The sequence below is a fragment of the Microbacterium sp. CFSPD4_SD4 genome, from assembly GCF_057364585.1.
This window is the reverse complement of record NZ_JBNFOC010000002.1, coordinates 330427-386802: the sequence shown is the minus strand read 5'-3', so window position 1 is coordinate 386802 and position 56376 is coordinate 330427. Positions and strand designations below refer to the sequence as shown.

Here is a 56376-nt window from a genome sequence, read left to right as displayed (position 1 = left end):
GCTCACGAAGTTCGTCGGTCAGTACGAGACGAGCTGGCAGTACGTGTTCGGCGTCTCGATCGTCGCGATCCTGCCCGTCATCATCCTCTTCATGCTCATCGAGAAGCGTCTCGTCGGCGGCCTCACCGCCGGCAGCGTGAAGTAGCCCGTCCCGGTTCCCGTCCCCCCCCCGGGTTCCCGTCCACCCCCCCGGGTTCCCATCCGGCGCCCCTGCACGACCGGGGCGCGCGTGCAGGGGTTCCGGGCGGATCCGGTCGTGCGCCCGTACCCGGATCGTGCAGCCGGAACATCCGACGGGAGTGGTCAGGGGCGGGTCGGGGGCGGGATCAAGGGCGGGGGCCGCCGGCGCGGAGCTGCTCGGGGCTCCATCGCACGCCGAGGACGGCGGTGAGGGCGGCCTGCGCGGGGCCGGCGGAGGGGGCGACGCGCGGATCGGCGTACCGGATCGGGATGTCGGCGGTGCCGCGGGCGGGGTAGCCGCTCTCGGCCCGCACCCGCTCCAGGAACCGGGGGCCGAGCTCCGTCGCGGGGCCGCCGATGACGACCTCGATCGGATCGAGCAGCGCCCCGATGAGCTTGATGGCGCGGGCCAGCGCCCGCGCCCCGTCGTCGATCAGCGTCTGATCCGCCCGGGCGACGAGGGCACGGACCGCCGACGCGTCCAGGGCGTCCGAGAACTCCTCGCCGAGCATCGGTCCCATCGCGGCCGCCGACTCCAGGCAGCCGCGCCGCCCGCAGCGGCACGGGCGGGCGGCATCGCCGAACACCACCTGCACGTGCCCGATCTCCCCGGCACGGTCGCGGGGTCCGGGCGCGAGCTCCCCGTCGAGGGTGACCGCGGCGCCGATGCCCCCGCCGCTGTGGATGAACAGGCGGTAGCCCGAGGGGGCGGCGTCCAGCCCGGCCTCCGCGATGGCCTCGGCATCGACGTCGTTGACGAGGAGGACCGGGACGCCCGCGATGCTCTCGAAGCGCTCCGCCAGCGGCACCTCGTGCCACTCCAGTTGCACGCTCTCCAGCACCGTGCGGCCGTCCGTCGTCCCCGGGACCTGCACACCGACCGCGAGCAGCCGCGACCCGGTTGCGGCGACGACCTCCGCGACCGTCTCGTCGAGGACCCGGTTGCGCGTCTGCACGGTGTACGCGATGCTGCGGCGGTCGACCTCGGAGCCGTCGAGCGCGACGAGCGCCAGGTACGCGCTGGTCGGCTGCACGACGAGCACGAGGATCAGGTGGTGCTCCGCGTCGATGCTGAGCGTGGTCGCGCGCTTGCCCCCCGTGCTCACCGCCTGCTCACCCTCCGCGATCAAGCGGTTCTCGATGAGCTCGGCGACGAGGGACGACGCGGTCGCCGCCGTGAGTCCGGTCGCCCGCGCGATGCCGGCACGGGTCTGCGAACCGGAGGCCTGGAAGACGAGCTGGAGCGCCCGTCGCAGGTTCGCTCGCCGAACCGCCGCCTGGGTGTCCAGCGCGTCGTCGTGGGTGAACATCTGCGGGTTCCTTCTCGGGGCCGAGGTCCGTCGATTGACAGCGCGCGTACCGCTCCGTACGCTCGGTCCGTTAGTTTATTCATTGAACTTAGTCAGCCCGAGCGTCGATCGGGAGGAGCATCGTGCGCTACCCCCAGATCCTAGAGCGCCCCGCGGATCGGGCACGAGCCGCGCAGCCACCGGGCAACGGTCACGCCCGCGGTATCCGGGAGCGGAACCGCGCCCTCGTCCTCCGCACCCTCATGGAGCAGTCCGCCCTGAGTCGCGCCGATCTGTCCCGGCTCACCGGCCTCGCCCGCCCCACCGTCTCCGAGGTCGTGCGCGACCTGCTCGCCGACGGTGTGATCCGGGAGAGCGGACCCAGCCAGGAGTCCCGGCCGGGGAAGCCCGCCGTGATGCTCGAGTTCGACCAGCGTGCCGTCCAAGTCATCGCACTCGACCTCTCCGCACCCGACGACATCGTCGGCGCACTGGCCTCGCCGGACGGCCGCATCGCGCACCGCCTCCGCCGGCCGCGCACTGCGGACGCCGCCGCCGCGATCGCCGGTCTCGTCGCCGAGCTGCGGGCCCTCGCCGACGGTCCCGCGCTCGGCATCGGCATCGGCGTGCCCACCGGCTCCTCCGCGCTGCTCGGTCTCGGCCCTCGACTCGCGGACGTCCTCGACGCGCCCGTCCACCTGTTCGACGACGCCGATCTCGTGGCCGACGCCGCGCAGCGGTTCGGCTCCGTCGGCACCGACTTCCTGCTCGTCCGCATCGGCACCCGCATCGGCACCGCGATCCGCGTCGTCGGCGACGACGGCGCCCCGGTGGAACGCTCCATCGGCGCCCGCGAGCTCGCGCACGTCGGTGCGGGTGGCGACCCCGGTGAGCTGTGCCTGTGCGGCCGCGACGGCTGCGTCCACGCGTGGGCGGCGGCTCCCGCCATCGCCCGGCGCCTGGAGACCCCGGGCGCAGACCACGCGACGGTGCTCACCGCCGCCGGCGCCCGGCTCGGCACGTCGCTCTCGGTCATCGCCGCCGCCGTCGACCTGCCCACGATCGTCCTGAGCGGTCCGGACGGGATCGTCTCCCCGGAGTTCGTGGACGCGACGGCCGCCGCGGTCCGTGCCGCCTCGCACCCCTCCCTCGGACCGACCGTGGTGCCGAGCGCGCTCGACGACGCCGTCCTGCTGGGCGCGGCGACCCGCGTGGTGGCCGCCGAGTTCAGCCCGCGCTGACGGACGCGCCCGTCATCCGTCCCCTCCCGCCCGGAAGGGATGGGAGACTCGATCCCGCGAGGCGGCCGTCCGTCGTCTCGATCCGTCCTGGGAGGGAATCCGCATGAAGGTACTCGTGATCGGCGCGACCGGCAGCATCGGCGGGGTGGTCGCCGCCACCCTCGACGTGCGGGGACACGAGGTCGTGCGGGCGTCCCGCTCCGGCGAGCAGAACGTGGACGTGACCGACCCCGCCTCCATCCGCAGCCTCTTCGAGCGGGTCGGCCCGGTCGACGCCGTCGTGGTCGCCGTGGGCTCCGTGCCCTTCAAGCCGCTCACCGATCTCGACCGCGACGACTATCTCGCCGCCTTCACCGGGAAGACCCTCGCGCAGCTCGACGTCGTGCGGGTCGCCCTCGACCACGTGACCGACGGCGGCTCCATCACCCTCACCAGCGGCGTGCTCGCGCGGGAGCCGATCGCGACGGGAGCGGCGGCGGCGATGGCCAACGGCGCCCTGGAGTCGTTCGTGATCACGGCGGCGGCCGAGGCCCCGCGGGGGATCCGCATCAATGCGGTCTCCCCCGACGTGCTGGCGAACTCCCCCGGGTACTTCTCGACCTTCCCCGGCCACCGCCCTGTCACCGACGACGAGGTCGGCCAAGCGTACGTGCTCGCGGTCGAGGGCATCGTCTCGGGGCGGGTGCTCCCCGTCTGATGGCGCTCTCCCTCACTCCCGTCCCCACCCTGACCACCGAGCGGCTGGACCTCGTGCCGCTCGGACCGGAGCATCTCGACGGCACCTGGGCGGCCCTGCAGGAGCCCGAGGTGCTGCGGCTGACCGGCACCCACGCGCGCTTCACCCGCGAGGGCGTCGAGACCTGGCTCCGGTCGCTCGCCGACCGGGACGACCGGGCGGATTGGGCGATCCTCCGTCGCGACGACGGCGCGCACATCGGCGAGGTGGTCCTCAGCGACCTGGACGAGGACAACGGCTCGGCCGGTTTCCGCATCGCCCTCGCCGGCCCGCGGTGGTTCGGCGCCGGATACGGGACCGAGGCGACGCGCGCGGTCATCCGGCACGCCTTCGACACCGTGGGACTGCATCGCGTGGAGCTCGAGGTGTACGCGTTCAACCCGCGGGCGCAGCGCGCCTACGAGAAGGCCGGGTTCGTCGTCGAGGGCCGGCGTCGGGAGGCGCTGCGCTGGGACGGCGAGTGGGTCGACGCCATCGTCATGGGCGTCCTCGCGGACGGGTGACTGCACGCCGAGCGGTGGTGAGCGCAAGGGGGAGACGGAGCACAGGTCCGTGTCGGAAGATGAGGGCATGACCGACGCGCCGCTGTCTTCCCGTCCCTGGCTCCGCTCCTATGCCGAGGGCGTGCCGGCCGACATCGACGAGCCGACGCAGACCCTGCCGCAGATGCTGGCCGCCAGCGTCCGGCGGTATGCGCGCCGCCCCGCCCTCGAGTTCTTCGGTGCCGTGACCACCTACCGGGAGCTCGGCGAGCAGATCGACCGCGCCGCGGAGGGACTCCGCCACCTCGGGGTCACGAAGGGCGACCGGGTGGCGCTGGTGCTGCCGAACTGCCCGCAGCACGTCGTCGCGTTCTACGCGGTCCTGCGCCTCGGCGCGATCGTCGTCGAGCACAACCCGCTCTACACCGCGCGGGAGCTGCGCCACCAGTTCGAGGACCACGGGGCCCGCGTCGCGATCGTGTGGGACAAGGTCGCCGACACCGTCGCGGGGTTCCCCGACGACCTCCGGGTCGGCCACATCGTGAGCGTCGACCTCACGGGGGCGATGCCCCTGTCGAAGCGCCTCCTGCTGCGACTCCCCGTCCCGAAGGCCCGGGCATCGCGGGCGAAGCTGACCGGCACGCCCCGCGCGCGGCACCTGACGCCGTGGAAGAAGCTCGTGTCGCACCGCCGGCTCCCCCGCCGCACCCCCGGGCCGTCGCTGGGCGACACCGCCGTCCTGCAGTACACGAGCGGGACGACCGGGGTCCCCAAGGGCGCCATCCTCACCCACGCGAATCTGCGGGCCAACGCGATGCAGGGGCGGGCCTGGGTGCCCGGACTCCGCGACGGCGAGGAGACTTTCTACGCCGTGCTTCCGCTCTTCCACGCCTACGGACTAACCCTGTGCCTCACGTTCGCGTTGAGCATCGGGGCGAAGGTGGTGCTGTTCCCGGCCTTCGATGTGAGCCTGGTCATGGACGCCGCCCGCACGAGCCCGCCGACCTTCCTCCCCGCCGTCCCGCCCATCTACGACCAGCTGGCCCGCGCGCCGCCCGCGGCACGGTGGACCTCTCGACGGTGCGGTTCGCGATCTCCGGGGCCATGAGCCTCCCCGTGGCGACGGTGCGACGCTGGGAGGAGGCCACCGGGGGACTGCTCGTCGAGGGGTACGGGATGACCGAGGCCTCCCCGGTCGCGCTCGGCAACCCGATGGGTCCGACGCGGCGTCCCGGCACCGTCGGCGTCCCGTTCCCGAGCACGGAGATCCGTGTCGTCGACCCCGACGACCCCGATGTCGACGTGCCCACGGGCGAGCCCGGTGAGCTGCTGCTGCGCGGACCGCAGGTCTTCCAGGGATACTGGGGGCGCCCCGGCGAGACGGCCGAGACCCTGTTGCCGGACGGCTGGCTCCGCACCGGCGACATCGCCGAGGTCTCTCCCGACGGGTTCGTCACCATCGTCGACCGCCGGAAGGAGCTCATCATCACCGGCGGCTTCAACGTCGCGCCCAGCGAGGTGGAAAGCGCGCTGGAAGCCCACCCGGACGTCGTCGCGGCCGCCGTCGTGGGGCTCCCTCGGGCGAGTGGCGGCGAGGAGGTCGCCGCGGCAGTGGTGCTCCGCGAGGGCGCGGCGGCGGACATGGACGGGCTCCGCGACTTCTGCCGCACCCACCTGACCGCCTACAAGGTGCCGCGCCGGATCACCGCCGTCGACGACCTCCCGCGGTCGCTCATCGGCAAAGTGCTGCGGCGCGAGGTGCGCGACCGGCTGCTCGCCGAGCGCGGGGCCTGACGCGCGGGCTCAGCGCCCTTCCGCGGCCTCGGTGTGGTGGCGGATGACCTCGGCCACGACGAAGTTGAACCACTTCTCCGCGAACTCCGGGTCGAGGTGGGCGTCCTCTGCGAGCGCGCGGAGCCGGGCGACCTGCTGCTCCTCGCGGTTCGGGTCGGACGGCGGCATCGCGTGCTCGGCCTTGAGGTGGCCCACCTGCTGCGTGGCGCGGAACCGCTCCGCGAGCAGGAAGATCAGCGCCGCGTCGATGTTGTCGATGCTCGCACGCAGCCGGAGCAGTTCGGCCTTCGGATCCTCAGCGGCAGTCATGCCCCTACTCTAGAGCCGCAGATCACCCGGCCTCCGACGAGGGGCACCGCTATCGTGTGCTCATGAGCAACGACCAGTCGCCGGCCTCCGCTCCGCACGACGGCCAGGGCGGTCCCGCCCCGGAAGCCGTCCCCGTCGATGCCGCGCTGGTCGGCGCTGCGGTGGAGGCGCCCGACGCCGCCGCGAAGCCGTCCCGCCCTGTGCTGATCGAGCCGACCACGCCGAACCGGTCGTTCTGGACGCGGATCGATCGGCCGTTCGTGTTCGGGTTCCTCGTGACGCTCGGCGGTCTCGGGGCGATCGTGATCGGCAGCGCGCTCTACAACCTCTCCACCGTCCTCATCTACATCGCGCTCGCCCTGTTCGCCGCGCTCGGTCTCGACCCGGCCGTCCGCTTCCTCGAGCGCCGCGGCATCTCCCGCGCGCTCTCCGTCGTGGTGACGATCCTCGCCCTCATCGTCGTCGTGGCCCTCGTCCTCTGGATGATCGTGCCCATCGTCGTCGATCAGATCGCCGGGTTCGTGAAGTCGGTCCCCGGCATGATCCAGGACTTCACGAAGTCCGACCTCTACGCCACCCTCAACAACCAGTTCGGTGACCAGTTCCAGGACCTCGTGTCGGAGGTGCAGAAGTTCCTCTCCGACTTCGGCAACCTCGCGACGATCGGCGGCGGGGCGCTCCAGGTGGGCGCGTCCATCGCGAGCGGGATCTCGGGCGCGATCGTGGTGCTCGTGCTGACGCTGTACTTCCTCGCGACCCTGCCGGCCATGCGCCAGGGGATGCTGCGTCTCGTCCCGGCCCGCGACCGCGACCGCGCCGGCGACATCTCCCAGCAGATCACCGATTCGGTCGGCGGCTACGTGATGGGGATGGTCGTCCTCGCGTTCTGCAACGCGACCCTCGCCCTCATCCTCTACACCGTGCTCGGCCTGCCGTTCCCGCCGCTCATGGCCGCGATCGCCTTCTGCGTCACACTCATCCCGCTCGTCGGCTCCGTGCTGTTCTGGATGATCGGCACCATCCTCGCGCTGTTCACGAACCCGATCGCCGCGCTGGTCTTCGCCGCGATCTACCTCGTCTACATGCAGATCGAGGCGTACGTGCTCACCCCCCGGGTCATGAACAAGGCGGTGGCCGTGCCGGGCTCGCTCGTCGTCATCGGCGCCCTCGCCGGCGGCACGCTCCTCGGTCTGCTCGGCGCCCTCGTGGCCGTGCCCGTCACCGCCTCGATCCTCATCATCGTCAAGCAGGTGGTCGTGCCGAAGCAGGACTCCCGCACCTGACCCCACCCCTGCACAACTTCGGAGATCCGAGGCGACACGCCGTGAGCCCAGGGTCCTCCGCGGCGTGTCGGGCGAGATCTCCGAAGCTGTGCACGCGGCGGTCGAGAACGACGAAGCGCCCGACCCCTGAGGGCCGGGCGCTTCGCGGGGAGACGACTCAGATGAGGTCGTTGTCCGTCAGCCACTGCTTCGCGATGTCCTCCGCCGACTTCTGGTCGACCGTGCTCTGCACGTTGAGGGCGACGAGCTCCTCGGCGGTCAGCTTGGCGCTGATGCCGTTGATGACGTCGGCGATCTCGTCGGCCACGTCGCTGGAAGCGATCGGGACCACGTTCGAGGCCAGGATGATGTTCTCTGGGTCTTCCAGCGCCACGATGTCCTCGGTCTGGAAGGCCGGGTCGGCCGAGTAGATGTCCGCGACCTGGATCTCGCCGGCAAGCAGCGACTCCAGCGTCGTGGGACCGGTGGCCGAGAACGCCAGGTCGACGCCGTAGACCTCCTTGGCCGCGGCGGGACCGTACGGACGCTGCTCGAACTCCGGAGCCGCGCCGATCGTGACCGGGGTGGTGACGTCCGCGAGGTCGGCGATCGAGGTGAGGTCGTTCTCCTCGGCGAAGCTCTTGAGCACCGTGTAGGTGTCCTGGTCGGAGGCCTCGGCGTAGTCGAGCGCGGTGAGGCCGTCCGGGAGCGCGTCCTTCAGGGCCGCGTAGACGTCGTCCGGGCTGGTGGCGGTCGCATCCTTGTCCAGGTACTCGAGCAGGTTGCCCGTGTACTCGGGGAACAGGTCGATCGCCCCGGACTCGACGTCCGGCATGTAGGCGTCGCGCTGGCCGATGCTGAACTGACGGTCGACGTCGAAGTCGGCGGCCTCGAGCGCCTGCGCGTAGATCTCGGCGATGATCTCGTTCGAGTAGTAGGCCTGCGAACCGATGACGATGGTGTCGCTGCCCCCACCGTCGCCGGCGTCGTCGGTGGGCGCGTCCAGCGGGTTGCTGTTGGCGCAGCCGGAGAGGGCGAGGGCGGCGGCGAGCGCGACGCCGCCGGCAAGGGCGAGGCGGGACTTTCGTGCAGTGAACATGGACTTCCTCTTCTCTGGGGGACGATGCTGTGGTTCAGGCGGGTGCGGCCGCGGGGGCGGTCGCCCGAGCGCGACGGCGTTGCGGACGGGTGCGCACACCGCGGGGCACCGCGGCGTGCTGGGCGAGCGCGAGCAGGAGGTCGACGAGGAGCGCGAGCACCGCGACGAGGATCGCGCCGCCGAGCACCTGGTCGAAGCGGCGGAGCGGGATGCCCTGGATGATCGGCCAGCCGAGGCCGCCGAGGTTCACGTAGGCCGCGATCGTCACCGTGGCGATGACCTGCAGCAGCGCCGAGCGGAGGCCGCCGACCAGCAGCGGCATGCCGAGCGGCACCTCGACCTTCCAGAACACCTGCCAGCCGGTCATCCCCATCGCCCGCGCCGCGTCGATGGTGCGGCGATCGACCGCCTCCAGGCCCGTGTAGGCGCCGGCCAGCAGGGACGGGATCGCCAGGACGACGAAGGTGATGATCGCCGCGAGGGGCGTGCGCAGCACCCCGAGCAGGAGCACCAGCAGCACCATGAGGCCGAAGGACGGGATCGCGCGGGCCGCTCCGGAGACGGCGACCGCGATCTCCCGCCCCTTCCCGGTGTGCCCGATGAGCCAGCCGAGCGGTACGGCGATCACCGCGGCGATCAGCACGGAGACCACCGTGTAGAAGACGTGCTGGCCGAACAGGACGGGGAGGGAGTACGTCCCGACCCAGCGGTCGGGAGAGAACAGCCAGGCGAAGGCCTCGGTGAACACGTTCATGCGGCCGTCCTCAACGTGATCGTCCGCCGCGCAGCGGCAGGGGTGGCCGCCGCCCGCGTCCACGGCATGAGGGCCCGCCCGAGGAGGACCAGCAGGAGATCGATGACCAGGGCGATGACGACGACGGCGACGATGCCGGTGAAGACCTCGGCGAGGATGCGGCGCTGGAGGCCGTTCGTGAACAGGTAGCCGAGGTTCGTGACGCCGACGAGGATGCCGACCGTCGCGAGCGAGATGGTGCTCACCGCCGCCACTCGGAGGCCCGCGAGGATGACCGGCCCGGCGAGCGGGAAGTCGACCGTCCAGAAGCGGCGGAACCCGCCGTAGCCCATCGCGACCGCCGACTGCCGGATCGCGGGGTCGACCGAGTCCAGGCCGTCGGACACCGCGCGGACGAGGATCGCGATCGCGTAGATCGTCAGGCCGATGACGAGGTTGGCCGGGCTGCGCGCCGGGTAGCCCGCCACCGACGGCAGCAGGATGAGGAGGGCGAGGGAGGGGATCGTGTAGAGCAGCCCGGTGAGGACGATGACCGGACCCTTCACAAGCTGATAGCGCCAGGCCACCCACCCCAGCGGGAGCGCCAGCACGAAACCGAGCACGATCGCGATCGCGCTCTGCTGCAGGTGCACCGCGGTGAGCTCGAGGATCAGCCCGAGGTTGTCGCCGACCCAGTTCACGGGGCCGCCTTCACCGTGTCGGCTCCGTCGACCACGCCCTCCGGCGCATCGACGATCGCCCCCTGCGTGCGGCCCTCGGAGTCGACGACCACGGTTCCCCGCGGGGTCTGCTTGAGGTGCAGCGCGCGGCGGCCGCGGTCGGCCCCGATGAAGGAGGAGACGAAGTCGTCGGCCGGGTTCTCGATGATCTCGCTGGGGCTGCCGACCTGCACGATCCGGGCGCCCTTGTCGAGGATGACGACCTGGTCGCCGAGGAGGAAGGCCTCGTCGATGTCGTGCGTGACGAACACGACCGTCTTGTCGAGCTCGTGCTGCAGCCGCAGGGTCTCCTGCTGGAGGTCGGCGCGGACGATGGGGTCGACCGCACCGAACGGCTCGTCCATGAGGAGGATATTCGGATCGGCGGCGAGCCCGCGGGCCACCCCGACACGCTGCTGCTGACCACCCGACAACTGACTCGGGTACCGGTCGGCGAGCGCCTGGTCGAGGCCGACGGTCGTGAGCAGCTCGCGAGCACGCTCGTGCGCCTGCGCGCGCTTCACTCCGTTCAGCCGCAGCACGGTGGCCACGTTGTCGATGACGGTGAAGTGCGGCATGAGCCCGGAGTTCTGCATCACATAGCCGATGCGCCGGCGCAGGGCGACCGGGTCGCCCGAGAGCACGCTCTCCCCGTCGATCTCGACCTCTCCCGACGTCGGCTCCACCATGCGGTTGATCATCCGCAGCAGGGTGGTCTTGCCGCAGCCGGACGAGCCGACGAACACGGTGGTCTTGCGGGAGGGCAGCACGAGGCTGAAGTCGTCTACGGCGAGCGTTCCGTCGGGGAAGCGCTTCGTGACGTTGCGGAACTCGATCATGAGGGTGTCTCTCCGACGGTCGTGCGGACGTGCGGTCGTGGGTCGTGTGGGACTAGGCCGAGACCTCGACGCCCGGGGCGAAGGCGACGTAGCCGGAGAAGTCCTTGCCGACCCGGTCGAACGCCGACGGGTACGGGTGCGGGTACGACCACGCGAGATCCTTGTGCAGCTCTCCGTCGACCTGGACGGAGTAGTACTGGCACTCGCCCTTCCACGGACAGGTGTACGGCGTGGGGCTCTCGACGAGGACGTCCGGCGCGACGGCTGCCGGCGGGAAGTACCAGTTCCCCTCGATGCGGATGAGGTCGTCCTGGTCGGCCTCGGCGATGACGTTTCCTGCGAGTACAGCCTTCATGGTCCTGCCTCCTCGGATGTGGGTTCGAGCGTATAAGACGGGTGCGACATCCGGCACGGGGTTGCGCGCGTGGTCGTCAATCTGGGACACAATGCGCGTTCTGTTCGTCACGCGACCGGGATCGGATTGCCCGGATCAGGCCGAGTCGCGGCCGTAGCCCTCCAGCAGCCGCAGCCAGATCTCGCTGATCGTGGGGTAGGAGGGCACGGCGTGCCAGAGTCGGGCGATCGGGACCTCGCCGACGATCGCGGTGGTCGCGGCCTGCACGAGCTCGGCGACCTCGGGGCCGACGAACGTGGCACCGATCACGACGTCGCGGTCGGAGTCGACGACCAGGCGCGCCTGCCCGGCGAAGCCGTCCTCGTACAGGCTCGCGCCCGCCACCCACCCGAGGTCGTAGTCGACGACGCGGACGGCGGTGCCGGCGTCCTTCGCTGCCGCCTCGGTGAGTCCGACGGACCCGACCTGCGGGATCGAGAAGGTGACCTGGGGCACCGCGGCGTGGTCGGCCGTGGCGACGTGACGGCCCCAGGGCGCGTCGTCCACCGCGTCGCCATTCGCCCGCGCGACGATGACGTCGCCCGCGGCGCGCGCCTGGTACTTGCCCTGGTGGGTCAGCAGCACGCGGCCGTTGACGTCGCCGACGGCGTACAGCCAGTCGTGCCCGGGGACGCGGAGGGTGTCGTCCGTCTCGATCCAGCGGCCCGGCTCGAGCCCGACCGCCTCGAGCCCGATGTCGGCGCTGCGGGGAGAGCGTCCGGTCGCGACAAGCACCTCCGCCGCGGTCACCGTCTCGCCGTTGTCGAGGGTGATCGTGACCCGCTCACCGTCGCGGTGCACCGCCGTCGTACCGGTGTCGGTGCGGACGTCGACGCCGAGCTCACGCAGGCCGTCGGCCACCCGCTCTCCGGCGAAGGGCTCCATCCCGCCCAGCAGCCCGCTGCGCGCCAGCAGCGTCACCGACGAGCCGAGCGCGGCGTACGCGGTGGCCATCTCGACCGCGACCACGCCGCCGCCGATGACCGCGAGACTGTCGGGCAGCTCCTCGGCGCTGGTCGCCTCGCGGCTCGTCCAGGGCGAGGCCTCCCGCAGACCCTCGATGGGCGGGATGACCGCATCCGAACCGGTGCTGATGGCGACCGCGTGGCGCGCGCGCAGCACCCGGGTGCCGCCGTCCTGGTCGGTCACCGTCACCTCGCGCTCGCCGGTCAGCCGGCCGTGCCCCCGGGCGAGGTCGATGTGTGCGGACTCCAGCCACTTCACCTGCCCGTCGTCGGACCAGTTGCTCGTGAAGGAGTCGCGACGCTCGAACACCGCGCGCACGTCGAGGGAGCCGGTCACGGCCTGCGCGGCGCCGGCGACGTGCTGCGCGGCACGGAGCGCCTGGGCCGAGCGGAGCAGCGCCTTCGACGGCATGCACGCCCAGTACGAGCACTCCCCGCCGACGAGCTCGCTCTCCACGATGATCGCTGTGAGACCACCCTGCACGGCACGGTCCGCCACGTTCTCCCCGACCGGACCACCGCCCAGCACGATGAGGTCGTATTCGTCGGTCTTGTCGGCAGCAGTCATGCTCGCCCCTCTCGTGGCCGCGGCGGTCCGTGGCCCAGTCTCGCTCATGAGGAACGTCGAGTCACGGGTGAGTTGTTCCCGTCCGCCGATATGCCCGTCCTTCCCGTTCGGTTCCCGGTTCCGATGTTCCGGGTGCACGACCTGGATGCACGACGTTCCTTCCTCCGACGTTTCGGATGCACGACGTTCCGGATGCACGACCTGGGGACGGATGCACGACCGGGACGGGGCGATCCGCCGGCAGCCGTGTCCTGGTCGTGCATCCGCAACAGGACCGACGGAGTCGACGGGACCGACGGAGTCGACGGGACAGACGGAGTCGACGGGACGGACGGTGCCGACGGGACCGTCCGGGACGGCCCTGGGGTCAGGCGACGACGGCGGGGCGCGCGGGACGCGTGTCGGCGAAGGCCCGGGGATAGGCGCGACGGAGGGCCACGACGATGAGGGTCGCCGCGGTCACCTTGATGAGGTCGCCCGGGAGGAAGGCCAGGGTCGAGAGGGCCGTGAGGTCGAGGGGAACGCCGGTGACGAGGGCCTGGACGGGGATGCCGAAGGCGTAGACGACGAACACACCGCCGACGAGGGCCGCGAGCGCGGTACGCCACCAGGTCGGGCGGCCGGTGCGCATCAGGAGTCCGATGACGACGACGCCCACGATCCAGCCGAGCAGGTACCCGGCCGTGGGGCCGACGAAGACCCCGAGACCTCCGCGTCCGCCCGCGAGGACGGGAAGACCGACCGCCGCGAGCACGAGGACGAGGGCGACCGACCACGGTGCGACCCGGGGGCCGAGGACGAGACCGGCCAGCATGACGGCGAGCGTCTGTCCGGTGATGGGCACCCCACCGGGCAGCAGGACGACGACCGTGCCGAGCACGATGATGAGCGCGGCGAAGACAGCGACGCGGCCGAGGGTCGCGGAGGTGTCGCGGGGGGTGGATGCCATCGGGTGTCCCTTCCTGAACGGTGTTCACCTGAACACCGTTCACCAGGGTAGGGGCGCCCGCACATCCCGCGCAAATCACTCCGCAGCGGGCTCCACACTCCTGGTCCGCGGGGCGAGGACGGCCGCCGCCGCACCGATCACCGCGGCGAGCGCGAACACTCCCGCGAACGCATCCACTCCGGCAATGGCCCCGAGCGTGACGAAGAGCGAGCCCGTGACGGCGAGGGCGAGCGCGCTTCCGAAGGAGTCGGCCACGGTCATCGCCCCGCTGTTGAACCCCTGCTCCGCCGGGGAGGACATCGCGAGGACGAGCGCACTGGATCGCGGGCTCATCAACCCCATGCCCGCACCCGCGACGACCCAGGCGAGGGCGGCGAGCAGCGGGGTGGCCTGCGTAACCGTGATCGCCAGGATCAAGGCGATCCCGATGACCACGAGGACCGTCCCCACCCGCACCGCGGTCACGCTCGACAGGCGCTCGCCCATCCGCCCCTGGACGGTCGCCGCCGCCGACCAGGCGAGCGCACCCCCGGTCAGCGCGAGCCCGGCGAGGGTCGGCGACAGCAGGTACCGATCGGTGAGCAGGTACGGCAGGTAGATCTGCGCCCCGAAGAACGCCGCCGCCCCGAGACCGCGCACCAGGATCACCGACGGCAGGCCCCGGCGGGCGATGAGCGCGCCCCGCGGAAGGAGCGGGCGCACCGCCGCGATCGCGATCACCACCGCGGCCGCCGACAGGAACGGCCCGGCGACCGGGACCTCGCCCACGAGGTCGAGGGCGAGCACGGCGGAGGCGGCGAGCACCGACCACCCCAGCCGTCCGAGAGCCCACGGCGTGGTGGCGTCTCCGCTGCGCGCGAGGCCGCGGAGGGCCGGGACGACCATCAGCAGCGCGAGCACGACGAGCACCACGACCCCGAGGAAGACCCAGTGCCAGCTCCATACCTCCGTGACCGCACCCGCGATCGTCGGACCGATCAGCGAGGGGATGACCCACGCGGCGGCGAACCCCGCGAAGATCGCCGGATGCAGGGACGTCGGGTACACCCGGGCGACCACGACGTAGAGAGCCACCATGAGTCCGCCGTTGCCGAGCCCCTGCGCGAAGCGTCCCGCGACGAGGACCTCCATGGTCGGCGCGAGCCCCGCGACGAGCAGTCCCACGGTGAACAGGGCGACGGACGCGTATAGCGGCGCCACGGGGCCCGCCGATCGGACCAGTTGCCGGCGACCACCATGCCGATCACGCTCGTCGCGAGCGGTCCGGCGAAGGCCAGCGCGTACAGCCGCTCGCCGTCGAGGTCGGCGCTGACCGCCGGCATCACCGTGGTGACCGCCAGCGATTCGAAGGCGCCGAGGAACACGAGGGCGCACGCGCCGATCGTGATCCAGACGTACTCGCCGCCGAGGATGCGGGACGGGGCGGGCGTGGACGGCGCGGTGCGCCCGGTCTCGGTCGTCATGAGGACGACGCTAGAACCTCAAGAATGGTTGAGGTCAAGTCCCGGATGGACGCAGGTCCGGAAGGGAGTCAGCGGAGCGGGAGGATGCTCGTCGGCGCGGGAGCCTGCGCCTCGTGCCGGACTCCGAGCGGTGCTCCCGTCCGCTCGTCGAGGTCGAGCAGCGTGACGGTGTCGGAGCGCTGACCGGCGACGAGGAGCTTGCCCTGGTAGACGAGGTGGTGTCGCGGCCAGTCGACTCCGGAGTCGGCGAGCGCGACCGGCTCCAGGGCCTCGCCGCTGCCGCGCACCCGCAGCGCCGCGATGGTGTTGCTGCCACGGAGGGCGGTGTAGAGGAACTGACCGTCCTTGGAGCGGGTGAGCTCGGCGGGGAAGTCCACGCCGACCTGCGCGATGGGGCTGGCCGGAGCCGAGGAGACGACGTCCCAGGTGCCGTCGGCGGCGGCCGCGAGCGTGAAGACCTCGCAGGAGTACTCGGTCACGACATGCAGGTGACCGCTCGGATGCACGACCATGTGGCGCGGACCGGTGCCGCGCGGAAGCACGACCTCCTGGTCGAGGACGAGCCCGGGGCCCTGCAGGCGCCAGAACCGGACGAGATCGAAGCCGAGGTCGGTCGTCGCCACGCGGCCGTCCGGCAGGAAGGCGGCGGCGTGCGCGTGAGATGCGCGGCCCGCGGCGCCGTAGGGGTCGACCGCCGCGATGCCGTCCCCGGCGGGCGTGGCGGGGGACGCATCCGGATCGCCGTCGCCGAAGAGGGCGGCACGCAGGGCTGCCGCCGCATCTTCCTTCGCCGGCACGAGACGACCATCCGCGGCGAGTCCGAAACGGACGACCCGCCCGTCGCCGTAGCAGCTGGCGACGAGCGTCTGGCCGTTCGGCGACACCGCGAGATGACAGACGCCGTCCCCCGTCGCCACCGGATCGCCGAGCGGCGTCAGCGCCAGCTCCCCGGTGCGCGCGAACGCCTGCACGGCGGCATCGCCTTCCAGCGCCGCATACACGACGTCGAGGGACGGATGCGCCGCCAGCCACGACGGCGACGGCGTCTGCGTCACGGGTCCGCGGTAGGCGAGCGTCGCGGCCTCCCGGCCCTCGTCGCCTGCCAGCACGCCGATCCCCTCGGCGGAGCCTTCCATCGCCGGGCCGTAGCCCCCGAGCCAGAACCGCGTCATGCCGGTCAGTCGAGCAGGTCGTGGCGCACGATCACCTGATCGCGCTCCGGACCGACGCCGATCACCGAGATGCGCGTGTTGCTCATCTCCTCCAGCGCGAGCACGTAGTCCTGCGCCGTCTGCGGAAGGTCCTCGAAGGTGCGCGCGGTCGAGATGTCCTCGCTCCAGCCCGGGAAGTACTCCAGGATCGGCTTCGCGTGGTGGAAGTCGGTCTGGTTCACCGGCACCTCGTCGAACCGCTCCCCGTCCACGTCGTAGGCCACGCACACCGGGATCTTCTCGAGCCCGGTGAGGATGTCGAGCTTCGTGAGCACGAGGTCGGTGATGCCGTTGATGCGCGTGGCGTACCGCGTGATGGGGGCGTCGTACCAGCCCACGCGGCGCGGACGCCCGGTCGTGGTGCCGAACTCGAAGCCCTGCTTGCGCAGCCACTCGCCCTGCTCGTCGAACAGCTCGGTCGGGAACGGACCGGAGCCGACGCGGGTCGTGTAGGCCTTGACGATGCCCACGATGCGGTCGAGTGCGCCGGGGCCGACCCCGGAGCCGGTCGAGGCGCCGCCGGCCGTGGCCGAGGACGAGGTGACGAACGGGTAGGTGCCGTGGTCGATGTCGAGCATCGTGGCCTGGCCGCCCTCGAACACGACGACCTCGCCGCGGTTCAGGGCCTGGTCGATGAGGTAGCCCGTGTCGGCGACCATCGGACGCAGACGCTCGGCGTAGGAGAGCAGGTCGTCGACGATCTCGTCGCAGGTGACGGCGCGGCGGTTGAAGACCTTCACCAGGAGGTGGTTCTTCTGGTCGAGGGCGCCCTCGACCTTCTGGCGCAGGATGTTCTCGTCGAAGAGGTCCTGCACGCGGATGCCGACGCGGTTGATCTTGTCGGCGTAGGCCGGACCGATGCCGCGGCCGGTGGTGCCGATGTTGCGCTTGCCGAGGAAGCGCTCGGTGACCTTGTCGAGCGTGCGGTGGTACTGGGTGATGATGTGCGCGTTGGCGCTGACCTTGAGCCGCGAGACGTCGATGCCGCGGGCGGACAGGGCCTCCAGCTCGGAGAAGAGCACCTCGAGGTCGATGACCACGCCGTTGCCGATGACCGGGTTCACGCCGGGCGACAGGATGCCGGAGGGCAGCAGGTGCAGGGCGTATTTCTCATCGCCCACGACGACGGTGTGCCCGGCGTTGTTGCCGCCGTTGAACTTCACCACCCAGTCGGTGCGCTCACCGAGCAGATCGGTGGCCTTGCCCTTTCCTTCGTCGCCCCACTGCACGCCGACGATAACGATTCCTGGCATGGGTAACCCCTTGGCTTTCGCCGGGTTTGCACCGGCCGATGAGCTGGCCCTCTTCGGGCGCTCCCATCCTATCGGCAGGCCTCGGACAGCCCCCGGGAAGGCCGATACGGGACGGAACACGCACCTTCCCGGGGCCGCGGAGGCACCTTTTCGGTCCCGCATCGTGCCGGGCGGGACGGCAGAGGGGGCCGCTACAGTGGCGACGGAGGTGGCGATGACGCGGTGGTGGCCCTATGTCCGACTCTCGGCGGCGGCGCTCGCGGTGGCGGCGATCGTCGCGCAGCTCGTGCGCACGCTGGAGATCGCCCTCGCCGCGGACACCGCGTGGGGCGCGCACCTGCCCACCGTGTTAGCGAACTTCTTCAGCTTCTTCACGATCCTCTCCAACGTGCTGGCCGCGGTGGTGCTGGCCGTCGGCGGGATCTGGGGGCTGACGCACCGCGACGCGAGAGTCGAGCCGACGTGGCTGGCGACGCTGCTCGTGTGCGCGAGCACCTACATGATCGTCACGGGCGTCGTCTACAACACGCTGCTCCGCGGGATCGCGCTGCCGCAGGGGGCCACGGTCGCCTGGTCGAACGAGGTGCTGCACGTCGTCATCCCGCTCGTCCTGCTCGCCGACGTACTGTTCGCGCCGCGTCGTCGGGCGCTCGGCTGGGGCACCGTAGGGATCGCCGCGGTCTTCCCGATCGTGTGGGTCGTCTACACCCTGCTCCGCGCGAACCTCGTGACCGCACCCGCGACCGGGAACCCGTGGTGGTACCCGTACCCCTTCCTCGATCCCGCGCTGAACGGCGGCTACGGCGGCGTCGCGCTCTGGGTGCTCCTCATCGCCGCGATCATCCTCGCCACGGCCGCGCTCGTCGTGGGGATCGGGCGGCGTCGGGCCCGGCCGTGACCCACCCCTTCCCGTGCGCCCCACCCCCTTGCGGACGTACGAAAAGGGGTGGGACGACCGGAAGGGGGTGGGTCGGCGATCAGACGAGGAGCGCGTCGGCCTCGAGATAGCGTTCGAGGGAGTCGTCGAGCTCGTCCAGCCACGGGGTGTGGTGTGCGGCGGCGAGCGTCCCGGTCATGACCGAGGGGTACACGCGGTCGCGGTAGCCCATGATGTCGGCCTTCTTGTCGTGCTTCCAGGCGAGGAAGATCTCCACGACGCGATCGAGGTCGAACGCCGGATAGTCGGTGCACTCCAGCAGGTCGCGGATGTAGTCGGCCTGGAAGCGGATCTCCGTCGCCGCCGAGTCGATCTCCGCGAACCGCTTCCGCCACGCGGCGATGGACGCGGCGCGCTCGCCCTCGTCGGGCAGGGCGATCCGGCCCAGGATGACGTCGCGCACGAACCACGCCTGCGCGTCGAACATGTTGAACGTGAACCACTGGTCCTGCGCGCCGAGGTAGGCGAGGCGCGGGTTGCCCTGCCAGAGCACGCCCCGGTACAGCCCGTCGGGGTAGACGTTGTTCGGCGAGGACAGGGCGAGCTCCGCGGGCAGGAACGGGTACTTGTGCAGGTAGCCGGTGCAGAGGATGACCGCGTCGACCTCCTTCGAGGTGCCGTCGGCGAAGTGCACGGTGCGGCCCTCGAAGCGCTCGACGCACGGACGCTCCTCGAAGCCCTCCGGCCAGTCGTAGCCCATCGGCGCGGTCCGGTAGCTCGCGGTGACCGAGCGGGCGCCCATCTTGAAGGCCTGGCTGCCGATGTCCTCCGCCGAATAGCTCGACCCGATCACGAGCACGTCCCGCCCGGCGAGGGCCTCCGCGCCCCGGAAGTCGTGCGCGTGGGCGACGGATCCGGGGAAGGTCTCGATGCCGTCGAAGTGCGGCACGTTCGGGAAGGAGAAGTGTCCGCTGGCCACGACGACCCGGTCGAACTCCTCCGTGGTCGTGCGTCCGGTCGGCAGGTGCTCGCTGGTGAGACGGAACACCTCACGGTCCTCGTCGAACTCCACCCAGCGCACCACGGTCTCGAAGCGGATGAGGTCGCGCACCTGCGTCTTCGCGAGGCGCCCGGCGATGTAGTCCCACAGCACCGGACGCGGCGGGTACGACGAGATCGGCCGTCCGAAGTGCTCGTCGAAGGTGTAGTCGGCGAACTCCAGGGCCTCCTTCGGGCCGTTCGACCACAGGTTGCGGTACATGCTGGAGTGCACGGGCTCGCCGTACTCGTCCAGCCCGGTGCGCCAGGTGTAGTTCCACTGGCCGCCCCAGTCGGCCTGCTTCTCGAAGCAGACCAGTTCGGGGATCTCCGCCCCCGCACGGGCCGCGGACTCGAAGGCCCGCAGCTGCGCCATCCCCGAGGGGCCGGCGCCGATGATCGCTACTCGTTCACTGTTCGTCACGTATCGTCCTCAAACTCTTCCGTCATGTATCGGGCGCAGCCGTATCCGGGAGAGGAGGACAGTTCTTCCCCGGTGGGAGCGGAACGCTCGACCTGCCCGGACAGTGGCTGCTCTTCGACGTTAGCAGTGCCCCGCGGCGACCCTGGCGGGAATGCGACGACGGCTGTCGCTTCCGCGCATCGCCGATGTCGGCGGCCGGTGCCAGGATCGGACGGTGCGGCAGGACATCAGGGCATCGGAGCGGCTCGACCCGCAGGGCTCGCCGGCGCGATCGCGCGGCGCCCTGGTCCTGCTCGCGGCCGCGGTGACGGTGGTGCTCTGGGCCTCGGCCTTCATCGGGATCCGTGGCGCAGGACCGCACTACGACCCCGGGGCCTTGGCGCTGCTGCGCATGGCCGTGGGCACCCTCGTGCTGACGATCATCGCGCTGCGGCACGGCATCCGGCTCCCGGAGCGCCGCCACTGGCTGCTGATCGCCGCGTGGGGTGTCGGATGGTTCTGCATCTACAACCTGGCCCTCAACAGTGCCGAACGGACCCTCGACGCCGGGACCGCCGCGATGGTCGTGAACCTGGCGCCGCTCATGGTCGTCGTCTTCAGCGGTCTCTTCCTCCGGGAGGGATTCCCCCGCCCCCTGGTGCTCGGCGCCCCCATCGCCTTCCTCGGGGTGGTCCTCATCGGCATGAACTCCACCAGCAGCACCGGCCCCGACCTCACGGGCCTCCTGCTGGCCCTTCTCGCCGCGGTCATGTACGCGGGGTGCACCCTGCTGCAGAAACACCTGCTCACCTCGGGGGTCGACGCCACCACGCTGACCTGGCTCGGGGCGGCCGCCGGCACGATCGCCCTGATTCCCTGGCTCGGCGCGTTGATCGCCGACGTGCAGACGGCGCCCCTCGACGCGACGCTGTGGGTGGTCTACCTCGGCATCTTCCCCACCGCCATCGCCTTCACCACCTGGGCGTACGTGCTGCAGCGCAGCACCGCGGGGAAGACCTCCGCGACGACCTACGTGGTCCCGGCCCTCGCCATCCTCCTGTCGTGGCTGATCCTCGGGGAGGTGCCCACCCCGCTCATGTTCGTGGGCGGCGCGCTGTGCCTGCTCGGCGTGCTCATCACGCGTCTGCGATGGCACCCGCGGACAGGGGAAGCGGTTCGACCTGGTCGAACTCGCTCCTCCGGGGAATAGCTCCGACCGCCCTGGAGAGCGCAGCGGCCACCGCCGTCCCCGCGAGGATGGCGAGAGGCACCCCGACCGCAAGGTAGTAACCGGCGTACTCCAGAAGCGCTCCGGCCAGCAGAGGCGCGGCACCGCCGGCGAGCGCTCCGAGCAAGGACGAAAGCGACAGCACGCGACCGCGGATCTGGTCGGGGATGATCAACGCGAGGTACGACCCCTGCACGGCGTTGAGAGGTATCAACGGCATCGAGGCGACGAAGCCGATGACCGCCACAGCGGGAACGCTCTGAGTAACGAGAAGAGCGGTGAACGCCAGAGTGATCATGCAGATCGATAGGCGCACGATCGCGCGCCCGCTGTATCGGCGGAGTATCCATCCCGCGACGGCTCCACCTGCGAGCACGCCTGCGCCCTGCATGGTCTGGATGGTTCCGATCTGCCACGCGGGGGTGCCTGTCTGTTGCTGGCTGAGCACGATGGTCATTCCACAGGCACCCAGGCAGAAGTTGACCAGCACGATCAGACCAATGAGGGTTCGCGGTTGACGCCACACCGCCAGCCAACGACGACCTGCGGCGAGCGATCGCACCCCCGCTTCGTCACCGAGGCCCTCGGGGCTGAGGTCCTTACGTATCGCGAGGGCGGATCCGACTTCTCCGAGCCGAGCGACCGCCGAGACGATCAGCGGCAACGAAGGGTGCACACCGAAGAGCAGCCCCGATACCGGTGCCGCCGCAAGCCGGATGGCTGCGTCGCGAGACTGGTTGGCTGCGGATGCCTCGGCCAGGAATCGCTTCCCGACGATGCGCGGGAGCGCGACGTCCGTGACCGTGAAGAAGAGCCCCACGACGAGCCCCTCTCCTGCCGCGATCACGATGAGCACAGCTGTCGTCAGCGTGCCCGTGACGTACATCGCCGACAGCCCTGCGTAGATCGCGAACGCGGACGCGCCCGACCAGATCATCAGCCTTCGGGCGTCGAACCTGTCGGCGAGAACGCCACCAGGAAGGGTCGACACCGCCCGCGCGACGGCCGAGACAGTGCCGATCAGCCCTGCGAGAAAGGCGTCGGATGTGACGTAGTAGCCGAGAAGAGTGAAGGCGAAGGCCCCGATGCTCAAGCCGACTTGGGTGAGCGTGTCACCGGCGAACCACGCCCGATAGTCGCGGACGCGCCAGAGACCCAGCCGAGGCGGATTCACAGCGGGTCGGCATCGAAGATGTAGTCGAACTGGGAGTCGCCCGATCCGCACGTCGGGCAGCCCGGGTGTCGATCCCAGTTCATGATGATGCGGAGCGCTCCTGTGATGTAGTTCACCTCGACCTGTCGGCCGAGACCCAAAGGGGCCGCGTATCCGGTGATCAGGCGCATCGCCTCGTCCACGCCGAAGGACGTGAGCCTCTGAATGTGCGGCGCAATCGCCGCGGTCGCCGCGTCTCTCGCCGGCGACATCAGTGCATGGAACTGCCGCAGGAAGCCATCCGTGTTGAGTTCGTCGAAGATGTGCAAGCAATCGAGGCAGCCGGACTCTCGCGGAACCACCGAGAAGAAGCGGCCGCTGGTGTGCTGAGTGAGCATGATGACGACGGGGATTCCGAGTCGCACCGCCGCGGCGTTCGCACGGCGTTGGGCAATGAACCGAGGCTCATCGATGGCGCAGATGATGACGTCGGCTCCCCGCGCAACCCGAACGATGTCGTCCACCGAGGCGACCTTCAGATCGAACACCTCGACATCGACGTCCGGAGCGAACGCTCGACAATACTCTGCGCTTACGTCGGTCTTCTTCCGCCCGATATCACTCGTCCGGAACAGAGTCTGCCGGTTGAGGTTGCTCTCATCTACGACGTCATAGTCGAGGATGGTGAGCTTTCGGAGGCCGCACGCCAAAAGCTGCGGGAGGCTTGCGCTTCCGCCCCCTCCGAGCCCGAGCAGAACGACATGAGACTCGCGGAGAACATGCTGGGCACGATTCGCCGCTGCCTGCGTATTCTCGGCGGCGGCCGCAAAGAACGTCTGATTGGCCTCCAGCCGAACGGGCAGGCTGTCGTAAGAGCACGCGTCCTCGATGAGGCCGCTTGCGTCGAGATACTGGATCCCCTCGCGCACGTCGTCTTCAGACAGGTCGCCGAGGGCTTGGCACGCCTCTCGAAGGACGTCGCCGTACTCACGCCTGCCGTCGAGCAGCGGTAACAGGACGCGCAATTGGCCCTGCGGGTCGGTGAGCTCCTTCGTGATCCCCTGCTGCGCGCCGATGCGGACGACATCGTCAGCGAGCCAATAGATGGGTAGCGCTCTTTTGATCTGCGGTCGCATGAAGTTCCTTTCGGCCCCGTATCGCTCGACCGAGTAAGCCGAGCGATACGGGGTGGCGTGCGCGTTCTCAGAGAACACCCCAGCTGATGTCACGTTCCTTGGTTGCCCGAACTGTGAACGACATAGCTCCTCCTCTCGCATAGTCGGGTCGGTATCGAACGAGCCAAGTATCAGCGGGTAAAACGTTGCATGTCAATGGAGACAGTGGAGCAGACTCATCCGGCCGCTTAGCGGCGACCTCCGCGCAGGTTGCGATTACGCTGGTCGGCGGAGGGGCGCGCCGTGCGGGCCCGCGTGTGACCGAGGGAGACGAAGACCGATGACCGACGCCGACGCGCAGACCCCGCCGACGATCTCCGCACCCCCGCCGCCCCCCGCGTCCGCCGCGCCGATCGCCGCCGCGGCCCCCGCCGCCGCTCCGACCGACGCCGAGATGGCGCGCGCCGGTGCCGTGCTGCAGACGATCTCCGACGCGTACTCCGCGAAGATGGTGGGCCAGGAGCGCCTGCGCACCAGCCTGCTCGTGGCGCTCATCGCCGGCGGTCATATCCTCCTGGAGAGCGTGCCCGGCCTGGCCAAGACCACCGCCGCCAGCACGCTCGCCGACACCGTGAAGGCGAAGTTCAAGCGCATCCAGTGCACGCCCGACCTCCTGCCGAGCGACATCACGGGCAACCAGATCTACGACGCCGCGACGGGCAGCTTCCGGACGGTGCTCGGCCCCGTGCACGCGAACTTCGTGCTGCTCGACGAGATCAACCGCTCCAGCGCCAAGACCCAGAGCGCCATGCTCGAGGCGATGCAGGAGCACCAGACCACCATCGGCGGTGAGATCCACCCGCTGCCGAAGCCGTTCCTCGTGATCGCGACGCAGAACCCCATCGAGCAGGAGGGTACCTACGAGCTGCCCGAGGCGCAGATGGACCGGTTCCTCCTCAAGGAGATCGTGGAGTACCCGAGCCCGGCGGAGGAGTTCGAGATCCTCAGCCGCATCGACTCGGGAGTGCTCGACCCCGACCGGCACGTGCACAGCGCCGTCACCCTGGATGACGTGCACCTGCTGCAGGACGTCGCGAGCCGCATCTACGTCGACCCCGCGATCCGCAACTACATCGTGTCGATCGCGTATGTGACCCGGAATCCCGCGCCGTACATCGGGGAGGAGCGCGCCCGCTTCATCAAGTACGGCGCGAGCCCTCGGGCCAGCATCGCCTTCCTCCAGGCCTCCCGCGCCCTCGCCCTCCTCAGCGGCCGGACCCACGTCCTTCCCGAGGACATCCGCGCCCTGCGCCACCTCGTGCTGCGGCACCGCGTGCTGCTGACGTTCGAGGCCGACGCCGAGGGCATCCGCAGCGAGGAGATCATCGACCAGATCTTCGCCGCCGTGCCCACCCCCTGACCCGCCGACACGTCCAGGGATCCCGCGCCCGATGCCCAGCCTCATCACGCAGGTGAAGAGCAAGCTCTTCATCCACTCGAACCGCAAGTCGCTGCACGCGCTCGACGGTGCCTACGCGTCGTTGCTGCACGGGCGGAGCCTCGACTTCGAGGACCTGCGCAAGTACGAGTACGGCGACCAGGTGCGCGACATCGACTGGCGCGCGACCGCCCGCCTGGGCACACCGTTGGTCAAGCGGTCGCGGGCCACGCGCATGCATACGGTGATGTTCGTCGTCGACACGGGACGCTCGATGACCGCTCTCGCCGCGGACGAGCGCTCGAAGAAGGACCTGGCCATCCTGGCGACGGGAGCCCTCGGGGTGCTGACACTCCGGCACGGCGACGACTTCACGGTCGTCTACGGCGACGCCTCCCGCGTCCGCCGGCTGGCGCCGGGGCGCAGCGAGGGCGCCCTCGAACACGCGCTGCGGACGATCGACCGCGCGGTCGACGACGCGGCGGCCCCCAGCGATCGCGACGCCCTGCTGTCCTTCGTCACGCGGACGATCGCGCGGCGGATGATCGTCGTCGTGCTCACCGACGAGGCCCCGGTCACCACGGAGACCGAGCGCCTGCTGCGCCGCCTGCGCGTGCAGCACGACGTGCTCTGGCTCACCCTGCGCGACGCCGAACCGGTGCTCGACCATCGTTCCGCCCGGCTGCGCGCCGACGTCGACAGCCTCTGGGAGGTCCCCGATTTCATCCAGGGCGACCGCACGATCGTGAACGAGCTCCGTGCGCAGCGGGCGGCCGACGCCGCCCGACTCGCCGACCTGCTCACGCGGATGGAGATCAGTCACGCCGCGCTCGACGGTCAGGACGACGCCGTTCCGCAGCTGCTGCACCTGTTGAACCGGAGGTCCGATGCCCGGTTCTGACGAGCTCTACCCGCCCGCGCAGTACGGGTGGGGATGGATGCTGCTCGCCCTTGGCATCCTGGCCCTGCTGATCGTCGGCACGTGGCTGCTGTTCCGGCTCACGCGCCCCCGCACCGCCGCCTCCGCAGCGGCCTCGGGTGCCGGTCAGCCGTCCACGCTCGACGTGCTGTCTGCTCTGCGCTCGGAGTACCTCGACCGCATCGACCGCGTCGAGCACGACTACCGGGACCGCCATCTCTCCGCGCGGCAGGCGAACCTGGAGCTGAGCCGCGTCGTGCGCACGTTCGTCAACGAGTACAGCGGTCTGGAAGCACCGGTGCTCACCCTCGACGACCTCGTCTCCCGCGGCGTGCACCCGGCGCTCATCGACGCGATGGGCCGCCACTACTATCCGAGCATCTTCCGGCAGGGACCCGCCATCGATCCGGCCGCCGGCGCCGAAGCCGCCAGGACGGTGGTGCGCGCGTGGCACTAGCGAACGTCTGGATGCTGGTCCTGGCCGCGTCGGTCGTCGTCGCCGCGGTGGCGGTCGGCCTCGCGGTCGGCCTGCGCCGTCACCGGGACCGGCGCGCGGCGGACACCGCTCGCGTGGCCAGGGCGGAGCGGCTGCGAGCGCTGCCGTCCTTCCGCCAGGCGCTGTCCCGTCGCGCCGTCGCCCTGACGGGTCTGCTCGCCCTCGGTGCGGGGGCCGCGCTGGTCGCCGGCGTCGTGGCCGCGCGTCCGATGTCCGCCCAGACGATCCAACCCGTCGACACGAGCCGCGACATCATGCTCTGCCTGGACGTTTCGGGGTCGATGTCGGAGGTCGACGTCGAGGTGCTCTCCGTGTTCGACGAGCTGCTCGACGGCTTCGAGGGCGAGCGCATCGGCCTGACGATCTTCAACAGCTCTCCCGTGCAGATCTTCCCCCTCACCGACGACTACGACTTCATCCGCGAGCACCTCGCGAGCATGATGTCGAGCTTCGACTACGTGGACGAGATCCCGGAGCACTGGCTGGGCACGCTCAACGGCGACGGCGCCTCCCTCATCGGCGACGGACTCGCGGCCTGCACCATGGGCTTCGATCACCCGGACGACGACCGGTCGCGGTCGGTGATCTTCGCGACGGACAACGAGATCAACGGTGCCTCGATCGTGACGCTCGACGAGGCCGCGGCGTATGCGGCCTCGAAGGACGTGCGGGTGTTCGCGATCAACCCGGTCGAGGGCAAGGACGCCGACGTCAGCGCCGAGCTGGCCGCCGCCGCCGAGGCCACGGGAGGCGCCGCCTACGGGCTCCGCGACACGACCACGGTCGGGGACATCATCGACGAGGTCCAGAAGCAGGAGGCCACGGCGCTGCGCGGCGAGGCGCAGGTGGTCTGGACGGACACCCCGAACCTGTGGATCGCCGTCCTGTCGGTCCTCGCGCTCGGCTTCGTCGTGCTGGTGTGGAGGGTGCGCCTGTGATCTTCCAGCCCGTGCTCCCCGTGTTCCTCATCCTGCTGCTGTGCGCCGGCGTCGCCGGCGTGGCGGTCTGGATGCTCGTGCGTGCTCCGCGGGCCGGGGGCGAGGTCGTGACCGACCGACGCGCTCTCGCCGTGCATCGGTCCCTCTGGGCGCTGCGCCTCGTGATGGTGCTCGCCTGCGCCGTGATGCTGCTGCGGCCGGGGCTACCCGGAGGCTCCACGCAGACCCTGGCGACCGACACCGACATCGTGCTCGTCGTCGACACCACCGCGAGCATCGTGGCCGAGGACTGGGACGACGGCTCCCCCCGGATCGACGGTGTGCGCGCCGACGTGCGCGCGCTCGTGGAGGAGTACCCCGGCGCCCGCTTCGCCCTCCTCACCTCGGATGCGGCAGCCCAGCTGCGGATCCCGCTGACCACCGACACCACCGCCCTGCTCGGCTCACTCGACGTGCTGCGCCCCGAGGTCACGAGCCAGTCGCGTGGCAGCTCGATCGGCGTGGCCGCTCCGCTGCTGAGCGAGACCCTCGCCGCCGCGGCGGAGTCGTCGCCGGACCGTTCGCGCATGGTCTTCTACTTCGGCGACGGCGAGCAGACCACGGGGTCCGCCCCGGAGTCCTTCGCCGACAGCGCGCGCTACACCGACGCCGGAGCCGTCTTCGGATACGGGACGGCGGAGGGCGGGCCCATGCGCGTGACGACGGGGGGCCTCGATCAGAGTGACTCCGAGTACATCCAGTACCAGGGTGCGGACGCGCTGTCCGTCATCGACGAGGGCAACCTCGAGACGATCGCCGGGCAGCTCGGCGTCGAGTACGAGCGCCGGGAGGCGGATGTCGCCCCGTCGCTCCCCGCCGCACCGTCGAGCACCACGGCCTACGCGGACGCCGGCGAGGTGGGCACCGTGATCGAGTTGTACTGGGTCGCCGCGCTGGTCGTCCTCGCCGCGCTCGGCGTGGAGCTCACGCGCGCGACGATCCTGGTCGCCCGGCTCCGCGGGCTGCGCGCTCCCCGCTCGGCACGGCCCGCTCCACTCGACACCCCCTGACAGGCCCCGAGACCCCGGGCATCCGTGCGGGTACGGCGTGTACTCCGCGTCCGGCGATGGTATTGTGTTACCCGCCGGAGGCTTTTGTGCCTTCGGTGGGGGTTCGTCGGGACGAACCGCCGCGGTCCGAGCATCTCTGGGGGAGCTCTCGCGGTCGATCGTCCGACGATGTCGTGCCGACGTGGGGTCGGCCATCGAATGACTGGGGAACACACATGGGGAACAGTGCTGTCTGGAAGCGCGCACGCACGGGCGTGGCCGGGGCGATCGTGGGGGTGATGGTCACCGCGGGACTGGTCGCCCTCGGCGGCGGTGCCGCCGCGGCGGCCGACGATCCGGGCGGACTGCCTCCGCTGCTGCAGCGGGACGAGAACGTCGTCACCTCCGATCCGATCCCGACCGTGCAGATCGACAACGGGTACGTCTGGGCCCAGACGACGATCGGCTCGACCGTGTACGCGGTCGGCAAGTTCGACAACGCCCGCGAGCCGAAGGCCCCTCCCGGGACCGCACTGACGGCGCGCTCGAACGTCCTCGCCTACAACATCGACACCGGTGCGCTGCTGCCGTTCGCCCCGCAGGTGAACGGCGTGATCAAGGCCGTCGCCGCCTCGCCAGACGGCACCCGCATCTACATCGGCGGCTCGTTCAACAAGGTGAACGGCAAGGACCGCTGGAACATCGCCGCGATCGACGCGAAGACCGGCGAGCTCGTCCCGGGCTTCGTGCCTTCCATCGGCGGATCCGGCGTCTACGCGCTGGCGACGTCGGGCACGACGGTCTACGCGGGCGGCCTGTTCACCCAGGCCAACGGCACGCCGCGGAAGAACCTGGCCGCCTTCGACACCACCAACGGCGCCCTCCGTCCGTGGGCCCCGCAGACCGACCTCCAGGTCGATGCCATGGTCATGGACCCTGCCGGCGCGGACACGATCGTGGGCGGACGCTTCTCCCAGGTCAACGGCAACACCGAGATGCGCGGCAGCGCCTCCGTCGACAAGACCACGGGCGCCCTCAACACCGAGTGGGAGCTTGCGAAGACGGTCAAGAACGGCGCCGGCTCCGGCATCTACGCCGGCAAGGCCGGGACGTTCGGTCTCGCCACCGACGCGACCGGCGTGTACGGCACAGGCTGGGGCTTCGCCAACGCGGCGACGGGCAGCCTCGAGGGCACCTTCGCCGCCGAGGCCGGCACCGGTAAGGTGCGCTGGATCGCGGATTGCCTCGGCGACCATTACGGCGTCTACTCCACCGGCAAGGTCGTCTACACGACCAGCCACACGCACACCTGCGAGACACTGGGTCTCCACCCCGAGCAGGCGCCGCGCGTGCACCGCTACTCCGAGGCGTACACCGCTGACGCCCGCGGCACGCTGGCCCCGCAGCCCGGCGCCCCGGGCCGCAAGGACTGGGGCGGAAGCCCCGCTCCGTCGCCGTATGCCTGGTCTCCGGATTGGGCGGTCGGCGTGACGACCGGTCTGGGCCAGGCCGGTCTCTCCATCACCGGCACGGGGGACATGATCTCCATCGGCGGCGAGTTCCGCTCGGTCAACAACGGTCGGTTCGAGGGCCTCGTGCGCTTCTCGACGACCCCGCCCGGTGGCCCGAAGGACGGCCCCCGCCTCTCCGGAGACAAGTGGACACCGACGGCGACCTCGCTCGCCTCGGGCGCCGTGAAGGTCTCGATCCCGGCCAACTGGGACCGGGACGACCTGACGCTGACCTACGAGCTCCGCCGCGCCGGTTCGCCCGCTCCGCTGCTCACCACGAAGGTGGACTCCACCTGGTGGAACCTGCCCGCCGTCACCTTCGAGGACACGACGGCCCCGGTCGGCTCGCAGCAGACGTACACGTTCACGGCGACGGACGGCGACGGCAACACGGTCACGAGCAAGACGGCGACCGTCATGGTGGCCGGTTCGACCCCTCCGTACTCCGACGCCGTGCTCGCCGACGCACCGCAGCTCTACTACCCGCTGGGAACCGTCGGTCAGGACGTGGCCGGCACGAACAACCCCATCTTCCGCGCGGGGGCGAAGCCGTCGACGTCGGGCGTGCCGAAGGGAGTGGCGGGCGCCACGGCGCTCGACGGCACCGAGACGGGCCGCGTCGACACCACCACCAAGATGCCGGCGCCCGGGGCGTACTCGGCCGAGATGTGGTTCCAGACATCGACGACCAGCGGCGGACTGCTCTTCGACTTCGAGAGCTCGGCAGCGGGCTTCTCGAGGAACCACGATCGGAACGTCTACCTGTCGAACGACGGCCGCCTCAACTTCGGGGTCTACGACGGCAGCACGAAGGTCATCACGACCAAGGCCGCCTACAACGACAACCGGTGGCACCACGTGGTCGCCTCCGTGAGCCCCGAAGGGATGAAGCTCTTCGTCGACGGGCAGCTGAACGACCAGATCACCGGTGTGACCAAGGGTCAGGACTACCAGGGCTTCTGGAAGATCGGCAGCGGCAAACTCGCCAACTGGCCGAACATCCCGAAGTCGGTCTCTCTGACCGGCGCCGTCGACGAGTTCGCGGTGTACCCGTACGGACTGAGCGCCGCCCAGGTCAAGACCCACTACGCCGTCGGCACCGGCTCCATCGCCCCGGTCGCCGCGTACACGGCCACCGCGACCGGGCTCGACGTCGCGTTCGATGCGAGCACCTCCGTGCCCCCGGGATCCGCCACCATCTCGAGCTACCGCTGGGACTTCGGCGACGGGTCCACGGGCACCGGCAAGACGCCGACGCACACGTACGCGAAGCCCGGCACGTACGCGGTCACGCTCACGGTCACCGACAACCAGAACCTCGTCGGCTCGGTCACGAAGCAGATCGTCGTCCAGGGCGCGAACACCCTGCCCACGGCCTCGTTCACGCTCTCGGCCTCGGGGCTGACGGTGTCGACCGACGCGTCGGCATCGACGGACGCCGACGGCAGCGTCCGCAGCTACCGCTGGGACTGGGGCGACGGCACGACCGGCGAAGGCGCGTCGGCGACGCACACCTACGCCACCGCCGGCACGCGGACGGTCACCCTCACCGTGACGGACGACGTCGGGGGCTCGGCGACGACCACCCGGGAAGCCGTGGTGGCGGAGCCCGCGCCGCTCGCGAGCGACGAGTTCGAGCGCGCGGCGGGTCCCGGCTGGGGCGAAGCCCTCGCCGGCGGCGCCTGGAAGATCACCGGCGGATCCGCCGCCGCGACCAGCGTCGCCGACGGCTCGGGGCAGCTGAAGCTGGCCGCGGGAGACACCCGCCACGCCACGCTGAACGCCCCGTCGGTGCCGAACCCGGCGCTGGAGACGACCTTCCGCGTGGATCAGCCGTCGAGCACGGGAGGCTCCTACATCGGGGTCATCGCCCGGGACTCGTCCGCCGGCCGGTATCTCGTGCGCGCCTGGCTCCGCCCCGACGGCACGGTCTGGCTCGTGGCGCACCGCGACGGCACGCTCCTCGCGACCCGGGCACTGAACGGCGTCACGGTCACCCCGGGCACCACCTACACGCTCAAGGCGGCCGTGACGGGGGCGGACAAGGCCTCCCTCGTCGCGAAGCTCTGGGCGACCGATGCCGCGGAGCCCGCCGACTGGCAGCTGCGGGCGACCGACGCCGCCCCGCTTCCGGCGGGTGGCGTGGGTCTCAGTGGCAGCCGCTCTGCGAGCGCCACCGCACCGCTCGGCGTGTCCTTCGACACGTTCCGCGTCAGGGCGGCGGAGTAACCGGACCGCTCACGCACGGACGCCGGCCTCGATCGCCTCGGGGCCGGCGTCCGTCGTCTGGAGCCTCCCGTCCGCTGGCCGCGGATAGGATGTTCAGACGCCGACGACAGGGGAGGAGGTGCGTCGTGATGCCTGCCCGGGACGAGGCCGCCACAGACCTCCTCCGCTCGAACCGCCGTCGCCGGCTCATCCGCCGCTGGGTCGCGATCGGGACGATCCCGCTCACCCTCGCCGCGCTGCTCTTCGTCGGCAAGCTGCTCAGCATGTACGCGTTCGCCCATCAGGCCATCACCGCCTACGTCGTCGACGACTTCGCGGGTTCCGAGTCCTCGGCGCGAGGACAGGACGTCCTGAACTGGTTCGAGCCGTTCAAGGCGCCGTACAACATCGGCACCGCACTGGCCGGGGCCGATGAACTCCCCGCCTCCCGCGCAGAACTGGAGCGTGCCCTGGATCTCGCCACCGGGCTCGAGGTCTGCCCGGTCCGGATCAACCTCGCCCTCGTGGTCGAGCGGATGGGCGACGCCGCCAGGGCCGAGGGCGACGGTGCCGGGGCGACCGCCCTCTACGGCGAGGCGCTGACGATCACGGTCGAGACCCCGGAGGAGTGCCACAGCGAGGAGGCGCAGCAGCAGTCTCCCGATCCCGAGCGCGACATGACGGACACTCTCGACAGCACCGAGGACCGCCTCAAGCAGAAGCAGCAGGAACAGGAGCAGCAACAGCAGCCGCAGGAGCCGCAGGACGAGCAGGAGGAGCCGCAGCCGTCGGAGGACAAGCTGCAGGATCTCCAGGACAAGCTCGAGCAGGGGACGCAGGAACGCGATCAGCAGCAGGGCGATGAGCCCGGCGGCACCGGGGTGGACAAGCCATGGTGAGCGATCACGAGCGACAGCGCGCCCGGTATGTGGGCGGCACCGAGGGCGCCCCGCCGGTCCCGCCGCCCGGGGGCTATCGCGGCGCCCGGCGGCAGCACCAGGTGGGTCCCACGCCGCCCGCCCTCTCCCCGCTGCCGCCCGAGGAGAAGAAGCCCTCGGCGAATGCCCTGGGCTGGATCGCGCTGGTCGCCGCGATCCTCTTCGTCCTGATCCTGTTCGGCACGCTCGTGGTCGGCGGCACCGACCTGCTGTACGGCGTGACGATGATCACGCTGCAGCTCGTGGTGCTCGCCGTCATCGTGGCCGCGCTCTTCACCCCGGGAGGACGGCGGCTCGGGATCATCGCGCTCGTCCTCACCATCCTGTTCAACGTCGCGACCGTCGGGGCGCTCAGCGCACTGCGCACCTCGGCGTCCGGCAACTACGAAGGCGTGAAGACCGCGGAGCAGCGGCATGCGGAGGCCTACCCCGGGATCAAGGGCACGGCCCCGCAGGAAGCGCTCACCCAGCAGTCCATGGAGGAGGTGCGCGCCGAGGCCGAGGCTCTCTTCGCCGACATCCGCGAGCGGCTCAGCGCCGACTTCGGGTTCACCTGGGTCCAGGTCGGCGAGGAGGACGTGCGACCGGAGCGGAACGGGTACGGGGGTGAGTCGATGCTGTCGGAGTACACCTCGGCGGCCTGGGCGACCGAGCAGCCCGTGCAGGGCTACGCGCGCAAGCTCGAGGTGATGGCCGCGATCGACGAGGTGGTGGCCGCGCACGGCCTGTGGAACCTGTACTCCTTCAACGACCCGGCGAACTCCGGAATCGACCCGTCCATGATCGCCAAGCTCTACGGCAGTGACGACCCGCGCACGCAGACGACGTGGGAGTACTACACGGAGAACTACCCCGACCCGCTGCGCTTCTACGCGAACATCTATGACCTGTCGAACGATGCCGACGGCGGCTTCCGCACCTCGCGGGAGGCGCAGAGTGCGCGCACCGGCGAGCCGGTCGAGGGGCTCCAGCTCGTGGTCATCGCCGGCAAGGTGCTGAGCGAGGCCGACCGCGCGGAGTTCGAGGAGCGGCTGCAGGACTATCCCGGCTTCGAGTGACCACCCGCCCGGTGCGAGGATGACGGGATGAGGCAGGGAGCGGTCGGCGCGGTGCGGCTCGTCGAGCACGGCGGACGCCGGCTGGTCGAGAAGCGCCTCGCCGATCCGGCACGGCACGACAACGAGCTGCGGGCCCTCCGCGGACTCGTCGGCTCCGCGCTCCCGGTGCCCGAGGTGGTCGAGGAGCGGCCGGGGGCGATCCTCATGACGGCGCTCCCCGGCACCCGCCTCGACGACGCCGCCGCCGACGCCCGGATCCTGGGCCTCGGTTCGTCGGCACCGCTGCTCCGCGCCCTGCATCGGCTCGACCCACCCGACGACCTTCTTCCGGCACCCGACGACGCCATGATCATCGAGCGGTATCGCGCCGCCGGTGCGCCTCCCCTCCCGCTGCGCATCCCGCCGTCGTCCGGGACCGTCTTCTGCCACGGCGACTGGACCGACGGCAACCTGCTCGCGCAGCACGGCCGCATCTCCGGGATCGTCGACTGGGAGGCGTCCCACCGTGGCGATCCGCTGCGGGAGCTGGCGCGAGCCGCGTGGGGAGCCGCCCGGAAGGATCCGCGGTCGGAGCGGGCGCTCATCGACGGCTACGGCGCCGATCCCGCCCGGGTCCGCGCGTGGTACCCGGTGCACGCCGCGGAGCTGTGGCTGTGGTTCGCGGAGGCCGGCCCTCCCGCGTACCTCGCTGCGCTCACCGCCGAGCTGGAGCGGTGGTCGGACTGACGCTCACCGGGTGATTCCGGTCGGACGCCCTCGATGATCCGACGCGCCGTGGCTACACTGGCGGCACAGGGGGAGGGAGCGTCCGCATGATCCACGAACTCGACGAGCAGCAGTCCTACGAGTTGCTGGCGACCACCACGGTGGGCCGCATCGGATTCGTCGACGAGGGCCTGGTGCAGATCCATCCGGTGAACTTCGTCGTCTCGGGGCACGAGCTGCTCCTGCGCACATCTCCGGATGGCCACCTTGCGGCCCTCTCCCGCGAGTCGGCCGAGGCGTCGTTCGAGGTCGACTACCACGATCCGATCGGCGGCCTGGGCTGGAGCGTGCTGATGCACGGTGTCCTGTCGCAGGTACCCGAGGAGGACGCGGCCGGGGCGGCGGCGCGGGTGCATCCGTGGGCCGGAGACGACCGCGACCTCCCGCTGTCGTTCCGCATCGAGCGCATCACCGGACGCAGCGTCCGCCGCGACGCCCGCACGGGCGGCGTCTGAGCCGCCGAGCGCGCGTTCCGCTCAGGACGCGAAGGCGAGACCGGCGGCGAGCGCGAATCCGAGGACGGTCGCCAGCCCCGTGGACTCCTTCGCCTTCGACTGCGCCTCCGGGACCATCGAGTCCACCAGCATGACGAGCAGGGCGCCCGCGGCGAAACCGCTCGCCCCCGAACGGAAGACCTCGCCGGTCACGCTGGCCAGCGCGAAGCCGGCGACCGTCGCCAGCGCGCAGACCACGGCGACGCCGGCCCACAGCAGCAGCACTCTGGACCGTCGCATGCCGCCGTCGAGCAGGTCGGCGGCGGAGCCGATGGACTCCGGGAGGTTCGAGACGAGGATGGCGACGACGAGCGCGATGCTCACCGGCTCCCCCGAGGCGAGACCGATGCCGAGGACGAGCTGCTCCGGGATCCCGTCGAGGAGGGCGCCCACCGCGAGCTGGCCTCCCCCGGCCTCGCCCTTCTTCCTCGCGGCCCTGGCGTCGAGGATGCGGGCGGCGATGTAGTAGCTGAGGGCTCCGAGGGCGACGCCGGTGACGAGCGGGATCGGACCACCCCGGTCGAGCCCCTCCTCCCACAGCTCGAAGGCGATGGAGGCCATCAGCGCTCCGGCGCCGAAACCCAGCACGATGCCCAGCCACCGCGGCGGCCAGCTGCGCAGCATCGCGAGCACCGCGCCGACGAACAGCGGAGCCGCCGCGACGGCTCCCCACAGAATCGCTCCACCCATGTCCGACCTCCCGTGCGCCCACTCTCTCACTTCCCGCAGCTGAGACTCGTGCCACCCACCCGAATGGTATTCTCTCGGCATGAAGGCAACCATGGACAAGGCAGGACGAATCGTGATCCCTGCCGCACTCCGCGAGCGTGTCGGATTGGTTCCCGGGCCACTGGACCTCGTCCTCGACGGCAACGGCATCCGGATCGAGATCGAGGCCCCCGACAACCTCGTCGAGAAAGACGGCCGCCTCGTCGTCCGCTCTTCCGGCACCACCCTCACACCTGATGACGTTCGCGAGCTCCGCCTTGCCGACCAGCGCTGACTTCGTCCTCGACACGAGTGCGGCGGTCGCTCTTCTCGTGGAAGACCACACGGCGCACGGCGCGGTGCAGACCTTCTGCGCCGGTGCGGCCCTCGGTCTCGCCGGACACGCCTCGGCAGAGACGTACTCCGTCCTGACCCGCCTGCCGCCCCCCGATCGACTGACCCCCTCGGCCGCGGCGCTCGCCATCCGCACCGCCTTTCCCCGTTCGGCGTCACTCGCGGGGCACACCGCGCTCACCGCCGTCGATGTTCTCGCCGATGCGGGGATCTCCGGCGGGGCGGTCTATGACGGCCTCGTCGGCCTCGCCGCACGGGATGCCGGCGTCCCGCTCGTCACGTGCGATCGCCGCGCGCTGGGCACCTATGCGGTGCTCGGCGTCATGACGCGGCTCGTCTGAGGCGAGACGGGACGACACGCCGCCGCCGATAGACTGGGAGCCATGTCCAAGGTCCTCCAGTCCCTGCCCGTCGGCGAGCGCGTCGGCATCGCCTTCTCCGGAGGACTCGACACCTCCGTCGCCGTCGCCTGGATGCGCGACAAGGGCGCCGTCCCCTTCACCTACACGGGTGACCTCGGACAGTACGACGAGGACGACATCGCCTCGATCCCCGGGCGCGCGCTGGAGTACGGCGCCGAGGCCTCGCGCCTCATCGACTGCAAGACGGCGCTCGTCGAGGAGGGCTTCGTCGCGCTCTCCTGCGGCGCCTTCCACATCCGCTCCGGCGGCAAGACCTACTTCAACACCACGCCGCTCGGTCGCGCGGTCACCGGCACCCTGCTCGTGCGTGCGATGCGCGAGGACGGCGTCGACATCTGGGGCGACGGCTCGACCTACAAGGGCAACGACATCGAGCGGTTCTACCGCTACGGCCTCCTCGCCAACCCCCGCCTGCGCATCTACAAGCCCTGGCTCGACGCGGACTTCGTCACGGAGCTCGGCGGTCGCCAGGAGATGAGCGAATGGCTGGTCGCGCACGGCTTCCCGTACCGCGACTCGGCCGAGAAGGCGTACTCGACGGATGCGAACATCTGGGGCGCGACCCACGAGGCGAAGACGCTCGAGCACCTCGACGTGTCGCTGGAGACCGTCGACCCGATCATGGGCGTGAAGTTCTGGGACCCGTCCGTCGCCATCGAGACCGAGGACGTCTCGGTGACGTTCGAGGGCGGCCGTCCGGTCGCGATCAACGGCGTCGAGTTCAGCGACCCGGTGGCCCTGGTTCAGGAGGCGAACGCGATCGGCGGGCGCCACGGCCTGGGCATGAGCGACCAGATCGAGAACCGCATCATCGAGGCGAAGTCGCGCGGCATCTACGAGGCTCCGGCCATGGCGCTGCTCTTCATCGCGTACGAGCGCCTCGTCAACGGCATCCTCAACGAGGACACCCTCGCCACCTACCACGAGCAGGGTCGCCGCCTCGGTCGCCTCATGTACGAGGGCCGCTGGCTCGAGCCGCAGTCGCTCATGCTCCGCGAGTCCATCCAGCGCTGGGTCGGCTCGACGATCTCGGGCACCGTGACGATCCGCCTGCGCCGCGGCGACGACTGGACGATCCTCGACACCGTCTCGCCGAACCTGTCGTACGGGCCGGAGAAGCTGTCGATGGAGCGCGTCGGCGACGCCGCGTTCGGCCCGGTGGACCGGATCGGCCAGCTCACGATGCGCAACCTCGACATCGCCGACTCCCGCGCCCGCCTGGAGCAGTATGCGGGCCTCGGCCTCGTCGGCGGCGCGACGGGCGAGCTCGTCGGACGGGTGACCGCGGGCGAGTCGGCCGAGATCACCGAATCGGTGCACGGCTCGATCTCGGAGGCCGACGAGAATCTCGCGGACGCGGTCGACACCGCTTCCGAGCGCGCGGCCTTCGACTCCGGCACCGACTGAGCGCACGGGGCGCCGCGGCTCACCGGGCGCCCCTTCCTGGGGCCGCGATCAGGACGCGGCGGCGAGCGGACGCGTCGGTGCCACCGCGCGGTCGACGATCCCCGGCAGCACGTCATCGAACAGCGTCATGAGGGCGGCGCGCATCGCCGCGGCGTCTCGTCCCGGGAGCACGACGGCGATCCGTGCGACCGCGGCGCGCACATCCGTCCAGTCGAAGACACTTCCCGCGCGACGGGCGACGCACGCGAGAAGCGTGCCCAGGTTCCCGACCAGCTCGGCACGCTCCGTGTTGCCCTCGATCCGGGCGAAGGCCACGGCGAGAGCACGCAGGCCTCCGCCGAACGCGGCTCCGTCCCGCCACCGGACAGCCAGGGCCACATCGTCGACGAGCTCGTCCAGGTAGGCGAGGTCGTCGGCGTGGAGCACCGTCATCGTGCGCCGGACGGAGCCGATCCAGACGTCGCCGAACAAGGCCACCACGTCACGCGCCCGGTCTCCGTCGAGCGCGGTCACCCACCGCGTGCCATCGCGGCGCACCGCGACGAGCCCGACCGCGGCGAGGCGGTCGAGGGCGCGGAGCACCTCGGCCGGCCGGGCGTCGAGTGCGACAGCGAGGTCTCGCTCGTCCAGCCGTGTCCCCGGCGCGAGCGCCCCCGAGACGATCGCGTCCGTCAGCCTGTCCTGCAGACTGCGGTGCCGATCCCCTGCCACCGATGTCGCACTCCCCGCGCGCACATCATCCTTCTTCTCGATCATGGCGTCCCCCCGCCGTTCCCTGGACCGATCCCGCCGGAGTTCCGGTCCGGACCGGTCTCTCCGCTGAGATGCGCCGAAGCGCGACGCGTAACATAACACGGCGCGGCCCGGAGGAACCTCCGCGTCCTCCCGCACGGCCGGAACGCTGCGAGGTTGCTGAGTTATCTTGCACAGAGCTGTGCACGTTATTACCATGAAGGGATGACCACTCGCGCCCTTCGTCGCGACGCTGCGGAGAACCGCGCCGGCATCCTGTCCGCGGCTCGCAGCGCCCTTGCCACCGACCCGCACGCCTCCCTCGATGCGATCGCCCGCACCGCCGGCCTGTCCCGCCGCACCCTCTACGGGCACTTCGAGGATCGGGACGCCCTGATCCGCGAACTCGTCTCCACCGGCGCCCAGCGCTTCAACGCCATCGCCGCCTCGATCGACGACCCCGACGCCCGCCTCGCTCTCGCCCGACTGGCCGCCCGGCTCTGGGAGGAGGCGGGGCACATCCAGGTCGCCGCCGCGCTCGCCCTCGACGAGGCGCACGTCGAGCACACCGCGGCGGCCCTTGCGCCGTTGCGCCGGAGCGTCGCCGCCCTCGTACGACGGGGACAGGAGGACGGCAGCTTCCGCACGGACCTCGCCGCCCCGACGCTCGCCCGACTGATCGAGGAGATGGCGCGCACCGTCGTCTCCCGCACCGACGCGCAGAGCCGCGGCGCGGGCGACGTCGCCGTCCGGGCCGTGCTCAGCATCGCGGGGCTCTCCTGGCGCGAGGCCGACGAGCTGCTCTCCACTCACCAGGACATCACCGCCGAGGACCAGGAGGTCCGCGCATGAGGATCACGTTGCACGAGGTCAGCAAGGGCCGCGCCGGCCAGGCGCTTCCGTCCATGAGTCTCGAGTTCCACTCCGGCGCCGTCCGCTACGCCCTCGCGGAGACCGAGCAGCGGCCGACCGTGCTCGGCCTCATCGCGAGCGGGCGGATGCGTCCGGACACGGGCCGCGTCACGATCGATGCGGCGGCGAGCCCGAAGGAGCTGCGCCGCCGCATCGCGCTCGTGGACGCCCCGGACGTCAGCGACCCGCACCCGGACATCACCGTCGCCGGGGTGGTGGGCGAGGAGCTGATGTTCGCCGGACGCGGCGCGACCCCGCTCCACGCCCGGCGCTGGCTCGGCCGGGTGGGGTACCAGGAGCTCGCCTCCGTCCCCATCGGCTCGGTCGACCCGGCCGCGCGCGTGCGCATCCTGTGCGAGCTCGCGGTGCTCCGCGAGGGCGTCGAGGGCATCGTCCTCGTCGCCCCGGATCGTCACGGCGGCAGCCCGGACGGATGGTGGCGCATCGCGGCCGAGTTCGCGGACCGCGGGTACGCGATGCTCGTGATCGTCGGCGGTTCCGCCGCCGTCGCCCTCGAGCGGATGCACGAGTTCGATGCGATCAACGCGTCCGGACCGATCGAGCCCCTGGTGCTCGAACGTCCGGAACCCGCGGCGGACGCGCCGGAGGAGAGCGTGGCGGCGGACGAATCCGCGACCGACGATGACGCCCCAGACCAGGGCGAACCCACGACCGACGAGGAAGGAGAAGCGCGATGAAGGTTCCCGCCATGATCGCCGCCGAGCTCCGCCGCCTGACCGCGAGCCGGATGGGCATCCTCGCCCTCGTGGCCCTGATCTGCGTGCCGATCCTCTACGGCGGCCTCTACCTCTGGGCGAACCAGGATCCGTATGCGAAGTTCTCCGAGGTCCCCGTGGCCCTCGTGGTCGACGACGGGGGCGCTCCCGCCCCCACGACCGGTACCGAGCCGGCGACCGACGAGACCGTCAACTACGGCGAGGACGTGGCGGAGAACCTCATCGAGGGCAACGCCTTCGACTGGCAGCGCATGACCGAGGACGAGGCCGCCGACGCCCTGCGCCACGGCGTGGTCGACTTCACCGTGACGATCCCGGCCGACTTCTCCGCCGCCCTCACCTCCGCGGCGGGCGACGACCCGCACCAGGCCCGGATCGAGCTGGAGACGAACGACGCGAACAACTACCTCGCCTCGTCGATGGGCTCGCAGGCCGTGGAGAAGATCCGCAGCTCCGTCGCCGAGATGGTCGGCAGCGAGGCCGCGGAGAGACTGCTGACCGGGCTCAGCGACGTGCGCGACAACCTGGTCTCCGCGACGGACGGCGCCACGCAGCTCGCCGACGGCGCGAGCACCGCGGCCTCCGGCAGCACGTCGCTCGCCGACGGCACAGCGCAGCTCGCCGAGGGCTCCGCGCAGCTCGCCTCCGGGGCGCAGACCCTCGCCGACGGCGCCCAGCAGGTGAGTGCCGGCAACCGCCAACTCGCCGACGTCGCCGACCGGGCCGGAGCCGCAGTGCAGGAGGCGACGAATGCGCTGCCGCAGGTGCGCGCGGACATCACCGACGTCCTCACCGAGCAGGGACTCGCGCCTGAGGAGATCGACGCGGTGCTCGCGCGCCTGGATCCTCTCGGCACCCGGATCGAGGAGGGCAACGCCCAGGTGCAGGACGCGGTCGGCAAGGTCGATCAGCTCGCCGCCGGTTCCGCCTCGCTGGCCGCGGGGGCGAGTGATCTCGCCGGCGGCGCCGGCACCCTCGCGACGGGCGCGGCCGCGGCGAACGCGGGCGCGGCCCAGCTCCGCGACGGTCTGCAGACCCTGTCCTCCGGGACCGCGGAGCTGCGGGACGGCCTCGCCGACGGCGTGCAGGCCATCCCCGCCTCCACCCCCGACCTGCGCTCACTGCAGGCCGACACGATCGCCGACCCGGTGAAGGTCTCCAGCGACAAGGTCGCCTCCGCCGAGGACTACGGCGCGGGCCTCGCCCCGTTCTTCGCCGCCCTCTCCGCGTGGATCGGCATCTATGCGCTGTTCCTCATCGTGAAGCCGATCTCCCGCCGCGCCGTCACGGCGCTGCACTCCCCGATCCGGATCACGCTCGCGGGCTGGCTGACGCCGGCGATGCTCGGCGCGGTGCAGATGCTCGGGCTGATGGGCATCCTGGCGCTGACACTCGGCTTCACGTTCGATCATCCGCTGGGCACCCTCGGGGTGATGATGTTCGCCTCGGCCACGTTCGCCGCGATCATCCTCGCCCTCAACGTCTGGCTCGGCTCCGTGGGGCAGTTCCTCGGGCTCGTCCTCATGGTGCTCCAGCTCGTCACCGCGGGCGGGACGTTCCCGTGGCAGACCCTGCCCGCTCCCCTCGCCGCACTGCATCACGTGCTGCCCCTCGGCTACGTCGTCGATGCCATGCGCCAGCTCATGTACGGCGGCGACTACGCCCGGGCCGGCTGGGATCTGGCGGTGCTGGGCGCCTGGCTGGCGGGGGCGCTGCTGCTGGCGATGATCGGGGTGACCCGCATGACGCATCGCCGCACGCTGCGGGATCTGCAGCCCAGCCTCATCGGCTGAGCCTCCCGCTCGCCGCGGTCCGTCCCGCGGCGAGCGCGGGACGGCTATGATGCGAGAGCGCGTACCCGTGAAACGCGTACTGGGGCTCGGTGGGACTGAGTCCCACCTGGCTACCCGAAAGAGTTCTCGACGATGATGACCGATTCGCCGGCGTCCGCCGTTCCCCCGCGCCCCTCCCTGGGTGCCCGCATCGGACGCATCGCGTTCCTCGTGGTCGCCGCCATCGTGATCGTGGCCGTCGCCGCCGCGTTCTTCGTGACGTGGACGATCCAGCGCTCCTTCCCGCAGACCTCCGGCACCACGACGCTCGACGGCCTGAAGGCGGAGGTCACCGTGCAGCGCGACGCCAGCGGGGTGCCTACGATCACCGCCGACTCCTCGGACGACCTCTTCTTCGCCGAGGGCTTCGTGCACGCGCAGGACCGGTTCTTCGAGATGGACTTCCGCCGCCACGTCACCTCCGGGCGGGTCGCCGAGCTGTTCGGCGCCTCCCAGGCCGGCACCGACGCGTTCCTGCGCACCCTGGGCTGGCGCACCACCGCCGAGGCCGAGGTCGAGGCGATGGACGACGTCACCCGCGGCTACTACGAGGCCTACGCGGCCGGCGTCAACGCCTACCTGTCCTCGCGTTCGGGCGCGGAGCTGTCGCTCGAGTACGCGGTCCTCGGACTGCAGAACCCCGACTACGAGCCGGAGCCGTGGGAGCCGGCGGACTCGGTGGCGTGGCTGAAGGCGATGGCCTGGGATCTCCGCACCAACGTCGAGGACGAGACCGAGCGCGCACTGCTCGCCGGGCAGCTCGCCGACGACCCGGACGCCGACGTGGAGGCCCTGCTCGGCACGCTCTACCCGGACTACCCCTTCGACCGGAACCCGGTGATCGTGCCCACCATCTCCACCGTCCCGCCGCTGGAGCCCGGCGCCGAGCCTGCGGCCTTCCCCACGCCTCAGGGCGACGGCGAGGCGCAGCAGGCGCTCACCACGGTGGAGTGGGAGGAGACGTCCTCCGTCATCGAAGCGGCGAGCATGCTCGTCGGCGACGTCGGCGAGGGCATCGGCTCCAACTCCTGGGTGGTCTCCGGTGACCTCACCGAGTCCGGGATGCCGCTGCTCGCCAACGACCCGCACCTCGGCGCCTCGCTCCCGTCGGTCTGGTACCAGGTGCAGCTCAAGTGCTCGACGGTGGACGAGGACTGCCCGTTCGACGTCGGCGGGTTCTCCTTCTCCGGACTGCCCGGCATCGTCATCGGCCACAACCAGCGCGTGGCCTGGGGCTTCACCAACCTCACCACCGATGTCACCGACCTGTACGTCGAGCGCATCGAGGGCGACTCCTACTGGCGCGACGGCGAACTCGTGCCGCTGGAGGAGAGCACGGAGACCATCGAGGTCGCCGGCGGGGACGACATCGAGCTCACCATCCGCTCCACCGTGCACGGACCGATCATCTCCGGCCTCACGGACGACTTCACCGCGATCGCGGACGACCCGACGCCCGGGCTCACAGCGGAGGGCACCGTGCCCGACGCCCCCGGGTCCGACGATGCCGAGTACGCCGTGAGCCTGCGGTGGACGGCGCTCGACCCCGGCACCACGGCGACGGCGATCTTCGCGCTGTCGACCGCCCAGGACTTCGAGGACTTCCGCCGCGCGGCCTCCCTGTTCGACGTGCCGGCGCAGAACCTCATCTACGCCGACGTCGACGGCAACATCGGCTACCAGACCCCCGGCCGCCTCCCGATCCGCGGGGCCGGCGACGGCTGGATGCCGCAGCCCGGATGGGACAGCAGCTACGACTGGACCGGGTACATCCCGTTCGAGGAGCTGCCGGTGTCCTACAACCCCCGCTCCGGATACATCGTCACGGCCAACAACGCCATCGTCACCGACGACTACGAGCACTTCCTCTCGCGGGACTGGGACCAGGGCTACCGCGCCGCCCGCATCGCCCACCTCATCGAGCGGCGGGCCGCCGCCGGGCCACTGACGGCCGACGACATGCGCGAGATCCAGATGGACGGCGAGATGTGGATCGGCACGCAGCTCGTGGTCGCGATGGCCGACGTCGAGGTCGAGGGAGCGGGTCCGCAGCGCGCGGTCGAGCTGCTGCGCGCGTGGGACGGGCAGAACATCGCGTCGTCCGCCGGGGCCGCGTACGCGAACGTGCTGTGGTCGAACCTCGTGCAGAACATCTTCGCCGAGCGGGAGCAGCCTCTCCCGATCGACGGCCAGGGCCGCCTGTTCACCGTCGTCGGCGCGATGCTGGAGGATCCGGACGACCCGCTGTGGAGCAACCCCGAGCTCGATGTCGACGGCCGGGACGAGATGCTCGCGCTGTCGGCCGAGGAGGCGTACGACGAGCTGTCCGGGATCCAGGGCACGGACGTGGCGCGCTGGAACTGGGGCGACCTGCACGCCCTCACCCTCACCAGCGACACGTTCGGCTCCTCGGGCATCGCCCCGATCGAGGCCCTCTTCAACCGTGGGCCCTATCCGGTGGGCGGCGGGGCCTCCGTGGTCGATGCGACGGGGTGGCAGCTCGGCGTCTCGTACGCCACCACCACCGTCCCCTCCATGCGCATGGTCGTCGACCTCGCCGACTTCGACGACTCGACCTGGATCCACCTCACCGGCGCCTCCGGTCACGCGTTCCACGCGCACTACGTCGATCAGACGAAGGACTGGTCGACGGGGGTCCAGCGTCGCTGGGCGTTCACGCCGAAGGCCGTGAAGGCGGCCGCGGTCGACACCCTGACACTCACGCCCGCCGGCTGAGAGGCGGGTGGAGGGTGCTCGGCTAGCGTGGACAGGTGCCCACCAGCTACCTCGCCCCGAAGGGGACGCCGGCCACCCTCCTCGAGTTCGAGCACGGCGGTGCGACCCTGATCGCCGAGACCTTCGGCGACGGTCCGCCCACCTACCTGCTGCTGCACGGCATCGGCATGGGGCGCAGCGTCTACCTCGACCTCACCCAGCGGCTGCAGGGGCGGGTGATCGCGCTCGACCTCCCCGGCTTCGGCGAGGCCCCGGAGCCCACACGGACGCTGACGATGCAGCGGCACGCGGACCTGGTGGCCGCCTATCTCCGGCATGTCGACGCCGACCCCGTCGTGGTGATCGGGCACTCCATGGGCAGTCAGATCGCGGCGGAACTCGCCGCCCGGCATCCGTCCCTCGTGGCCGGGGTCGTGCTGGCGGGCCCGACCGTCGACAAGGCCGAACGGAACATCGGCGCCCAGGCCCGCTACCTCCTCCAGGACCTCCTGGGCGAGCGCCCCCTCGTGATCTGGCGCGGTGCCCGCGAGTACCTCCGCGGCGGCCCGCACCTGATCCGCAAGATGCGGGCGACCATCGTGCATCAGCCGGAGAAGGCGTTCGTGCGCATCGCCTGCCCGGTGCTGGTGCTGCGCGGCGAGGACGACCCGCTGGCCCCGATGAGCTGGTGCCAGGACATCCTCGACGCCATCCCGGGGGCGGAGCTCGCCGTCATCCCGGACCACGGACACGGCACCCTCATCAGCGACTCCGAGCCCGCCGCCCGCCTCATCGAGGCCTTCGCCACCCGCACCTAGTCCTTCGAATCGCTCACTGTGCGGCATCTGCGGCCCAGATTGAGCACAGTGCGCGACTCGAAACGGTCAGCCGGCGGCGGGAGGGGTCTGCTTCGACTCGGCGAGCTCGTCGACGACGAGACCGCGCTGCTCGATCGTGCCGTTGCGGTAGGCCTGCCGGCCCACCATGTGCGCGGACAGGGGCGCGGTCGCGAACTGCATGAGCACCACGGGGGCGACGAGCACGAGGCCGAACAGCACACCGCCGACGGACCGCTGCGACAGCGCGATCGCCACGCAGATCAGCAGCAGCCCGAGCACCTGCGGCTTCGTCGCGGCGTGCAGTCGCGTGGGCACGTCGCGGAAGTGCAGGAGTCCCACGGAGGCGGAGAGGCAGAGGATCGCCCCGAGCAGGATGAGCACGAGCACCGCCACGTCGACGACGGCATCAGGGATCATCAGACCGAACACGTTCATGGTGTCGTGTTGTCCCTTCTCGCGACGAACCGGGCGACCGCGATCGATCCGAACACACCGACCGCCGCGATGATGAGGAGCACGGGGATGTTGCGGGTGTGGCCGTTGATGGCCATCTCGGCGCCGAGCACGCACATGACCTCGGTCAGCAGCACGTCGGCGGCGACGGCACGGTCGAGGATCGACGGACCGCGCACGATGCGGATGACGGCGAGGATCGCGGCCACGCCGAACACGGCGAGGATGATGAGGAGCAGGGTGTTCATCGGGCACCGCCGATCGTCGCGGGGTCGATGCGGCCGGCACGTTCGTCGGCCTTGAGCGCCCGGTACTGGGTCGGATTGCCGAGCGCCCGGACGATGCGCTTCTCCCAGCCGAGCACGCCCTGCCGCTGCGTCTCGACGTCCTCCCGGCTGCGCACGCCGATCACGTGCAGGTAGAGGATCCCGCGGTCGCGGTCGGCCTCGACCACCAGGGAGCCCGGGATGAGCGACGACACCACGGCGACGTGCGTCATGACGAGGTCGTCGGCGTAGCGGAGCGGCACCGCGATGATGGCGGTGCCGGGCTGCCTGCGGAAGTCGAACACCTGCACGGTCACCGAGAGCGCGCCGCGGAGGATCGCGAAGAGGAACTGCACGACGAACAGCGCGCCGTACCAGAGGTTGATGCGCCCGGAGAGCTCGACCGTGGGCAGGCGGAACACCCGCGTCACGAAGATTGCCACCACGAGTCCCGTGAGGAAGGAGAGCACGGTGAACTGGGCCCACAGCAGCATCCACAGCACGATCAGCCAGGCGAGGAACGGCAGCTGCATGCCGATGTCCCGCCAGACGCTCTTGGTCTCGGGGCTCATCCCTCCACCTCGTCTTCCAGCTGGACGAGGTTGACCGGCTGCAGCAGGCCCGCCCCGATACGGTCGCACAGAGCGTACAGCGGTCCCGCGAAGATCGTCAGGGCCACCGTCACGGTGACCATCCCGGCGGTGGCCACCGTCATGATCTTGGGGATGTGCCGGCGCTCCTGCTGCTCATCCGCGGCGGGGGCTCCGGTGAGGTACGAGATGCGCCCCTCGGTCTCGGTCGAGTCCTCCTCCTCACGCCAGAACGCGAGGTTCCAGGCCCTCATGAGCGCGTAGAGGGTGAGCAGCGACGTGATGATGCCGCCGAAGATGAGCACGATCATGAGCGGCGTGCCCACGGACGCGGCCGCTTCGAACAGGGCGAACTTGCCGATGAACCCGGAGAACGGCGGCAGACCACCGAGGTTGATCGCCGGGATGAAGTACAGCAGCGCGATCACGGGCGCGATCTTGAGCAGACCCTTGACCCGGAGGATGGAGGTGCTGCCGGCCCGACGTTCGATGAGTCCCACCGCGAGGAACAGGGTGGTCTGCACGACGATGTGGTGGACGATGTAGTACACGGTCGCGCCGATCGCCGCCGGGGTCGCGATCGCGAGACCGAAGATCATGTAGCCGACGTGGCTGACGAGCGTGAACGACAGGATCCGTTTGAGCTCGGCCTGCGCGACGGCGCCGAGGACCCCGACGATCATCGTCGCCAGCGCGATGATGAGCAGCAGCGTGTCGATGCTGTTCGAGGCGAAGAGCTGCGTCTCCGTCCGGATCAGCGCGTACACGCCGACCTTGGTCAGCAGGCCGGCGAACACGGCGGTCACCGGCGCGGGGGCCGTCGGGTAGGAGTCGGGCAGCCAGAACGACACGGGGAAGATCGCGGCCTTGATCCCGAAGGCGACCACGAGCATGAGGTGCAGCACGAGCTGCGTGTCCTGCGGCAGCTCCGCCATCCGCTCGGCGATCTGGGCCATGTTGACCGTGCCGAGGGCGCCGTAGATCATCGCGATCGACGCGAGGAACAGGATCGACGAGACGAGCGAGACGACGATGTAGACCGCGCCGGTGCGGATGCGCGACTCCGTGCTGCCCAGGGTGATCAGCACGTACGAGGCCACGAGGAGGATCTCGAACCCGACGTACAGGTTGAACAGGTCGCCGGCGATGAAGGCGTTGAAGATGCCGGCGGCGAGGATCAGGTACGAGGGGTTGAAGATCGAGATCGGGGTCTCGTCCGGCCCGTCGGCCACGCCCTGACCGATGGAGAAGAGGAGGACCGCGAGCAGCACCACGCTGGAGACGAGCACCAGGAGCGCGGCGAGACGGTCGACGTAGAGGACGATGCCGAACGGCACCGGCCACCCGCCCACCGAGACCGCCAGCGGGGAGCCCGCGTCGACGACGACGAGCAGCACCGCCGCGATGACGGACACGACCGCGAGTGTCGCGACGGTGACGAACACCTGCAGGCGCGCATTGCGACCGAAGACCAGAGTGATCGCCGCACCAAGGAGCGGCAGGGCGACGAGGAGCGGGACGAGCGTGGTCATGGCCTGCCCTCCCCGTCTGTCGTGTCGTCGTCCCGGTCTGCAGCGCCGTCGGCGGCACCGTCGGGTTCGGGCTCCGGCTCGGGGACGAAGGGCGCGTCGTACGGCGCGTCATCGTGGATCGCCGGGTTGTCGCGCATGTGCAGGACGGTGATCGGAGCGGTCTGCACGCCCACGAAGTCGGTGGTGGCGTCGTCGTCGCCCGACTCGGACTCGTCGTCCATGAGGTCTTCGTCGGCGTCGGTGCGCTCGCGCAGCGCGATGTCGGCCTCGTCGTCCTCGACCGTGTCCGCCTGGCCGAGCTGCCACGACCGGTAGATGAGCGCGAGCAGGAACGCGGAGACCGCGAACGTGATGACGATGGCGGTGAGCGTCAGGGCCTGCGGCAGCGGGTCGCTCAGGTCGCCCTCGGTGCCGAAGAACGGCGCGTTGCCCGGCACGCCCATCACGATGAGCAGCAGGAGGTTCGTGGCGTTGCCGAGCAGGAGGAAACCGATGAGGACGCGGGTGAGGCTGCGCTCCAGCATCGCGTACACGCCGCACGCGAAGAGCACGGCCATGATCGCGATGAGGGCCAGCGAGACGTCCATCAGCCGTTCCCCCCGGTCCGCGAGGAGAAGTCGACGGCGACGCCCGCGCCGGTGCGCTGTGCCGCCTGCCGGTCCACTTCCGCACCGAGACTGCGGAGCACGTCGAGGACGAGTCCGATCACGACGAGGTAGACGCCGATGTCGAAGATCGTCGAGGTGACGAACTCCATGTGTCCGATGCCGGGGATCTCCCACTCCCAGAAGGTGCTGGTGAGCGGCGCGAGGCCGAAGAACAGCGGCACGACCGCGGTGCCCACGGCGAGGATCAGACCCGTGCCGAGGAGGCGACCGGCATCGGTCGGCGCCGCAGCGCCCAGCTCCCAGCGCCCTCCCGCGATGTAGCGCATGACGAGCGCCATGCCGGCGACGAGCCCGCCCGCGAAGCCGCCGCCGGGGAGGTTGTGCCCGGCGAAGAGCAGGAAGATCGACACGACGATGATCGTGTGGAACAGGATGCGGACGATGACCTCGAGCAGGATCGACCGGTTCTCGGGCTTCATCTTCTGGCCGCCGACGAGCCAGGCGCGCGGCGCCGAGCGGTTCTCCGCGGTCTGGAAGCGCACACCGTCCGTGGTCTCCACGAGTGGCCGACTGCGCGCGGACTTCCGCACCGAGCGGGGCAGGGTCTTCGTGGCGGCGAGGAGATCGGCGCGGTGCGTGACGAACACGAGTGAGGCGACACCGGTCGCGGCGAGCACGAGCACGGAGAGCTCGCCCATCGTGTCCCAGCCGCGGAGGTCGACGAGCGCCACGTTGACCACGTTCTTGCCGTGGCCGATCTCGTACGCGATCTCCGGGAAGATCGCCGAAATCGGGTCGGCCACGCGGGACTGGGTCGCGACGACGGCCACGAACGCCATGGTGAGGCCGACGCCGATGCCGAGGAGAGCGCGCGGGATGCGGCTCACGGAGGCGTTGTGCTCGCCCATGCGCGCCGGCAGTCGGCGCAGGACGAGCGCGAAGGTCACCATCGTCACCGTCTCGACGAGGATCTGGGTGAGCGCGAGGTCTGGTGCCCCGCTGGTGGCGAAGAGCACGACCATGCCCAGGCCGGTGACCGAGGCGAGCACGACGCCGGTGTAGCGCTTGCGCGCACGCACCGCCACGACGCCGGCGACGGCCATGATTGGCGCGACGGCGAGCTGGGCCGGCGTGTGCCACAGCGAGAGCTGATAGCGGTCGATGTCGCTCGCCACGAGCGCGGTGACCTCGGCGGCGACGAAGACGACGAAGATCGTCCCCACGTAGACGGGCAGCGAGCCCCGCTGGGTGAGCGTCGTGCTCAGCACCGAGAGCCGGTCGATGCCGCGCATCACCACGTAATAGGCGTCGGCGGCCGTGAATGGCAGGAGGCGGGGGCGGCGGTCCCACCCGGTCCGGCGCGTGAGCAGGAAGAGTCCGATGCCGAGCAGGACCGACAGGATCGAGATGCCGAGAGCGGGCTCGAGGCCGTGCCAGAGGGCGAGGTGACCAGGTCCCTCGACGGCTGCCCCCTCGTGGTCGAGTCCCGGGGTCGCGGTCAGCGCATACGGCTGCAGGGCGACGTCGAGGGCCGGGGCGCCGATACCCGCGGCGAGCGTCACTCCGGCGAGGATGATCGGCGCGGAGAGGAAACCCACCGGGGGGTCGGGCCAGACCGTGTCCGGCTGCCGCTGTCCCTCGGCATCGCGCTTGGTCCAGAACGCGCCCCAGAGGAAGCGCACGCCGTATGCCGCAGTGAGCATGGATCCGAGAGCGACGCCGATCAGGGCGACGAGGCCCCACACCGAGCCGCCGAGGGCGTCGTCCAGGAGCGCCGTGAGCGTCGATTCCTTCGCCACGAATCCGATGGTCGGGGCCACGCCGGCCATCGACGCCACGGCGATGAACGCGGTCGTGGCCATGACCGGTGCCTGGCGGCCGACGCCGGAGAGCTCGGTCACGTCACGGGTGGACAGCTGCCGGTCGATCACGCCGACGATGAGGAACAGCGCCGACTTGAACAGCGCGTGCCCGATCACGAGGGCGATGCCGGCGAGCGCCGCCGCCTGCGTGCCGTAGCCGACGACGACCGCGAAGAAGCCGAGCTGGCTCACGGTGCCGAACGCGAGCACGCGCTTGAGGTCGGTCTCCCGCAGCGCCTGGATGCCGCCGAGCAGCATGGTGAGGATGCCGAGCGTGAGCACGATCGGCCGCCACGTCGGGCTGAAGGCGAAGATGGGCGCGAAGCGGGCGATGAGGTAGATGCCGGCCTTCACCATGGCCGCGGCGTGCAGGTAGGCGCTGACCGGGGTGGGGGCCGCCATGGCGCCGGGCAGCCAGAAGTGGAAGGGGAACAGCGCCGACTTGCTGATGGCGCCGATCAGGAGCATGACGATCGCCGCATCGACGATCGGGCCGGTCGGCGCGATGGCGAGGATCTCCCGGATGCTCGACGTCCCGGTGTCGACGACGAGCAGCACGACGCCGACGAACATCACCAGTCCGCCCAGGGTGGTCACGAGGAGGGCCTGCAGCGCGGCGCGTCGGCTGGCGGCGCGGCGGCGGTAGTGACCGATGAGGAGGTAGGAGAGGATGCTCGTGGCCTCCCAGAACATCACGAGCATCACGAGGTCGTCGGTGAGGACCAGACCGTACATCGCGCCGGCGAACGCGAGGAGGACGCCCGCGAACTGCCCGATGCCGGCGGCCTCGTCGTGGAAGTACCAGCGGCAGTAGAGGAGCACGAGCGCGCCGACGCCCGTGACGATGAGCGTGAGAACCCACCCGAGGACGTCCATGTTCATGGACAGGTTCAGTCCGAGCTGCGGGATCCACGGCACGGAGACGAACGGCACGGGGCCGTCGAGCACCTGCGGCGTGAGCACGAGTGCATGCACGAACGCGGCGGCCGGAACGAGGGCGGCGACGGCGAAAGCCTGAGCTCCCAGCCAGCGCACCAGGACGGGCATCAAGAGCGACCCGAGAAGGAACACTGCGAGGAGCATCAGCATATACGCGGCTCCTCGGGGCTCGTCGGCCGTGTGGCTCAGGCGGGCGGTCTCCGTACAGTTTACCGGGCCGAGGCGCCTGTCGGCCCCGCGAGCTTCGAGATCGCGTGTCAGAGTGGTCGCATGCGGCGGGTCTGGGGGCGCGAGCTGGCGGGGTGGGCGGCCGCGCTGGCGCTGGCGCTCCTCGCCGTGGGACACCTGGCGACGTCACCCCGATCGCTCCTGATGTTCGACGACGGGGACTCGCTGATCGTTGCCCTCGTCGGCCGATCGATCCTGGATGGGGGTGGGGGCGACTGGGCGCTGTCCAGCGTGCTCTTCCTGCCCGAGATCGCGGTGTTCACGGCCCTCGATGCCGTGCTGCCGTTCGACGTGAACGGCGTGCTGGCGGTCAATGCGGTCGTGAACGTGCTCGCGCTCTACGGGGCGATCCGGCTCGTCGCCGGGCGGTGCGTCGAGGGTCGCGCACCGGTCGCCTGGTCGGTCGGCGCCCTCGCCGTGTTCTGTCTCCTCATCGTCACGGAGTCCTCGCCGTCCCGCGACGCGCTCGAACTCGCATCGCTGGTGCTGACGACGACGTACTACTCCGCGACCGTCGTGGGCGTGTTGCTCGCCGTCGGCCTGTGTCGGCGTTTCCTCGATCGCCCCCGCAAGGGTGCGGCACTGCCCGTGTCTCTGGGGATGGTCGCGACGGTGGCGACCCTCAGCAATCCGCTGTTCGCCGCTTGGGCCGCGGTGCCCCTCTCCCTCGTCCTGGGCGGCCTCTGTCTCACCACGCTCGCGGTCCGGCGCCGGGGTCTCGCGCTGATCACCGCGCTGGTCGGGGGCAGCATTCTCGGCTTCCTCGGTCGCATTCCCTTCTCGGCATGGATCGCGAACTCCGGCGCGGGCTACATCCAGCCCGCGGAATGGATCCACTCCGCCGCGTACTACGCCGGCCTCGCGATCGATCGGCTGTCGTCCCCCGGCGGGGTGCTCGGCACGGTCGCCGTCCTGGCGCTGACGCTGCTCGCGGTCGTGCGGACGGCCCACGCGTCGGACGCCGGTGACCGCCTGGTGGCCACGGCCGCCTGGGCGCTCCCGCTCATCGTGCTCGTCGGCGGCATCGCGGCGGGGACGCACGCGGCGCGATACCTGCAGCCGCTCGTCTTCGCCCCGATCCTGGCTCTCCTCACCGTGCCGCGCGTCCGGACGCGGCGAGCCACGCTGACGCGGGTCGTCTCCGCCGTCGTCGCCGTCGTCCTCCTCGTCGGTGGCGCCGCGTCCGTACCCCGCATCGTGCAGGCGGCGAGCGCTCCCGACCCCGACCTCGCCTGCGTCACGGACTGGGTGGACTCGTCGGGGCGCACCGGGGCAGGACAGTTCTGGACCGTGCGGCTGCCGAAGCTGCACGCGACCGACCCGGCCCGGCTCGTGCAGGTCGACCACGAGCTCCACGGGTACGCGTGGCTGGTGGACCGCCGCGACTTCGCGGCGGGTGAGGTGTCGTTCCTCGTCGAGGACGCGCAGACGGTGGCGTGGAACCTGCCGACCGCCGCGACGCCCACGGACGTCGTCGCGTGCGGGCGCTACCGCATCCTCGACTACGCGCCGGCGACGCTTCCCCTCGGGCCAGCGCGTTCCTGACCGGTGCGCGCGGTCAGCGCGACGGAGGCGGCGCGGTCGTGGTGCCGGCGCGGAAGACGCAGTGCAGGTCCTGCGTGATGCCCGGCTCACCGCGCAGCATCCTGGCGACCTGCTCTCCCGCCGCCCTCCCCTTCTCGACCGCCGGCTGCACACTCGTGGTGAGGGTGAGATCGCCGAGGCCATCGAGGGGGATGCCGTCGAAACCCGCGACCGAGAGGTCTTCGGGAACGCGGAGTCCGAGCTCCTCCGCGGCGCGGATCACACCGACGGCCAGCAGGTCGCTCTGCGCGAGCACCGCGGTCGGGCGGGTGTCGGGATCCGTGAGCAGCATCCGCCCGACGAGGATGCCCTCGTCGATGAGGCTGCCCGAGGCCGAGATCGCCGGTGCGTCGGGGAAGACCTCCCGCATGCCGGCGAGGCGGTCGACCGTCACGTCGACGGTGGCGTGGGCCAGACGCTCCGGCGTGATGAGGGTGCGCTCGCGCTCGGCGTCCAGCGAGAGCGTGACGAGCGCGACGTCCCGGTGTCCGAGGTCGCGCACGTGCCGGGCGATCTCGGCGGAGGCGGCGACGTTGTCCAGGGTGATGCGCGGGACGTCGAGCCCCGCGTCCCCCTCGATGACGACGACCGGGAGGCCCCGTCCGCGCACGATCTCGAGAGACGCGCGGGTGCGGCCGGAGCAGCCGATGAGCACCACCGCGTCGACGGGGGCGCTCGCGATGGCCGAGCCGTCCTCGCCCGGCTCGTCGCGCATGAGGAGGATTCCGGCGCTTAGGTCGGCCAGGCCGTCGGTGAGGCCGTCCATCATGGCGGTCGTCACGGGGTCGAGGAAGGCCGCGCGCAGATGCCCCTCGAGGACCACCGCCACGATGCCGCTGCGTCCGCGACGGAGGGAGGCGGCGCGCGGGTCGGGCCCCGTGTAGCCGAGGTCGGTCGCGGCGGCCAGCACCCGGTCGCGGGTGGCGGGTGCGACCTTGGCCTTGCCGCTGAAGACGACCGACGCGGTCGAGGTGGCGACCCCCGCCTCGCGAGCCACATCGGCGATCGTGGGCCGGCGCGGCGTCTCCCTGGTCATACTCCGAGGATAGCCCGGTTCGGTCGCGCAAGGTCGAATCGATTCGATAGGCTGTCCGCCATGGACACCGCCCTTTCCCGTTCGCAGTTCGTGCGCTGGCGCACCGCGATCTTCGCCATCTTCCTCGCCAGCGGCCTTTCGATCGCGACCTGGGCCTCCCGCGTGCCCGGGATCAAGGAGGCGCTCGACCTCGACAATGCGCAGGTCGGCCTGATCCTCCTGGGCATGGGCGTGGCGTCCATCCTCGGCATCTCGACCAGCCCCGCCGTCATGGCCCGGACCGGTGCGCGGCGCGGGATGCTCCTGGCGATGCTCACGTTCGCCACGGGCATCGCGCTCGTCGGCCTCGGCGCGACCGTCTTCGGTTCCGTGCCGGTCGTCCTCATCGGCATGGTGCTCTTCGGCTTCGGCAACGGCTGCGTCGACGTCATGATGAACGTCGAGGCCACCGCCATCGAGCAGCAGATGGGCCGCACCATCCTGCCGGTCTTCCACGCGTTCTTCAGCTTCGGCACCGTGCTCGGCGCCGGCATCGGCGCCCTCGCCGCGGCCCTCCAGGTCGACGTCGGCACGCACGCGGTGTCGATGGGCGTCCTCATCGCCGTGATCGCTGTCGTCTGCTTCTTCCAGGTGCCCGTGCGCGAGGCCGCCCTCGACCCCGAGGACCACGAGAAGCCCGCGTTCCGCCAGCGCATGCACACCGCGCTCGAGGCCTGGCGCGAACCGCGCACGTATCTGCTGGGAACCGTCATGCTCGGCATGTCCTTCGCGGAGGGCGGCGCCAACGACTGGATCGCCCTGGGCACCGAGCAGGGACACGGCTTCGCGGAGGGCACAGGCGCCGTCGCCCTGGCGGTCTTCTCCGTGGGCATGACGGTGGTGCGCCTCTTCGGCGGACCGCTGGTCGACCGCTTCGGCCGGGTGCTGGTGCTGCGCATCCTGGCTGCGACCGCCGCCACCGGAATCCTCCTGTTCATCCTCGCGCCCACGCTGCCGCTGGTCCTCGTCGGCGCGGCGCTGTGGGGCATCGGTGCGTCGCTCGGCTTCCCCCTCGGCATGTCGGCCGCGGCGGACGATCCGGCCAAGGCCGCCGCACGGGTGAGCGCGGCGGCGACCATCGGATACGTGGCGTTCCTCGGCGGCCCGCCCGTGCTCGGGGTCATCAGCGAGCACATCGGGCTGCTCAACACGCTCTTCATCCTCGTCGCGCTCGTGGTGCTCTCGGGGCTCTTCTCCGGCGCCGCCCGCCCGCTCCGCGCGGAGGAGAAGGCACCGGCGGTTCCGACCGTCGAGGGCTGACTCAGTCCTCGACCCCGCGGACGAGCGCGGCCGCGTGCGACCGGCTGCGCGCGCCGAGCTTGGTGAGGACGTTCGAGACGTGCGTCTTCACCGTCGGGACGGAGATCCGCAGGCGCGCGGCGAGCTGGGCGTTCGACCACCCCTGCAGGATCCCGTCGAGGACGTCGCGCTCCCGGGGCGTCAGCTCCGGCAGCGCGAACGTCGTCATCGGCGCCGGCTCCGGGGTGG

At 70.9% G+C, this 56376-nt stretch carries 52 protein-coding genes and 1 pseudogene (2 of these 53 cut by a window edge); 28 read left to right on the top strand and 25 right to left on the bottom strand.

What is annotated here, in order from left to right; all coding sequences use genetic code 11:
* On the top strand, window positions 1-145 hold the end of the coding sequence (locus AC2W7E_RS05920; RefSeq protein ID WP_205807853.1) for a carbohydrate ABC transporter permease. The gene continues 782 nt to the left of window position 1, outside the view; the window shows 145 of its 927 coding nt (coding positions 783-927); its start codon lies beyond the left edge, outside the window; the stop codon is at window positions 143-145.
* A gap of 181 nt (window positions 146-326) precedes the next feature.
* On the opposite strand, the gene AC2W7E_RS05915 is transcribed toward AC2W7E_RS05920, so the two are convergent.
* Window positions 327-1490 carry an ROK family protein gene (locus AC2W7E_RS05915; RefSeq protein ID WP_485988727.1) on the bottom strand — a complete coding sequence of 388 codons (1164 nt, stop codon included), beginning with the start codon at window positions 1488-1490 and terminating at the stop codon, window positions 327-329.
* A 122-nt stretch (window positions 1491-1612) separates the two neighbouring features.
* Between AC2W7E_RS05915 and AC2W7E_RS05910 the strand changes: the two genes are divergently transcribed.
* The 4 genes and pseudogenes from AC2W7E_RS05910 (at window position 1613) to AC2W7E_RS05895 (ending at window position 5722) form a co-directional block, all read left to right on the top strand.
* Window positions 1613-2710: an ROK family transcriptional regulator gene (locus AC2W7E_RS05910; protein WP_485988726.1), complete on the top strand. Its 1098-nt coding sequence runs from the start codon at window positions 1613-1615 to the stop codon at window positions 2708-2710.
* A 103-nt stretch (window positions 2711-2813) separates the two neighbouring features.
* Complete coding sequence (locus AC2W7E_RS05905; protein ID WP_485988725.1) at window positions 2814-3407, top strand: short chain dehydrogenase; 594 nt, start codon at window positions 2814-2816, stop codon at window positions 3405-3407.
* Window positions 3407-3949: a GNAT family N-acetyltransferase gene (locus AC2W7E_RS05900; RefSeq protein WP_136051461.1), complete on the top strand. Its 543-nt coding sequence runs from the start codon at window positions 3407-3409 to the stop codon at window positions 3947-3949. The genes AC2W7E_RS05905 and AC2W7E_RS05900 overlap by 1 nt, the downstream gene beginning before the upstream one ends.
* Window positions 3950-4016: 67 nt before the next feature.
* Window positions 4017-5722: pseudogene (locus AC2W7E_RS05895) on the top strand (long-chain-fatty-acid--CoA ligase).
* A gap of 9 nt (window positions 5723-5731) precedes the next feature.
* Here AC2W7E_RS05895 and AC2W7E_RS05890 read toward each other — a convergent pair.
* A complete protein-coding gene (locus tag AC2W7E_RS05890) occupies window positions 5732-6031 on the bottom strand; it encodes a chorismate mutase (RefSeq protein ID WP_025104206.1) in 300 nt (99 codons plus the stop codon).
* 62 nt (window positions 6032-6093) lie between these two features.
* On the opposite strand from AC2W7E_RS05890, the gene AC2W7E_RS05885 reads away from it, so the two are divergent.
* Entirely contained in the window at window positions 6094-7314 is a 1221-nt protein-coding gene (locus tag AC2W7E_RS05885) for an AI-2E family transporter (protein ID WP_485988724.1), read from the top strand.
* A gap of 157 nt (window positions 7315-7471) precedes the next feature.
* Here the strand turns inward: AC2W7E_RS05885 and AC2W7E_RS05880 are convergent, their stop codons facing one another.
* From AC2W7E_RS05880 to AC2W7E_RS05835, 10 genes are all read right to left on the bottom strand, one after another.
* Window positions 7472-8392, bottom strand: a complete 921-nt coding sequence (locus AC2W7E_RS05880) for an ABC transporter substrate-binding protein (RefSeq protein WP_025104208.1) — start codon at window positions 8390-8392, stop codon at window positions 7472-7474.
* Window positions 8393-8426: 34 nt separating this feature from the next.
* A complete protein-coding gene (locus AC2W7E_RS05875; protein WP_025104209.1) occupies window positions 8427-9146 on the bottom strand; it encodes an ABC transporter permease in 720 nt (239 codons plus the stop codon).
* Complete coding sequence (locus tag AC2W7E_RS05870; protein WP_025104210.1) at window positions 9143-9826, bottom strand: ABC transporter permease; 684 nt, start codon at window positions 9824-9826, stop codon at window positions 9143-9145. Before AC2W7E_RS05870 ends, AC2W7E_RS05875 begins: the two co-directional genes overlap by 4 nt.
* Window positions 9823-10683, bottom strand: a complete 861-nt coding sequence (locus AC2W7E_RS05865; protein WP_025104211.1) for an ABC transporter ATP-binding protein — start codon at window positions 10681-10683, stop codon at window positions 9823-9825. Before AC2W7E_RS05865 ends, AC2W7E_RS05870 begins: the two co-directional genes overlap by 4 nt.
* A 52-nt stretch (window positions 10684-10735) precedes the next feature.
* Complete coding sequence (locus tag AC2W7E_RS05860; protein WP_085604301.1) at window positions 10736-11038, bottom strand: DUF427 domain-containing protein; 303 nt, start codon at window positions 11036-11038, stop codon at window positions 10736-10738.
* A gap of 135 nt (window positions 11039-11173) precedes the next feature.
* Window positions 11174-12610: a dihydrolipoyl dehydrogenase family protein gene (locus AC2W7E_RS05855; protein ID WP_485988723.1), complete on the bottom strand. Its 1437-nt coding sequence runs from the start codon at window positions 12608-12610 to the stop codon at window positions 11174-11176.
* 367 nt (window positions 12611-12977) lie between these two features.
* Window positions 12978-13559, bottom strand: a complete 582-nt coding sequence (locus tag AC2W7E_RS05850) for a biotin transporter BioY (RefSeq protein ID WP_485988722.1) — start codon at window positions 13557-13559, stop codon at window positions 12978-12980.
* Window positions 13560-13634: 75 nt separating this feature from the next.
* Complete coding sequence (locus AC2W7E_RS05845) at window positions 13635-14759, bottom strand: MFS transporter (RefSeq protein ID WP_485988721.1); 1125 nt, start codon at window positions 14757-14759, stop codon at window positions 13635-13637.
* A 331-nt stretch (window positions 14760-15090) separates the two neighbouring features.
* Window positions 15091-16194 carry a lactonase family protein gene (locus AC2W7E_RS05840; protein WP_485988720.1) on the bottom strand — a complete coding sequence of 368 codons (1104 nt, stop codon included), beginning with the start codon at window positions 16192-16194 and terminating at the stop codon, window positions 15091-15093.
* A gap of 5 nt (window positions 16195-16199) precedes the next feature.
* Window positions 16200-17486 carry an adenylosuccinate synthase gene (locus AC2W7E_RS05835; protein WP_025104217.1) on the bottom strand — a complete coding sequence of 429 codons (1287 nt, stop codon included), beginning with the start codon at window positions 17484-17486 and terminating at the stop codon, window positions 16200-16202.
* Window positions 17487-17700: 214 nt separating this feature from the next.
* Here AC2W7E_RS05835 and AC2W7E_RS05830 point away from each other — a divergent pair, with 214 nt between their 5' ends.
* Window positions 17701-18384 (top strand): Pr6Pr family membrane protein, encoded by a 684-nt coding sequence (locus AC2W7E_RS05830; RefSeq protein WP_485988719.1) that lies wholly within the window; start codon window positions 17701-17703, stop codon window positions 18382-18384.
* 79 nt (window positions 18385-18463) lie between these two features.
* Here AC2W7E_RS05830 and AC2W7E_RS05825 read toward each other — a convergent pair whose 3' ends face one another.
* Window positions 18464-19825 carry an NAD(P)-binding domain-containing protein gene (locus tag AC2W7E_RS05825; RefSeq protein WP_378868891.1) on the bottom strand — a complete coding sequence of 454 codons (1362 nt, stop codon included), beginning with the start codon at window positions 19823-19825 and terminating at the stop codon, window positions 18464-18466.
* 151 nt (window positions 19826-19976) lie between these two features.
* On the opposite strand from AC2W7E_RS05825, the gene AC2W7E_RS05820 reads away from it, so the two are divergent.
* Window positions 19977-21014: a DMT family transporter gene (locus AC2W7E_RS05820; protein ID WP_485988718.1), complete on the top strand. Its 1038-nt coding sequence runs from the start codon at window positions 19977-19979 to the stop codon at window positions 21012-21014.
* Here the strand turns inward: AC2W7E_RS05820 and AC2W7E_RS05815 are convergent.
* Together AC2W7E_RS05815 and AC2W7E_RS05810 are read right to left on the bottom strand one after the other, a co-directional pair.
* The gene (locus tag AC2W7E_RS05815; RefSeq protein WP_485988717.1) at window positions 20941-22257 is read right to left on the bottom strand and encodes an MFS transporter; all 1317 of its coding nucleotides are present in this window, start codon (window positions 22255-22257) and stop codon (window positions 20941-20943) included. The genes AC2W7E_RS05820 and AC2W7E_RS05815 overlap by 74 nt on opposite strands.
* Window positions 22203-23321, bottom strand: coding sequence for a HesA/MoeB/ThiF family protein (locus tag AC2W7E_RS05810; RefSeq protein ID WP_315107051.1), 1119 nt, complete (start codon window positions 23319-23321; stop codon window positions 22203-22205). The genes AC2W7E_RS05815 and AC2W7E_RS05810 overlap by 55 nt, the downstream gene beginning before the upstream one ends.
* Window positions 23322-23712: 391 nt before the next feature.
* Between AC2W7E_RS05810 and AC2W7E_RS05805 the strand changes: the two genes are divergently transcribed.
* From AC2W7E_RS05805 to AC2W7E_RS05760, 10 genes are all read left to right on the top strand, one after another.
* Window positions 23713-24720 carry an AAA family ATPase gene (locus AC2W7E_RS05805; protein ID WP_374754523.1) on the top strand — a complete coding sequence of 336 codons (1008 nt, stop codon included), beginning with the start codon at window positions 23713-23715 and terminating at the stop codon, window positions 24718-24720.
* 31 nt (window positions 24721-24751) lie between these two features.
* Entirely contained in the window at window positions 24752-25639 is an 888-nt protein-coding gene (locus AC2W7E_RS05800; RefSeq protein ID WP_136050704.1) for a DUF58 domain-containing protein, read from the top strand.
* Window positions 25626-26114, top strand: a complete 489-nt coding sequence (locus tag AC2W7E_RS05795) for a hypothetical protein (RefSeq protein ID WP_085604255.1) — start codon at window positions 25626-25628, stop codon at window positions 26112-26114. Before AC2W7E_RS05800 ends, AC2W7E_RS05795 begins: the two co-directional genes overlap by 14 nt.
* Complete coding sequence (locus AC2W7E_RS05790) at window positions 26105-27091, top strand: VWA domain-containing protein (protein ID WP_485988716.1); 987 nt, start codon at window positions 26105-26107, stop codon at window positions 27089-27091. Before AC2W7E_RS05795 ends, AC2W7E_RS05790 begins: the two co-directional genes overlap by 10 nt.
* Entirely contained in the window at window positions 27088-28140 is a 1053-nt protein-coding gene (locus tag AC2W7E_RS05785) for a VWA domain-containing protein (RefSeq protein WP_485988715.1), read from the top strand. Before AC2W7E_RS05790 ends, AC2W7E_RS05785 begins: the two co-directional genes overlap by 4 nt.
* A 215-nt stretch (window positions 28141-28355) precedes the next feature.
* Window positions 28356-31859, top strand: coding sequence for a PKD domain-containing protein (locus AC2W7E_RS05780; protein WP_485988714.1), 3504 nt, complete (start codon window positions 28356-28358; stop codon window positions 31857-31859).
* Window positions 31860-31987: 128 nt separating this feature from the next.
* Window positions 31988-32737: a hypothetical protein gene (locus AC2W7E_RS05775; RefSeq protein ID WP_485988758.1), complete on the top strand. Its 750-nt coding sequence runs from the start codon at window positions 31988-31990 to the stop codon at window positions 32735-32737.
* Complete coding sequence (locus AC2W7E_RS05770) at window positions 32731-33834, top strand: DUF4064 domain-containing protein (RefSeq protein ID WP_315107064.1); 1104 nt, start codon at window positions 32731-32733, stop codon at window positions 33832-33834. The genes AC2W7E_RS05775 and AC2W7E_RS05770 overlap by 7 nt, the downstream gene beginning before the upstream one ends.
* Before the next feature lie 27 nt (window positions 33835-33861).
* Window positions 33862-34560 (top strand): phosphotransferase family protein, encoded by a 699-nt coding sequence (locus AC2W7E_RS05765; protein WP_315107066.1) that lies wholly within the window; start codon window positions 33862-33864, stop codon window positions 34558-34560.
* 86 nt (window positions 34561-34646) lie between these two features.
* Window positions 34647-35054, top strand: a complete 408-nt coding sequence (locus AC2W7E_RS05760) for a pyridoxamine 5'-phosphate oxidase family protein (protein ID WP_485988713.1) — start codon at window positions 34647-34649, stop codon at window positions 35052-35054.
* A 21-nt stretch (window positions 35055-35075) separates the two neighbouring features.
* Here AC2W7E_RS05760 and AC2W7E_RS05755 read toward each other — a convergent pair whose 3' ends face one another.
* On the bottom strand, window positions 35076-35783 hold the full coding sequence (locus tag AC2W7E_RS05755; RefSeq protein ID WP_085604240.1) for a ZIP family metal transporter: 708 nt from the start codon (window positions 35781-35783) through the stop codon (window positions 35076-35078).
* Window positions 35784-35862: 79 nt separating this feature from the next.
* On the opposite strand from AC2W7E_RS05755, the gene AC2W7E_RS05750 reads away from it, so the two are divergent.
* From AC2W7E_RS05750 to argG, 3 genes are read left to right on the top strand one after another with little or no spacing between them, the layout of a single operon-like run.
* On the top strand, window positions 35863-36096 hold the full coding sequence (locus tag AC2W7E_RS05750; RefSeq protein WP_485988712.1) for an AbrB/MazE/SpoVT family DNA-binding domain-containing protein: 234 nt from the start codon (window positions 35863-35865) through the stop codon (window positions 36094-36096).
* On the top strand, window positions 36059-36496 hold the full coding sequence (locus tag AC2W7E_RS05745; protein WP_253247366.1) for a PIN domain-containing protein: 438 nt from the start codon (window positions 36059-36061) through the stop codon (window positions 36494-36496). The genes AC2W7E_RS05750 and AC2W7E_RS05745 overlap by 38 nt, the downstream gene beginning before the upstream one ends.
* Window positions 36497-36538: 42 nt before the next feature.
* Window positions 36539-37984: an argininosuccinate synthase gene (gene argG / locus AC2W7E_RS05740; protein WP_025105204.1), complete on the top strand. Its 1446-nt coding sequence runs from the start codon at window positions 36539-36541 to the stop codon at window positions 37982-37984.
* A gap of 48 nt (window positions 37985-38032) precedes the next feature.
* Here the strand turns inward: argG and AC2W7E_RS05735 are convergent, their stop codons facing one another.
* Window positions 38033-38740, bottom strand: a complete 708-nt coding sequence (locus tag AC2W7E_RS05735; RefSeq protein WP_161973076.1) for a GntR family transcriptional regulator — start codon at window positions 38738-38740, stop codon at window positions 38033-38035.
* A gap of 201 nt (window positions 38741-38941) precedes the next feature.
* On the opposite strand from AC2W7E_RS05735, the gene AC2W7E_RS05730 reads away from it, so the two are divergent.
* The 5 genes from AC2W7E_RS05730 (at window position 38942) to AC2W7E_RS05710 (ending at window position 45730) form a co-directional block, all read left to right on the top strand.
* The gene (locus AC2W7E_RS05730) at window positions 38942-39568 is read left to right on the top strand and encodes a TetR/AcrR family transcriptional regulator (protein WP_025105202.1); all 627 of its coding nucleotides are present in this window, start codon (window positions 38942-38944) and stop codon (window positions 39566-39568) included.
* Window positions 39565-40326 (top strand): hypothetical protein, encoded by a 762-nt coding sequence (locus tag AC2W7E_RS05725; RefSeq protein ID WP_194088849.1) that lies wholly within the window; start codon window positions 39565-39567, stop codon window positions 40324-40326. Before AC2W7E_RS05730 ends, AC2W7E_RS05725 begins: the two co-directional genes overlap by 4 nt.
* A complete protein-coding gene (locus AC2W7E_RS05720) occupies window positions 40323-42158 on the top strand; it encodes a YhgE/Pip family protein (RefSeq protein WP_485988711.1) in 1836 nt (611 codons plus the stop codon). The genes AC2W7E_RS05725 and AC2W7E_RS05720 overlap by 4 nt, the downstream gene beginning before the upstream one ends.
* Before the next feature lie 132 nt (window positions 42159-42290).
* On the top strand, window positions 42291-44933 hold the full coding sequence (locus tag AC2W7E_RS05715) for a penicillin acylase family protein (protein ID WP_485988710.1): 2643 nt from the start codon (window positions 42291-42293) through the stop codon (window positions 44931-44933).
* Window positions 44934-44968: 35 nt separating this feature from the next.
* Complete coding sequence (locus AC2W7E_RS05710; protein WP_025105198.1) at window positions 44969-45730, top strand: alpha/beta fold hydrolase; 762 nt, start codon at window positions 44969-44971, stop codon at window positions 45728-45730.
* Window positions 45731-45796: 66 nt separating this feature from the next.
* On the opposite strand, the gene mnhG is transcribed toward AC2W7E_RS05710, so the two are convergent.
* Genes mnhG through AC2W7E_RS05680 form a run of 6 tightly spaced genes read right to left on the bottom strand, consistent with a single transcriptional unit; the run spans window position 45797 to window position 52151 of the window.
* Entirely contained in the window at window positions 45797-46186 is a 390-nt protein-coding gene (gene mnhG / locus AC2W7E_RS05705; RefSeq protein ID WP_025105197.1) for a monovalent cation/H(+) antiporter subunit G, read from the bottom strand.
* The gene (locus AC2W7E_RS05700; protein ID WP_025105196.1) at window positions 46183-46452 is read right to left on the bottom strand and encodes an MrpF/PhaF family protein; all 270 of its coding nucleotides are present in this window, start codon (window positions 46450-46452) and stop codon (window positions 46183-46185) included. Before AC2W7E_RS05700 ends, mnhG begins: the two co-directional genes overlap by 4 nt.
* Window positions 46449-47042: a Na+/H+ antiporter subunit E gene (locus AC2W7E_RS05695; RefSeq protein ID WP_025105195.1), complete on the bottom strand. Its 594-nt coding sequence runs from the start codon at window positions 47040-47042 to the stop codon at window positions 46449-46451. Before AC2W7E_RS05695 ends, AC2W7E_RS05700 begins: the two co-directional genes overlap by 4 nt.
* Complete coding sequence (locus AC2W7E_RS05690) at window positions 47039-48592, bottom strand: Na+/H+ antiporter subunit D (protein WP_062766066.1); 1554 nt, start codon at window positions 48590-48592, stop codon at window positions 47039-47041. Before AC2W7E_RS05690 ends, AC2W7E_RS05695 begins: the two co-directional genes overlap by 4 nt.
* Window positions 48589-49179 carry a Na(+)/H(+) antiporter subunit C gene (locus tag AC2W7E_RS05685; protein ID WP_025105193.1) on the bottom strand — a complete coding sequence of 197 codons (591 nt, stop codon included), beginning with the start codon at window positions 49177-49179 and terminating at the stop codon, window positions 48589-48591. Before AC2W7E_RS05685 ends, AC2W7E_RS05690 begins: the two co-directional genes overlap by 4 nt.
* Complete coding sequence (locus AC2W7E_RS05680) at window positions 49179-52151, bottom strand: Na+/H+ antiporter subunit A (protein ID WP_485988709.1); 2973 nt, start codon at window positions 52149-52151, stop codon at window positions 49179-49181. Before AC2W7E_RS05680 ends, AC2W7E_RS05685 begins: the two co-directional genes overlap by 1 nt.
* Window positions 52152-52271: 120 nt before the next feature.
* Between AC2W7E_RS05680 and AC2W7E_RS05675 the strand changes: the two genes are divergently transcribed.
* A complete protein-coding gene (locus AC2W7E_RS05675; protein WP_315107086.1) occupies window positions 52272-53774 on the top strand; it encodes a hypothetical protein in 1503 nt (500 codons plus the stop codon).
* 13 nt (window positions 53775-53787) lie between these two features.
* Here the strand turns inward: AC2W7E_RS05675 and AC2W7E_RS05670 are convergent, their stop codons facing one another.
* Window positions 53788-54849, bottom strand: a complete 1062-nt coding sequence (locus AC2W7E_RS05670) for a LacI family DNA-binding transcriptional regulator (RefSeq protein ID WP_025105190.1) — start codon at window positions 54847-54849, stop codon at window positions 53788-53790.
* 60 nt (window positions 54850-54909) lie between these two features.
* Here AC2W7E_RS05670 and AC2W7E_RS05665 point away from each other — a divergent pair, with 60 nt between their 5' ends.
* A complete protein-coding gene (locus AC2W7E_RS05665; protein WP_315107089.1) occupies window positions 54910-56148 on the top strand; it encodes an MFS transporter in 1239 nt (412 codons plus the stop codon).
* A gap of 1 nt (window position 56149) precedes the next feature.
* On the opposite strand, the gene AC2W7E_RS05660 is transcribed toward AC2W7E_RS05665, so the two are convergent.
* Window positions 56150-56376 carry the 3' portion of a response regulator gene (locus AC2W7E_RS05660; RefSeq protein ID WP_025105188.1) on the bottom strand. The gene runs 418 nt beyond the window's last position, so 227 of the gene's 645 nt are visible here — the last part of the coding sequence; its start codon lies off the right edge, out of view; its stop codon occupies window positions 56150-56152.

What these genes read in the sequence shown, in the direction of transcription:
- AC2W7E_RS05775 (WP_485988758.1), top strand. Translation starts at nt 31,988, where the DNA reads ATGCCTGCCCGGGACGAGGCCGCCACAGACCTCCTCCGCTCGAACCGC.
- AC2W7E_RS05725 (WP_194088849.1), top strand. Translation starts at nt 39,565, where the DNA reads ATGAGGATCACGTTGCACGAGGTCAGCAAGGGCCGCGCCGGCCAGGCG.
- AC2W7E_RS05675 (WP_315107086.1), top strand. Translation starts at nt 52,272, where the DNA reads ATGCGGCGGGTCTGGGGGCGCGAGCTGGCGGGGTGGGCGGCCGCGCTG.
- AC2W7E_RS05770 (WP_315107064.1), top strand. Translation starts at nt 32,731, where the DNA reads ATGGTGAGCGATCACGAGCGACAGCGCGCCCGGTATGTGGGCGGCACC.
- AC2W7E_RS05810 (WP_315107051.1), bottom strand. Translation starts at nt 23,321, where the DNA reads ATGCGACCGCAGATCAAAAGAGCGCTACCCATCTATTGGCTCGCTGAC.
- AC2W7E_RS05780 (WP_485988714.1), top strand. Translation starts at nt 28,356, where the DNA reads ATGGGGAACAGTGCTGTCTGGAAGCGCGCACGCACGGGCGTGGCCGGG.
- AC2W7E_RS05690 (WP_062766066.1), bottom strand. Translation starts at nt 48,592, where the DNA reads ATGACCACGCTCGTCCCGCTCCTCGTCGCCCTGCCGCTCCTTGGTGCG.
- AC2W7E_RS05835 (WP_025104217.1), bottom strand. Translation starts at nt 17,486, where the DNA reads ATGCCAGGAATCGTTATCGTCGGCGTGCAGTGGGGCGACGAAGGAAAG.
- AC2W7E_RS05900 (WP_136051461.1), top strand. Translation starts at nt 3,407, where the DNA reads ATGGCGCTCTCCCTCACTCCCGTCCCCACCCTGACCACCGAGCGGCTG.
- argG (WP_025105204.1), top strand. Translation starts at nt 36,539, where the DNA reads ATGTCCAAGGTCCTCCAGTCCCTGCCCGTCGGCGAGCGCGTCGGCATC.
- AC2W7E_RS05730 (WP_025105202.1), top strand. Translation starts at nt 38,942, where the DNA reads ATGACCACTCGCGCCCTTCGTCGCGACGCTGCGGAGAACCGCGCCGGC.
- AC2W7E_RS05755 (WP_085604240.1), bottom strand. Translation starts at nt 35,783, where the DNA reads ATGGGTGGAGCGATTCTGTGGGGAGCCGTCGCGGCGGCTCCGCTGTTC.
- AC2W7E_RS05750 (WP_485988712.1), top strand. Translation starts at nt 35,863, where the DNA reads ATGAAGGCAACCATGGACAAGGCAGGACGAATCGTGATCCCTGCCGCA.
- AC2W7E_RS05840 (WP_485988720.1), bottom strand. Translation starts at nt 16,194, where the DNA reads ATGACGCGGTTCTGGCTCGGGGGCTACGGCCCGGCGATGGAAGGCTCC.
- AC2W7E_RS05720 (WP_485988711.1), top strand. Translation starts at nt 40,323, where the DNA reads ATGAAGGTTCCCGCCATGATCGCCGCCGAGCTCCGCCGCCTGACCGCG.
- AC2W7E_RS05875 (WP_025104209.1), bottom strand. Translation starts at nt 9,146, where the DNA reads ATGAACGTGTTCACCGAGGCCTTCGCCTGGCTGTTCTCTCCCGACCGC.
- AC2W7E_RS05800 (WP_136050704.1), top strand. Translation starts at nt 24,752, where the DNA reads ATGCCCAGCCTCATCACGCAGGTGAAGAGCAAGCTCTTCATCCACTCG.
- AC2W7E_RS05820 (WP_485988718.1), top strand. Translation starts at nt 19,977, where the DNA reads ATGCGACGACGGCTGTCGCTTCCGCGCATCGCCGATGTCGGCGGCCGG.
- AC2W7E_RS05695 (WP_025105195.1), bottom strand. Translation starts at nt 47,042, where the DNA reads ATGAGCCCCGAGACCAAGAGCGTCTGGCGGGACATCGGCATGCAGCTG.
- AC2W7E_RS05715 (WP_485988710.1), top strand. Translation starts at nt 42,291, where the DNA reads ATGATGACCGATTCGCCGGCGTCCGCCGTTCCCCCGCGCCCCTCCCTG.
- AC2W7E_RS05735 (WP_161973076.1), bottom strand. Translation starts at nt 38,740, where the DNA reads ATGATCGAGAAGAAGGATGATGTGCGCGCGGGGAGTGCGACATCGGTG.
- AC2W7E_RS05680 (WP_485988709.1), bottom strand. Translation starts at nt 52,151, where the DNA reads ATGCTGATGCTCCTCGCAGTGTTCCTTCTCGGGTCGCTCTTGATGCCC.
- AC2W7E_RS05850 (WP_485988722.1), bottom strand. Translation starts at nt 13,559, where the DNA reads ATGGCATCCACCCCCCGCGACACCTCCGCGACCCTCGGCCGCGTCGCT.
- AC2W7E_RS05765 (WP_315107066.1), top strand. Translation starts at nt 33,862, where the DNA reads ATGAGGCAGGGAGCGGTCGGCGCGGTGCGGCTCGTCGAGCACGGCGGA.
- AC2W7E_RS05905 (WP_485988725.1), top strand. Translation starts at nt 2,814, where the DNA reads ATGAAGGTACTCGTGATCGGCGCGACCGGCAGCATCGGCGGGGTGGTC.
- AC2W7E_RS05860 (WP_085604301.1), bottom strand. Translation starts at nt 11,038, where the DNA reads ATGAAGGCTGTACTCGCAGGAAACGTCATCGCCGAGGCCGACCAGGAC.
- AC2W7E_RS05745 (WP_253247366.1), top strand. Translation starts at nt 36,059, where the DNA reads ATGACGTTCGCGAGCTCCGCCTTGCCGACCAGCGCTGACTTCGTCCTC.
- AC2W7E_RS05880 (WP_025104208.1), bottom strand. Translation starts at nt 8,392, where the DNA reads ATGTTCACTGCACGAAAGTCCCGCCTCGCCCTTGCCGGCGGCGTCGCG.
- AC2W7E_RS05685 (WP_025105193.1), bottom strand. Translation starts at nt 49,179, where the DNA reads ATGGACGTCTCGCTGGCCCTCATCGCGATCATGGCCGTGCTCTTCGCG.
- AC2W7E_RS05865 (WP_025104211.1), bottom strand. Translation starts at nt 10,683, where the DNA reads ATGATCGAGTTCCGCAACGTCACGAAGCGCTTCCCCGACGGAACGCTC.
- AC2W7E_RS05830 (WP_485988719.1), top strand. Translation starts at nt 17,701, where the DNA reads ATGACGCGGTGGTGGCCCTATGTCCGACTCTCGGCGGCGGCGCTCGCG.
- AC2W7E_RS05760 (WP_485988713.1), top strand. Translation starts at nt 34,647, where the DNA reads ATGATCCACGAACTCGACGAGCAGCAGTCCTACGAGTTGCTGGCGACC.
- AC2W7E_RS05795 (WP_085604255.1), top strand. Translation starts at nt 25,626, where the DNA reads ATGCCCGGTTCTGACGAGCTCTACCCGCCCGCGCAGTACGGGTGGGGA.
- AC2W7E_RS05670 (WP_025105190.1), bottom strand. Translation starts at nt 54,849, where the DNA reads ATGACCAGGGAGACGCCGCGCCGGCCCACGATCGCCGATGTGGCTCGC.
- AC2W7E_RS05885 (WP_485988724.1), top strand. Translation starts at nt 6,094, where the DNA reads ATGAGCAACGACCAGTCGCCGGCCTCCGCTCCGCACGACGGCCAGGGC.
- AC2W7E_RS05855 (WP_485988723.1), bottom strand. Translation starts at nt 12,610, where the DNA reads ATGACTGCTGCCGACAAGACCGACGAATACGACCTCATCGTGCTGGGC.
- AC2W7E_RS05890 (WP_025104206.1), bottom strand. Translation starts at nt 6,031, where the DNA reads ATGACTGCCGCTGAGGATCCGAAGGCCGAACTGCTCCGGCTGCGTGCG.
- mnhG (WP_025105197.1), bottom strand. Translation starts at nt 46,186, where the DNA reads ATGAACGTGTTCGGTCTGATGATCCCTGATGCCGTCGTCGACGTGGCG.
- AC2W7E_RS05915 (WP_485988727.1), bottom strand. Translation starts at nt 1,490, where the DNA reads ATGTTCACCCACGACGACGCGCTGGACACCCAGGCGGCGGTTCGGCGA.
- AC2W7E_RS05700 (WP_025105196.1), bottom strand. Translation starts at nt 46,452, where the DNA reads ATGAACACCCTGCTCCTCATCATCCTCGCCGTGTTCGGCGTGGCCGCG.
- AC2W7E_RS05665 (WP_315107089.1), top strand. Translation starts at nt 54,910, where the DNA reads ATGGACACCGCCCTTTCCCGTTCGCAGTTCGTGCGCTGGCGCACCGCG.